Here is a 56,959-nt window from a genome sequence, read left to right as displayed (position 1 = left end):
GCGAGAAGCGCGGCCTGGCCTACAGCACGTTCTCCTTCTCGGGCGCCTACTCGGACGCCGGCTACTTCGGGATGTACGCCGGGTGCCTGCCCGCGCGCACCGACGAGGTCCTGGCGCTCATGGCCGGCGAGCTGGAGACGCTCGCCCGGGACGGCATCGGGGCGGACGAGCTGCGCAAGGTCGTGGGCCAGCTGGGCGGGGGCACCGTGCTCGCCCTCGAGGACACCGGGTCCCGGATGTCCCGGCTGGGCTCCGCGGAGCTGAAGTCCGGGGAGTTCCTCGACATCGACGAGTCCCTGGACCGGGTCCGCTCCGTGACCCCGGAGCAGGTCCGGGAGCTCGCGGGGTGGCTCGCCGAGGGCCCGGTCGTGACCACCATCGTGGCGCCCACCCGCCGCTGACCGCACGCCGCCGCCGGGAGCCGGCGGCGGCGCCGCCCGCCCCGTGACCTAGAGTTGGAGCCATGACCGAGCGCACCGCCCCCGTGACCACCGACGCCCCGCCGTCCGCCCCCGCCGAGCTGCGCGTCGCCGTGCTCGGCGCGCGCGGGCGGATGGGCAGCGAGGCCGTGCAGGCGGTGCGCCGCACCGAGGGCCTCCAGCTCGTCGCCGAGCTCGGCCGGGAGGACTCCCTCCAGGCCCTGGTCGCCGCCGGCGCGGAGGTCGTGGTCGACCTCACGGTCCCCTCCGCCACGGAGGCCAACGTCCGCTTCGCGGTGCAGCACGGCATGCACTGCGTCGTGGGCACCACCGGCTGGGACGCCGAGCGGCTGGACCGGCTCGAGGCGCTGCTGGCCGAGCACCCCGGGGTGGGAGTGCTCGTCGCCCCCAACTTCTCGGTGGGCGCGGTGCTGGCCATGCGCTTCTCCGCGCAGGCCGCCCGGTTCTTCGAGTCCGTCGAGATCGTCGAGCTGCACCACCCGGACAAGGTGGACGCCCCCTCGGGCACCGCAGCCCGCACCGCCGCCCTCGTCGGGCAGGCACGGCGGGCCGCGGGGGTCGCGCCGTCGCCGGACGCCACGGAGCAGGACCCGGGCGGGGCCCGCGGCGCGCTCGTGGAGGACGTCCGGGTGCACTCCGTGCGCCTGCGCGGGCTCGTCGCCCACCAGGAGACGCTGCTGGGCGGCGTCGGCGAGCAGCTCACCATCCGGCACGACTCCTTCGACCGGATCTCCTTCATGACCGGCGTGGTGCTCGGCGTCCGGGAGGTGGGCTCCCACCAGGGGCTCACGCACGGGCTCGAGGGCTACCTCGACCTGGGGCTGTAGCGCCGATGGACTCCATCCGGGCCTGGATCTGGGGCCTGCTCGCGGCGGCCCTGCTGACCCTGTGGCTGCTGCCCGTCCCCGGTGGCTCGAAGCTGTGGATCCTCGCCGTGCTCGTCTTCGCGGGCGTCTTCACGCTCCTGGAGTCCACGAGCAAGGCGAAGCTGCTCGCCGCGGCCATGGTGACGCTGCTCGTCGTCTACCTGGGCCTGAGCCTGCACCGCGCGGTGCTGCTGCTGGGCACGGACGGCTGGATCGCCAAGGCCTTCGGCGTCGCCATGCTGGTGCTCCCGGCCGTGGGCGTGTGGGCGCTCGTGCGCGAGATCCTGTTCGGGGTCCGGACCGAGCAGCTCGGCCGGACGCTGCACGAGGAGGGCGGGCTGCCGCCCGACGACCTCCCGCGCACCCCCGGCGGGCGCATCGTGCGCGAGGCCGCCGACGAGCGCTTCGGGGCCGTCCGGGCGCAGACCGAGGCGGACCCGGGCGACTGGCGCAACTGGTACCGGCTCTCCCTGGCCTACGCGGCCGCCGGGGACCGGACCCGCGCCCGCTCCGCGATGCGCGACGCCGTGGCCCTCTCCCGCGGGCGCACCCCCCGCAACGTGGAGCCCGCCGACCCCCCGGGCGAGGGCCGGGCCTGACCGTGGTGGCGAGCCCCCGCCGCCCGCCCGCCGGTGCCCCCGCCGCGGAGGCGGTAACCTGGCACCCATGACTGCCAACGCCTCGCCCTCCTCCGCCGACCTCCCCGCGACCCGGTCCGAGCCCCTGTTCGGGACGCTGCTCACCGCGATGATCACCGTCTTCGCCGCGGACGGGTCCGTGGACCTGGACGCCACCGCGGCCATGGCCGTCCAGCTCGTCGACGACGGCTGCGACGGCCTCGTGGTGTGCGGCACCACGGGGGAGTACTCCACCATGACCGACGAGGAGAACCTCTCCGTGTTCCGCGCGGTCAAGGAGGCCGTCGGCTCCCGCGTGCCGCTGCTCGCGGGCACCGGCTCCAACGACACCGAGCACTCCCGCTACCTCTCCCGCGCGGCCGAGAAGCTCGGCATGGACGGGCTGCTCATCGTCACCCCGTACTACAACAAGCCCTCCCAGGCCGGTGTCGAGGCCCACTTCCGCAGCCTCGCGGACTCCGTGGACCTGCCGATCATGCTCTACGACATCCCCGGCCGCGCCGGCATCCCGATCGCGACCGAGACCCTCATCTCCCTGGCCGGGCACCCCAACATCGTGGCCGTCAAGGACGCCAAGGCGGACCTGGTCGCCGCGACCCGGGTGCTGGCCGAGACCGACCTGCTCTACTACTCGGGCGACGACGGCCTGACCCTGCCCTGGATGGCCATCGGCGCCGCCGGGCTCATCGGCGTCACCACCCACGTGGCCACCGCCCGGTACCGCGAGCTCGTCGACGCGGTCCGTGCCCAGGACCTCGCCGCGGCCCGGCGGATCAACGCCGAGCTCGAGCCCGTCGTCCGCGCCACGATGACCCGCGCCCCCGGCGCCGTCGCGGCGAAGACGATCCTCATGTGGCAGGGCCGGCTGCCGCACAACACCGTGCGGCTCCCGCACGTCCCGCCCACGGAGGCCGAGGCCGCCCTGATCCGCGCGGACCTGCGGGGCTCGGTCGTCGCCGACACCCTCCTCGAGACCATCGACTGACGAAAGGGGTCCCATGACCCAGTGGCACACCGACCTGGCGGCTCCCCCCGCCCTCGGCAAGGACGTCCTGCGCGTCGTCCCGCTGGGCGGGCTGGGCGAGGTCGGACGGAACATGACGGTGTTCGAGATCAACGGGCAGCTGCTCGTGGTCGACTGCGGCGTGCTCTTCCCCGAGGAGACCCAGCCGGGCGTGGACCTCATCCTCCCGGACCTCAACCACATCGTCGACCGGCTCGACGACGTCGTGGCCGTGGTGCTGACCCACGGCCACGAGGACCACATCGGCGCCGTCCCGTACCTGCTGAAGCGCCGCCCCGACATCCCCGTGATCGGCTCCCGGCTGACGCTCGCGCTCATCGAGGCGAAGCTCCAGGAGCACCGGATCAAGCCCTACACCATGGCGGTGCGGGAGGGGCAGGTCGAGCGGCTCGGCGAGTTCGAGTGCGAGTTCGTGGCCGTCAACCACTCGATCCCGGACGCCCTCGCGGTGTTCCTGCGCACGAAGGCCGGCACCGTCCTGCACACGGGCGACTTCAAGATGGACCAGCTGCCGCTCGACGGCCGGATCACCGACCTGCGCCACTTCGCCCGGCTGGGGGAGGAGGGCGTGGACCTGTTCCTCACCGACTCCACCAACGCCGAGGTCCCCGGGTTCACCCCCACGGAGAAGCACATCGGCCCCGTCCTCGCGGACGTGATCGGGCGCGCCCCGAAGCGCGTGGTCGTGGCGTCCTTCTCGTCGCACGTCCACCGCGTGCAGCAGGTGCTGGACGCCGCCGCCGAGCACGGGCGCAAGGTCGCGTTCATGGGCCGGTCCATGGTGCGCAACATGACCATCGCCGAGAAGCTGGGCTACCTGGAGGTCCCGCCGAACACCCTGATCGACCAGAAGCGGATCGACGAGCACGCGGACTCGGAGCTGGTCATCATGTGCACCGGGTCGCAGGGGGAGCCGATGGCCGCGCTGTCCCGGATGGCCAACGGCGACCACAAGGTCCAGCTCACCGAGGGCGACACCGTGATCCTCGCGTCCTCGCTCATCCCCGGCAACGAGAACTCGGTCTTCCGGATCATCAACGGGCTCATGCGGCTGGGCGCCACCGTGGTCCACAAGGGCACCGCCAGGGTGCACGTCTCCGGGCACGCCGCAGCGGGCGAGCTGCTGTACTGCTACAACATCGTGGAGCCCGGCTACGTCATGCCGGTGCACGGCGAGGTCCGCCACCTCATCGCCAACGGCAAGCTCGCCGAGGAGACCGGCGTGCCCACCGACCACGTGCTCCTGGCCGAGGGCGGCACCGTGGTGGACATGGCCGACGGCGAGGCGCGGATCACCGGCCAGGTCGAGTGCGGCTACGTCTACGTGGACGGCTCCTCCGTGGGCACGATCACCGACGCCGACCTCAAGGACCGGCTCGTGCTGGCCGAGGAGGGCTTCATCTCCGTCATCACCGTGGTGAACCGGGACACCGGCAAGGTCGTCACCGGCCCGGACGTGCACGCCCGCGGCGTGGCCGAGGACGACAGCGTGTTCGACGAGATCAAGCCGAGGATCACCGCCGCGCTCGAGGACGCCATCAACCACTCGGGCAAGAACCACACCACCCAGCAGCTCCAGCAGGTGGTGCGCCGCACCATCGGCTCCTGGGTCAGCCGCCGGCTGCGCCGCAAGCCCATGATCGTCCCGGTCGTCATCGAGGCCTGAGCCCCCGGTCCCTCCCCCCCCGTGCGGCACCGCTGACGGGGGGAGGCCGTGGTCTACCCTGGGAGCATGGCGACTCGTACTTCCCCCGCCCGCAAGGGCGCCTCGACGTCGCGTGGCAAGAACAGCACGTCTTCTGCGCGGTCGTCGGGATCCAGCCGGTCCACCTCCACCCGCCGTCCGTCGACCGCCGGACGGGGCTCCGCGGCGCCCGCCGCGAGCTCCCCGCGGGTGCTGCACGGCACGGGCGCCGCCCTGGCCTGGTGCGCCCGCGCCGTCGGAGGCGTCTGGACGGCCCTCGCCCACGTGGTCGGCGGCGCCGTGCGCCGCATGGGCACCCTGCGCACGGACGTGCCCGCGGAGTCGCTGCGCGACGGCGGCGCCCTCTTCCTGCTGCTGCTGGGCCTGCTCGCCGCGGCCGTCGAGTGGTGGAACCTGCCCGGCGCGTCCGCGCCGTGGCTGGCGGTCCCCGCCGTGGCGGTGCACGAGGTCCTCGCGGGGACCTTCGGCTGGACGGCCCTGGTGCTGCCGCTGCCCCTCGTGGGCTTCGCCCTGCGCCGCTTCCGCCACCCCGAGGACACCTCGGCCAACAACCGCATCGCGATCGGGCTGGGCGCCGCCGTCGTCGCCGGCTCCGGCCTCGCGCACGTGCTCCTGGGGCAGCCGTCCCCGAGCCAGGGCCAGGAGGCGCTCCGGAGCGCCGGCGGCTACGTGGGATTCCTCGCCGCCGACCCGCTGAGCGCCCTCATCACCCCGGTCGGCGCCGGCGCGATCTTCGTCGCGGCCCTGTTCCTGTCCGTGCTCGTGGTCACCGCGACGCCCGTCAACCTCATCCTGCCGCGACTGCGGCAGGGCTACTGGCGGCTCATGGGCCAGGACGGGCCCGTCTCCGCGACCGACGTGTCCGCCGCCCGGCACGACCGCTCCTACCTGGACGAGCACGCCGCGCGCGCCGAGGCGGCCAAGACCCGCCGCGAGAAGCGCCGCGAGCGCAAGGCGGCCGAGGCCGAGCGCCGCGCCCTCGACGGCTACCGCGGGGACGAGGCCTTCGAGCGCGCCGTCGTCGCCGAGGAGGCCGCCGACGGCCAGGCGCCCACCCGCGTCTTCGACGTCGACTCCGCGCGCGCCGCCCGGCAGCGGGCCACCGCGGCGGGAACGGCGGGGGCGGCGGGATCCGCCGAGCCGGCCGCCGCCGCGGAGCAGGGGGGCGACGTCCCCCGGCCGGGGCAGAAGCGGCCCACCCAGGAGCAGCTCGCCGCCCGCCGGCTGCGCCGGGAGCAGGGCCTCGAGCCGGCCGCGGACACCGCCGCGGGCTCCGGCTCCCCTGCGCTGGAGGACGTGGCCGCCGAGCCCACCGGCTCCACGTCCGTCACCGCCCGCACCCACACCCCCGAGTCGCCCATCCCCGCCCGCGCGGAGCAGCTCAAGCTCGAGGGCGACATCGCCTACTCCCTGCCCGCGGCCGGCGCGCTCGTGCAGGGACCGCCGCCCAAGGAGCGCTCCGAGGCCAACGACGCCGTGGTCGCCTCCCTGACGAGCGTGCTGGAGCAGTTCAACGTGGACGCCGTGGTCACCGGCTTCTCCCGCGGGCCCACCGTCACCCGGTACGAGATCGAGCTGGGCTCCGGCACCAAGGTCGAGCGCGTCACGGCGCTGTCCAAGAACATCGCCTACGCCGTGGCCTCCGCGGACGTGCGCATCCTCTCGCCGATCCCCGGCCGGTCCGCGATCGGCATCGAGATCCCGAACACCGACCGCGAGACCGTGTCCCTGGGCGACGTCCTGCGCTCGCACAACGCCCGCAAGACGGAGCACCCCATGGTCATGGGCGTGGGCAAGGACGTCGAGGGCGGCTACGTGGTGGCCAACCTCGCGAAGATGCCGCACCTGCTCGTCGCCGGCGCCACCGGCGCGGGCAAGTCGAGCTTCGTGAACTCGATGATCGTCTCGCTCCTGATGCGCGCCACCCCGGACGAGGTGCGGATGGTCATGGTCGACCCGAAGCGGGTCGAGCTGACCGCCTACGAGGGCGTGCCCCACCTGATCACCCCCATCATCACGAACCCCAAGAAGGCCGCCGAGGCGCTGCAGTGGGTCGTGCGGGAGATGGACGCCCGCTACGACGACCTCTCGCACTACGGGTACAAGCACGTCGACGACTTCAACAAGGCCGTGCGCAACGGCAAGGTCCAGCCCGAGCCCGGCTCGAAGCGCGTGATCCGGCCGTACCCGTACCTGCTCGTGATCGTCGACGAGCTCGCGGACCTGATGATGGTCGCCCCGCGCGACGTCGAGGACGCGATCGTGCGGATCACCCAGCTCGCCCGTGCCGCCGGCATCCACCTGGTGCTCGCCACCCAGCGGCCCTCCGTGGACGTGGTCACCGGTCTGATCAAGGCCAACGTGCCCTCCCGGATGGCGTTCGCGACGTCCTCGGTCACCGACTCCCGCGTGGTCCTGGACCAGCCGGGCGCCGAGAAGCTCATCGGCCAGGGCGACGCCCTGTTCCTGCCCATGGGCGCCTCCAAGCCGATGCGCGTGCAGGGCGCGTGGGTCACCGAGTCGGAGATCCACGAGGTCGTCGACCACGTCAAGGGCCAGATGAAGGCGCACTACCGCCAGGACGTGGTGCAGGAGGCCCCCAAGAAGACCATCGACGAGGACATCGGGGACGACCTCGACGTCCTCCTGCAGGCCACCGAGCTCGTGGTGACCACGCAGTTCGGGTCCACCTCCATGCTCCAGCGCAAGCTGCGCGTCGGCTTCGCCAAGGCCGGCCGGCTCATGGACCTGTTGGAGTCCCGCGGCGTCGTCGGGCCCTCCGAGGGGTCCAAGGCGCGGGACGTGCTCGTCAAGCCCGACGACCTCGCCGCGACCCTCGCCGTGCTCCGGGGCGAGGAGCCGCCCGCGCCGCCGGCCGGCGCCGGCGGGTCGGTCGACTACGGCGAGGACCCGGTCGAGGCCTCGCTGGCCCGGACCGCGACCGACCACGGCGACGGCGCCGAGGACCCCGAGGAGTCCGAGGACGCCTGGCAGCTGACCGGCCGCTGAGCCGACCCCGTCCCACCCACCAGGAAGCGAGCACCAGATGAGCCCCGCGGACCCGGCGTCCAACCTCAACCTGCCGAACGCGCTGACCGCCCTGCGCATCGTGCTGGTGCCCTTCTTCGTGTGGTTCCTGTGGGTGGGAGGCACCCAGGGGGAGGACTCCCTGGGCATGCGGTGGGCCGCCCTGGCGGTCTTCGCGGTCGCCATGTACACGGACAAGCTCGACGGCGACATCGCCCGGGCCCGCGGGCTGATCACCAGCTTCGGCAAGATCGCCGACCCCATCGCCGACAAGCTGCTGACCGGCGCCGCGTTCGTGGTGCTCTCGATGCTCGGCGAGCTGTGGTGGTGGGTGACCGTGGTGATCCTCGTCCGCGAGTGGGGGATCACGCTCCTGCGCTTCGTCGTCATCCGCTACGGCGTCATGGCCGCCTCGAAGGGCGGCAAGCTCAAGACCGTCCTGCAGACCGTGGCGCTCCTGCTCCTGCTGCTCCCGCTGGTGCCCCTGGTGGGCGCGTGGTGGCCGTGGCTGGGCTGGATCGCGATGGGGGCGGCCCTCGTGGTCACGGTCGTGACGGGCGTGGACTACGTGGTCAAGGCGGTCCAGCTGCGCCGCCGGGCGCTGGCCGGGCGGAACGCGGCGTGACGGAGCCGCAGCCGGCCGCCCGGGCGCTCGTCGAGGAGGCCGTCCGCCGGGCGCTGACGGTCGCGACCGCGGAGTCCCTCACCGGGGGAGCGCTGGCCGCCGCCGTCGTCGACGTCCCCGGGGCCTCGGCCTGCTTCGAGGGCGCGGTCGTCTCCTACTCCAACCGGGTCAAGACCGAGGTCCTCGGCGTGCCGGCCCGGCTGCTCGCCGAGCGGGGCTCCGTCGACCCCGAGGTCGCGGTCGCCATGGCGGAGGGCGCCCGCCGCCGCCTCGGCACGGACTGGGCCGTCTCCACCACGGGCGCCGCCGGCCCCGAGCCGCACGACGGCAAGCCGGTGGGCACGGTCTACGTGGGCGTCGCCGGACCGGGCGGGTCCACCGTCCACGAGCTGGCCGCGGCGGGGGGCCGGGCGGAGATCCGGGCGGCCGCCGTGCGCGCCGCCCTCGAGCGGCTCACGGCGGCCCTGGTGCTCCCAGCCAACTCACAGTGAAAAACCGCCTCGTGCGGGGAAGAATGGAACCGTCAGCGGGGTTAGCAATGATCGCAGGCTCGAGTTGAGCCGATCGAAGTCAAGATGTCGACCGGCCGGCGCCGAGGCACCGCCCGCAGCAGGCGGTGAAGCTGCCGCACACACGAGGAGACGAGCGATTCACATGACCAAGCAACCCGTGTCCGTCAATGGCGTCGTCCGTTGGAAGGACGTGGGCCTCGACGAGGACGACAGCACCGAGACGAAGGACATGAAGATGGGTGTACTCCGCCAGGAGATCGGTGAGGTCCTGCGCAGCGTCCGCCAGCGCCAGGGACGCACCCTCCGAGAGGTCTCGCACAGCGCCCGCGTCTCCCTCGGCTACCTCAGCGAGGTGGAGCGCGGACAGAAGGAGGCCTCCTCCGAGCTGCTCGCGTCGATCTGCGCCGCGCTCGACATCCCGATGTCCCAGATGCTGCGCGAGGTCGCGGACCGGCTGGCCTACGCCGAGGGCCTCCTGGTCCCGGACACCGTGCCCAGCGACCTCACCGAGCAGTACTCGCGGGAGTTCGGCCGGGTCAACGGCGGCGAGGCCGCCGCGGCCGGCGCCCGCTGATCCGCCCGGGCGGCCCGCCGCCCGCCCACGACGTCCCGGAGGGCTCGTCGGTCCCAGGACCGCCGGGCCCTCCGGCCTGTGCCGGCCCCGCCGCCCGGATGGCAGGATGGACGGGCACGACCCCCGGCCGGCAGCACGACGAAGGAGGACGCGGATGAGGCTGAGCAGCTTCTGGCAGCTCATGGCCGACGAGTTCGGCGCGGGCTACAGCAGGGTCCTGGCCCGGGACCTGGTGCTCGGGGAGCTCGAGCACCGCACGGCCGCCGAGGCCATCGAGGCCGGCGTCGACCCGCGGACCGTGTGGTTCGCCCTCTGCCGGGCCCAGGACGTCCCCGAGTCCCGCTGGTGGGGCGTGGACCGCCCGCCCCGGGACTGACACCCGCCGGGCTCCCGGCGCGCCCGTGGACCCGCGACCGCTTCGAAGGTATATTCGAAGCAGCGGGTCGCGGACTGCACAGCCCGGTCCGTCCCGGGAGAGTGGTTCCCGCTCCTCCCCAGGCCCCGCGCGAAGCCTTACGGTGTCCGACCACGGCGATACCGTGGAACACGAAAAGACCAGCAGCAACGGTTCCGGCCGCACCGGCGGAACCCCCCGAACACGAGGTGGACCATGGCAGCCAAGGGCAGCAACAAGCAGAGCGCCGACCAGCAGTTCGGCAGCGACCGCGAGAAGGCTCTCGAGACCGTTCTCGCGCAGATCGACAAGAACTACGGCAAGGGCTCGGTCATGCGCCTGGGCGACCGTCCGGCGACCAAGATCGAGACCATCCCCACCGGGTCCATCGCGATGGACGTCGCGCTGGGCATCGGCGGGTTCCCGCGCGGGCGCGTCGTGGAGATCTACGGCCCGGAGTCCTCCGGCAAGACGACCGTGGCCCTGCACGCGGTCGCCAACGTCCAGAAGGCCGGCGGGATCGCCGCCTTCATCGACGCCGAGCACGCCCTCGACCCCTCCTACGCCGAGAAGCTCGGCGTGGACACCGACAGCCTGCTGGTCTCGCAGCCGGACACCGGTGAGCAGGCCCTGGAGATCATGGACATGCTCGTCGGCTCCGGATCCATCGACATCATCGTCATCGACTCGGTGGCGGCCCTGGTGCCCAAGGCCGAGATCGAGGGCGAGATGGGCGACAGCCACGTGGGCCTGCAGGCCCGCCTGATGAGCCAGGCGCTGCGCAAGATCACCGGCCGGCTCTCCCACTCGAACACCACCGCGATCTTCATCAACCAGCTGCGCGAGAAGATCGGGGTGTTCTTCGGCAGCCCCGAGACCACCACCGGTGGCAAGGCGCTGAAGTTCTACGCCTCGGTCCGCGTGGACGTGCGCCGCATCGAGACCCTCAAGGACGGGGCCAACCCGGTGGGCAACCGGACCCGCGCCAAGATCGTCAAGAACAAGATGGCGCCGCCCTTCAAGCAGGCCGAGTTCGACATCCTCTACGGGGAGGGCATCTCCACCGAGGGCGGGCTCATCGACATGGGCGTGGAGCACGGCATCGTCAAGAAGTCCGGGGCGTGGTTCACCTACGAGGGCGACCAGCTGGGGCAGGGCAAGGAGAACTCGCGCCGGTTCCTCAAGGACAACCCGGAGCTGGCCGAGGAGATCGAGCGCCGGATCCTGGTGAAGCTCGGGGTCGTCGAGGAGCCGGAGACCGCCGAGGAGACCGCGGAGGAGCAGCCCGTGACCGGGCTGCCCACCGAGGTCGCCGGCCCGGCCTTCTGAGCGGGTCCGTGACCGAGAGCCCGTACGACCGCCGGCGCCGCCGGTCCTCCGCCCGCCACCGCGGGCCGGAGGGCCCGGCGGCGTCGTCGTCCCCGGCCCAGGACCCCGAGCCGGACGCCCGGGAGGTGGCCCGGGCGATCGTCCTGCGCCAGCTCACCGCCTCGGCGAAGAGCCGCAAGCAGCTCGAGGACAAGCTCGCCGACCGCAACGTCCCCGAGGACGTTGCCCGGGAGGTGCTGGACCGGTTCGAGGAGGTCGACCTCGTCGACGACGCCCAGTTCGCGGAGCTCTACGTCCGCTCCCGGGCCGGCTCCCGCAAGCTCTCCCGGTCCGCGATCCGGCGGGAGCTGGCCACCCGCGGCGTCACGGGGGAGATCGCCGAGTCGGCGCTCGAGCAGCGCACCGACGAGGACGAGCGGGCGGACGCCGCCGAGCTGGTGCGCCGCAAGCTCCCCGCCGGGGCCGAGCTCACCGACCGCGCCGAGCGGGACAAGGCCGTGCGGCGGCTGGTCGGGATGCTCGGGCGCAAGGGCTACCCGCCCGGGCTGGCCTTCGCCGTGGTGAAGGAGGAGCTCGAGGCGCGCTCCGGTGCCGCGGTCCGGGACGACGAGACGGGCGAGGAACACCCGGAGACCCCGTGACCGGGACCGCCCCGTACAATTGTCCGGTGATGTCGACCCCCGCAGCCCTTTCCCCGGACCCGACCGCGTCCTCCGGCGCGCCCGCCCCGCGCTCCTACGAGGTGCGCACGTTCGGGTGCCAGATGAACGTCCACGACTCCGAGCGGATCACGGGCCTGCTCGAGGCCGCCGGCTACGTCCCCGCCGCCGGCGGCGAGCCGGACCTCGTGGTGTTCAACACGTGCGCCGTGCGCGAGAACGCCGACAACAAGCTCTACGGCAACCTCGGCCAGCTCGTGCCCGCCAAGAAGCGCAACAAGGACCTGCAGATCGCCGTCGGCGGCTGCCTCGCGCAGAAGGACCAGGACACCATCCTCGAGCGGGCGCCGTGGGTGGACGTCGTCTTCGGCACCCACAACATCGGCTCCCTGCCCGCCCTGCTGGAGCGCTCGCGGCACAACGCCGAGGCGCAGCTGGAGATCCTCGACGCCCTCGAGGTGTTCCCCTCGACGCTGCCCACCAAGCGGGACAGCGCCTACTCGGGGTGGGTCTCGATCTCCGTGGGCTGCAACAACACCTGCACGTTCTGCATCGTCCCGTCCCTGCGCGGCAAGGAGAAGGACCGGCGGCCCGGGGAGGTCCTCGCCGAGGTGCAGGCCCTCGTGGACGACGGGGCGGTCGAGGTCACGCTCCTGGGGCAGAACGTGAACTCCTACGGCGTGGAGTTCGGGGACCGCGGGGCGTTCGCCAAGCTGCTGCGGGCGTGCGGGCAGATCGAGGGCCTGGAGCGCGTGCGCTTCACCAGCCCGCACCCGGCCGCGTTCACCGACGACGTCATCGACGCCATGGCGGAGACCCCCAACGTCATGCCGCAGCTGCACATGCCCCTGCAGTCCGGCTCCGACCGGATCCTCAAGGAGATGCGCCGCTCCTACCGCTCGAAGCGGTTCCTCGGGATCCTGGACACGGTCCGCGAGCGCATCCCGGAGGCCGCGATCACCACGGACATCATCGTGGGCTTCCCTGGGGAGACCGAGGAGGACTTCCAGGCCACCCTCGACGTCGTGGCGGCCTCCCGCTTCTCCTCTGCGTACACGTTCCAGTACTCCGTCCGGCCCGGCACCCCCGCGGGGGAGATGGCGGACCAGGTGCCGAAGGCCGTAGTGCAGGAGCGCTTCGAGCGGCTCGTGGCGCTGCAGGACCGGATCGCCGCGGAGGAGAACCGGGCGGTGGTCGGCCGGCAGGTCGAGCTGCTCGTCACCGCGGAGGCCGGCAAGAAGTCCGAGCAGACCCACCGGCTCTCGGGCCGCGCGCGGGACCAGCGGCTCGTCCACTTCTCCGTCCCGGAGGGCGCCGAGGTCCCGCGGCCCGGCGACTTCGTGTCGGTCGTCGTCACCGGCGCCGCCGCCTACCACCTCGTCGCCGACCCCCGGTCCCCGCAGGACTACGCGCTGCGGCGCTCGCGGGCCGGGGACGCCTGGGACCGCCGCCAGGCCGAGTCCTGCGGGGTCCCCGCCGCCCCGGGCGCCGCCGGCCCCGGGCCCGTGAGCCTGGGCATGCCGGGCCTCCCCGTCCGGTGACCCGCTCGGAGCTGCCGGTCGTCGCCGTCGTCGGGCCCACGGGCACCGGCAAGACCGCCCTGGGCGTCGAGCTCGCCCTGCGGCTGGGCGGGGAGGTCGTCAACGCCGACTCCATGCAGTTCTACCGCGGGATGGACATCGGCACCGCCAAGGCGACCGCGGAGGAGCGGCGCGGGGTGCCCCACCACCTCCTCGACGTCCTCGACGTCACCGAGGAGGCCTCGGTCGCGGACTTCCAGCGCGCCGCCCGGACCCGATTCGCAGAAATCCGCGTCCGCGGCCGGGTCCCCGTCCTGGTGGGCGGCTCGGGACTCTACGTGCGCGCGGCCCTGGACGTGCTCGAGCTGCCCGGCACCGACCCCGCGGTGCGGGCCCGGATCGAGGACGAGCTCGCGGCGCGGGGCCCCGGCGCCCTGCGGGAGCGGCTGCGCCAGGTGGATCCGGCGTCCGCCGCCCGGCTGCAGGACGAGCGGCGGCTGGTGCGCGCCCTGGAGGTGTGGGAGCTCACCGGCCGCCCGTTCACGTCCTTCATGCCCCGCCGCGAGCACGTGGAGCCCACGGTGCAGATCGGCCTGGACCTCGAGCGTGCCGCGCTGCACGACCGGCTCGCCCGCCGGGTCGGGGCCATGGTCGAGGCCGGCCTGGAGACCGAGGTGCGCGCCCTGGCGGCCCGCGGGCTGCGCGAGGGGCGCACGGCCTCCCGTGCCCTGGGCTACGGCCAGTTCCTGGACGTGGTGGACGGCCGCGCCACCGTGGCGGAGGCGGTCGAGGCCACCGTGGTGGCCACCCGCCGCTTCGCCCGCCGCCAGCGGACCTGGTTCCGTGCGGACCCCCGGGTGCACTGGCTGGACCCGTCCGCGCCCGGCCTCGCGGAGCGCGCCGCGGACGTCGTCGAACGGGTCGCGGCCGGGGGCTGAACCGCGGACCCGGCCGCGGACCGGCGGCCGGGTCCGCGTATCATGGCCGGGTGACTTCCGCCCAGAGCCCCACCGCCCAGCACGAGGACACCCGCCCCGCCCCGGACACCGCCCCCGGCGCCGACGCCGGCCCCTGGGGGGAGCTCCGGGGCCGCGCCTTCGCCAAGGGCCACGGCACGGGCAACGACTTCGTGCTGCTGACCGACCCGCACGCGGAGCTGGCCCTGGACGCCGAGCTGGTGACCCTGGTGTGCGACCGCCACCGCGGCATCGGGGGGGACGGGCTGATCCGCGCCGTGCGCTCCGAGGCGATCCCCGAGGGGCGGGCCGTCCTCGAGGCGGCGCCGGACGCCGAGTGGTTCATGGACTACCGCAACAACGACGGCTCCGTCGCCGAGATGTGCGGCAACGGGGTGCGGGTCTTCGTCCACTACCTGCTCCAGCGGGGTCTCGCCGCGGTCCCCGAGGGGGACGTGCTGCGCATCGGCACCCGCGCCGGGGTGAAGACCGTGGCCCGCACCGACTCCGGCTACGCCGTGGACATGGGGCCGTGGACCTTCCTCGACGGGGACGCGGCCCGGTCCCGCGGCTCGGACGCCGTCGTGACCGCCGAGGGGCTGAAGGTGCCCCGCCCCGCGCTGTCGATCGGCATGGGCAACCCGCACACCGTCGTGGCGCTCGCGGAGGGGGAGAAGCTCGACCAGCTCGGGCTGCACACTGCTCCCGTCGTGCGCCCGGAGCCCGTGGACGGGACCAACGTCGAGTTCGTGGTCCCCGCCGACGGCGACGACGACGGCGTGGGCCGGGTGCGGATGCGCGTGCACGAGCGCGGCGTGGGCGAGACGCAGTCCTGCGGGACGGGCGCGTGCGCCGCGGCGGCCGCGACGCGCTTCTGGGGCGGCGCCACGGCCCCCGACCAGTGGCTCGTGCAGGTGCCCGGCGGCATCGTCTCCGTGACGTTCGTCCCCGCGCCCGACGGCGCCGAGCACGTGGTGCTGGCCGGACCGGCCGTGCTGGTGGCCGACGGCACCTTCGTCTGAGGCCTGAGGCCTGAGGTTTGTGGGGCGGCCCGGTGCCGGTCGCTCAGTCCCGCCGTTCGACGAGCAGGACCCGGAACCCCTTGTCGGTCGTGTGCCGGGAGACCCGGAAGGCGGCGCCCAGCGCGGTGCCGAGCCACTTCTGCAGCGAGTCCGCCCCGAGGTTCTTCTGCACCACCAGCCACGCCGTGCCGCCCTCGGCCAGCCGCGGCAGCCACTGGAGGAGCAGCTCGTGCAGCTGCTGCTTGCCGATCCGGATGGGCGGATTGGACCAGATGGTGTCGAAGCGCCGCTCCGCGGGCACCTGCTCCGGCAGCAGCGCCTCCACGCCGGTCAGGCCCAGGGCCGCCGCGTTGTCCCGGGTGAGCCCGAGCGAGCGCTCGTTGACGTCCACGGCCGTGACCCGGGCCCCCGGGGCGGCCCCGGCCAGGCTCAGCGCGATCGGGCCCCACCCGCAACCGATGTCCAGGAGCTCCGCCCCGGCGGGGTCGGGAACATTTTCCAGCAGCACGGACGTTCCCTTGTCGAGACCCCGCGGACTGAACACCCCGTTGGAGGTCTGCAGCGAGACCTCCCGCCCCCGCAGCCGCACGGCCACGGACCGCCGCACCTCGGGGACCGAGGGGTCCTCGGAGAAGTAGTGCTCGGTCCCCGGGTTGGGGGTCGCCGGGCCGGCCACGGGATCGGGGGAGTCGGGAGGCGGTGCCATAGCGCCCCATGCTACCGACAGCGCCCGCCCCGCACGCACCGGGAACCGGCGCGGACCCCGCCGGGACGCCCGGCTCCGACGCCGGGATGTCCGGCTCCGCCACTAGAATGTACTGATCAGCATCCCGTCCGAAAGGAACCATGACCCACCCCCGTGAAACCCCTGCCGAGCCCCGCGACGCCGCGGAGCCCGAGAACGGCCTGAGCCGGCAGGACCTGGAGGACGTCGTCGAGCGCGTGCTGTCCCGGGCCCGTGCCCGGGAGCAGGCCGCCGGGCAGGACACCGCCCCCGAGGACGACTCCACCGCGCCGGGCCGGTTCTCCGGCCGGGCCCGGGAGCTGGCCGACGCCGAGGACGGGCACACCGTCCACGACGGCGACCAGCAGGACCTCGAGGAGCGCCGCGCGCTGCGCCGCGTCGCGGGCCTGTCCACCGAGCTCGAGGACGTCACCGAGCTCGAGTACCGCCAGCTGCGCCTGGAGCGCGTGGTGCTGGCCGGGCTGTGGACGGAGGGCACGCTCGCGGAGGCCGAGAACTCCCTGCGCGAACTGGCCGCGCTCGCCGAGACCGCGGGCTCCGAGGTGCTGGACGGCATCGTCCAGCGCCGGCTCAAGCCGGACCCGGCCACGTACCTGGGCTCGGGCAAGGCCAAGGAGCTGCGGGACATCGTCGCCGCGACCGGCGCGGACACCGTCGTCGTCGACTCCGAGCTCGCCCCCTCCCAGCGGCGCGGGCTGGAGGACGTCGTGAAGGTCAAGGTCATCGACCGCACGGGTCTGATCCTCGACATCTTCGCCCAGCACGCCAAGTCCAAGGAGGGCAAGGCCCAGGTCGAGCTCGCCCAGCTCGAGTACCTGCTCCCGCGCCTGCGCGGCTGGGGCGAGTCCCTGTCCCGCCAGGCCGGCGGTCGCGCCGCCGCCGGTGAGGGCATCGGCTCCCGCGGCCCCGGTGAGACCAAGATCGAGCTGGACCGCCGGCGCATCCGCACCCGCATGGCCAAGCTGCGGCGTGAGATCGCCGCGATGAAGCCGGCGCGCGAGACCAAGCGGCTCAACCGCCGCCGCCACTCCGTGCCCTCGGTGGCGATCGCCGGCTACACCAACGCGGGCAAGTCCTCGCTGCTGAACCGGCTCACGGACGCGGGCGTGCTCGTGGAGAACGCCCTGTTCGCCACCCTGGACCCCACGGTCCGCCGCGCGCAGACACCGGACGGCATCGGCTACACGCTCTCGGACACGGTCGGCTTCGTCCGGTCGCTGCCCACGCAGCTCGTCGAGGCGTTCCGCTCCACCCTGGAGGAGGTCGCCGACTCCGACCTCATCCTGCACGTGGTGGACGCCTCCCACCCGGACCCGGAGGGCCAGATCCGCGCGGTGCGCCAGGTCTTCACGGACATCGACGCGCAGAACATCCCCGAGATCATCGCCCTGAACAAGGTGGACGCCGCCGACCCGTTCGTGGTCGAGCGGATCAAGCAGCGCGAGCGCAACGTGGTGGTGGTCTCGGCCCGCACCGGGGAGGGCATCGAGGAGCTGCGGCAGCGGATCAGCGAGTCCATCCCGCGGCCCGAGACGGTGCTGGACCTGCTCGTCCCCTACCAGCGCGGGGACGTGGTCAGCCGGCTGCACGACTGGGACGCGGAGATCCTGCGCACCGAGCACCTGCCCGAGGGCACCCACCTGCTCGTGAAGGTCCGCGAGGACCTCGCGGCCGAGCTCGCGGAGTTCGCCCCCGAGCGCGCTCCCGGCTTCGGCGCCGAGAGCGCCTGAGCGCGTGGCCGCCGCATTCGTGGACGAGTCCGGGCACGACGTCTCGGGCGTGCGCCCGGAGACCCTGCCCGGGGCCAAGGACTCCCTGGCCCTGCTGGACACCGCCGTGACCGCGATGGGCGGGCAGGTCCGGGACGGGCAGCGGCTGATGACCGCCAAGGTGGCCGAGGCCCTGGACCGGGGCCGGCACCTGCTGGTCCAGGCGGGGACCGGCACCGGCAAGTCCCTCGCGTACCTGGCCCCGCTCGTGGAGCACGCCCAGCGCGCGGACAAGCCGGTGGTCGTGGCCACCGCGACGCTCGCGCTGCAGTCGCAGATCGTCGGCCGGGACGTGCCGCGCCTGCTGGCCGCCCTCGAGGGCGAGCTCGAGCGGGACGTGGACGTGGCCCTGCTCAAGGGCCGCAGCAACTACGCGTGCCTGCACAAGATCGAGGGCGGCTACCCGTCCGACGACGAGCCCGGCGCGCTCTTCGCGCTGCCCGACGCCGCCCCGCACCCCGGCCCGCCGCAGCCCGAGGCCGCCGAGAACCCCGGGCGGCTGGGGCAGGAGGTCCAGCGCCTGCGCGAGTGGGCCCGCGAGACCGGGACCGGCGACCGGGACGAGGTGCTCCCCGGGGTCAGCGACCGCGCCTGGCGCCAGGTGTCGGTCACGGCGAAGGAGTGCCTGGGCCGCAGCTGTCCCCTGGTCGAGGACTGCTTCGCGGAGCTCGCCAAGCAGCGGGCCGGTGAGGCCGACATCGTCATCACCAACCACGCCCTGCTCGCGATCAACGCGTTCGAGGGCATCACGGTGCTGCCCGAGCACGACGTCGTGGTCATCGACGAGGCCCACGAGCTCCAGGACCGGGTGACGGGCGCCGTCACCGGACAGCTCTCCGCGGCGATGGTCCGCTCGGCCGCCGCGTCCGCGCGCAAGCACACCTCCGCGAGCCCCGACTCGCTCACCGCCGGGGCCGCCAACCTCGAGGCCGCCCTGATGGGCGCTCCCGCCGAGCTGCTGCACCGCGGCCTCGGGGACGCCCAGGCGGCGGCCGTGGCCCAGATCCGGGACGCCGCCCGCACCGTGATGACCGAGTCCAAGGCCGGTCCCGGGGAGAAGGACGGGGACGCCGGCCGGCAGATGGCCCGCTCCCGGGTGAGCGACGTCCTCGACCTGGCCGAGCGGATCCTCGCCGCCGAGGAGCACCGCGAGGTGCTGTGGATCTCGCGCCAGGGCGGCTGGGAGCCGGGCCGCGGCTACGTGCCCGCGGAGGACACCGACCCGGCGACCCTGCACGTGGCCCCGCTCAGCGTGGCCGGCACCCTGCGGGAGGGGCTCTTCGACGGGCGCACCGTGGTCCTCACCTCCGCCACCCTGTCCGTCGGCTCGTCCTTCGACTCCGCCGCCGGCGCCCTCGGCCTGCGGGGCGAGGGCGCCCCGCGCTGGGAGGGCGTGGACGTCGGCAGCCCGTTCGACTACCCGAAGCAGGGCATCCTCTACCTCGCCAAGCACCTGGAGAAGCCCGGCCGCCGGCTCACGGAGGCCCAGCTGGACGAGATGCTGGCCCTGCTGGAGGCCTCCAGGGGCGGGGCCCTCGGGCTCTTCTCCTCCCGCCGGGCGGCGGAGGAGGCGGCCGAGGCGCTGCGCGGGCGCACCGACCTGCCGATCCTGTGCCAGGGGGAGTCCTCGCTCGCGGGACTCGTCCAGGAGTTCACCGACGACCCGGCCACGAGCCTGTTCGGCACGATGAGCCTGTGGCAGGGCGTCGACGTCCCGGGGGCCTCGTGCCGGCTCGTGATGATCGACCGGATCCCCTTCCCGCGCCCGGACGACCCGCTGGCGAGCGCCCGCAGCCGCGCCGCGGAACGGGCCGGCGGCAACGGGTTCATGTCCGTGTCCGCGACGCACGCGGCCGTGCGGCTCGCCCAGGGGGCCGGGCGGCTCATCCGCGCGGGCGGGGACCGGGGCGTCGTGGCGATCCTGGACTCCCGGATCGCGACCGCCCGCTACGGCGGCTTCCTCCGCGGGTCCCTGCCGCCGCTGTGGACCACCACGGACCGCCAGGTGGTGCTCGGCGCCCTGCAGCGGCTCTCCGTGGGCTGAGCACGTCCCGCTGCCGCCCGGGGGGTCTGCCCGGACCGCGCCGGGCCCGCACGGGGTCCGGACAGCAGGGTGTCCGAACAACAGGGTGTCCGGACGGCGGCCGGCCCGGACGGCAACGGGCCCCCCACCGGCGGCGGAGGGCCCGGGTGCCGGGGCGTGCGGCGGCTCAGAGGCTGCGCAGCACCGAGACGACCTTGCCCATCACGGTGGCGTGGTCGCCGAGGATCGGCTCGTAGCGCGTGTTCTGCGGCAGCAGCCAGGTGTGGCCGTCCCGCTGGCGGAAGGTCTTGACCGTGGCCTCGTCGTCGAGCAGGGCGGCCACGATGTCCCCGTTGTCGGCGGCGCTCTGCCGGCGCACCACCACCCAGTCGCCGTCGCAGATCGCGGCGTCGATCATCGAGTCGCCCTTGACGCGCAGCATGAACAGCTCGCCGTGCCCGACCAGCTGGCGGGGCAGCGCGAGGACGTCCTCCACGGACTGCTCGGCCGTGATCGGCCCGCCGGCGGCGATGTGGCCCACCAGGGGGACCATCGTCACGTCCGCCGAGGTGGACAGCTCGGCCACGGCGTTCTGGGCGGCGGGACGAGCGGTCCGGCCCGCCGGTGCCGCCGGGGCCTCCTCCGACGGCTCGGCGGACTCCGCCCCGGCGGTCCCGCGCAGCTGCAGGGGAGTGAGCACCTCCATGGCCCGCGGGCGCTTGGGGTCGCGGCGCAGATAGCCCAGCTTCTCGAGCTGGGCGAGCTGGTGGGTGACGCTGGAGAGCGAGGCCAGGCCCACGAGGTCCCCGATCTCCCGCATGGACGGCGGATAGCCGTGCTCGGCGATGGAGCGCTGGATGGCCTCGAGGATGGTGCGCTGGCGCACGGTGAGCCCGCGGCTGCGCGAGCGTGCCCCGGGGCGGGCGCCCCGGGCGCGGGGCTCCTCGGGGGTGGGGGGCTGGGCCATGGGAGCGTCGTCCTTTCCCGTCCGGCTGCAGGTGCCGCAGCCGGTCTGCGCGGTCCCGGTTCCGATGTCGGACCCGGGTGGTTCGATGGGTCCCGGTCGGCAGGCGCAGAGGGTCCGCAGCGCGCGCCGGCCGGGGGCCCGGACCTGTCCTCAGCCTAGGCGACACGCCGTGTGTGTTCAAACATATGTACGACCCGCTGTCGACAGCATTCGCAGACACGTGCTAGACATGGGTCATCGGTATTCGAAAGTATGTTCGATCGAATGGAGGCCCGCGAGGGTCGTCGACCGGACCGGTGTTCGAGATCGCCCGCTCCGTGCGGGAACGTCAAGGAGTTCATGTCATGAGTGCCAGTGCCACCCTCACCCCCGTCGTCGCCCGCCGCCGCGAGTCCGCAGGATCCGCCCGGGGGCTCGGCCGTGCGCTCCGGCGGGCCCGTCCCGCCCGCTCCGCGTCCCGCACCCCGCTGACCCTGACCCGCCGCGGCCGCCTGGTGTTCCTGGGGCTGCCCGTCCTGGCCGGCTCCGCCGCCCTGGTGGTGCTCGCCGTGATCTTCCTCGTCCCCTCGACGGCCACGGCCACGAGCGCACCCGTCCCGGGCTCCGGGACCGAGCAGACCACCGTGTTCCCCGGGCAGAGCCTGTGGGAGCTCGCCGTGGTGGCCGACCCGGACCGGGACCCGCGGGAGGTCATGGACGAGATCGTGGAGCTCAACGACCTGGACAGCTCCGTGCTCGTGGCCGGCCAGCTCCTCGAGGTCCCGGCCGCCTGAGCCGCCCGCCCGATCAGCACGCCCCGCTCTGTGCACCCCGATCTGTACGCCCCGATCTGTACGCCCCGGGCGGAGCACTAAACTGTCCGGGTGACGCAGAACCTGGACCGACTCAACGCCCTCCCGCTCCGCGACGACCTGCGCGGCAAGACGCCGTACGGCGCCCCGCAGCTCGACGTCGCCGTGGCGCTCAACACCAACGAGAACACCCATCCGGTCCCGGCGGACGTGCACGCGGCGATCGTCCGGGAGGTCACCGAGGCGGCCTGGACCCTCAACCGGTACCCGGACCGCGAGTTCACCGCCCTGCGCGAGGAGCTCGCCGCGTACCTCGGCCACGGGCTCGGGCCCGGGAACCTGTGGGCGGCCAACGGGTCCAACGAGATCCTGCAGCAGATCCTGCAGGCCTTCGGCGGCCCGGGCCGCACCCTGCTCAGCTTCGTCCCCACCTACTCGATGTACCCGCTGCTGGCCTCCGGCACGCACACCGGCTTCGTCGCCGGGGAGCGGGCGGCGGACTTCGGCCTGTCCGCGGAGTCCGCGGCCGAGCAGGTGCGCCGGCACCGCCCCGACGTGGTCTTCCTCTGCTCGCCCAACAACCCGACCGGCACCGCGCTGGGCTCGGACGTGGTCACCGCCGTGTACGAGGCGGGGGAGGAGTTCCGCACCGTCGTGGTGGTCGACGAGGCGTACGCGGAGTTCTCCCACGGCGGCACCCCCACCGCGCTCACGCTGCTCGAGGGCCGGCCCCGGCTGATCGTCTCCCGCACCATGAGCAAGGCGTTCGCGCTCGCCGGCGCCCGCCTCGGCTACTTCGCGGCGGCGCCGGAGGTCGCCGACGCCGTGCGCCTGGTCCGGCTGCCGTACCACCTCTCCGCCGTCACCCAGGCCACGGCCCTGGCGGCCCTGCGCCACTCGGAGTCGCTGCTGGCCAACGTGGAGGACATCAAGGTCCAGCGCGACCGGATCGTCGACGAGCTCAAGCGGATCGGGCTGGAGCCGGCCGAGTCGGACTCCAACTTCGTGTTCTTCGGCGGCATGGAGGACTCCCGGGCCGTGTGGGGGGAGCTGCTCGAGGACGGGGTGCTCGTGCGGGACGTCGGGATCCCCGGCCACCTGCGCGTCACCGCCGGCACCGAGGAGGAGACCACCGCGTTCCTGACCAGCATGGAGCGGATCGTCTCCGCCGGCTGAGGGGCCCCGGGGCCGGGTCCTCCCGACCCGGATAGCATGGAGGCAGACCACCACCACCGGGCCCGGGGCGCCGCCGTGCGTCCCGGCCCGGACCATCCGCGGCCCACCGACGGCCGTGCCGCGCCCGCGAGGAGTTCCCACCGAATGAGCGACCAGACCACCACCGGCACCCGTGCGCCCCGCCGCGCCGCCCTGGAGCGGCGCACGAGCGAGTCCACGGTGTCCGTCGAGATCGACCTCGACGGCACCGGCGAGAACGACATCGACACCTCGGTGCCCTTCTACGACCACATGCTCACCGCGCTGTCGAAGCACTCCCTGATCGACATGCGGATCCGGGCGACCGGGGACACCCACATCGACGTCCACCACACCGTCGAGGACACCGCGATCGTCCTCGGGGACGCCCTGCGCCAGGCGCTGGGCGAGAAGGCCGGGATCCGCCGGTTCGGCGAGGCCACCGTCCCGCTGGACGAGGCCCTGGCCAACGCCGTGGTCGACATCTCCGGCCGGCCCTACGCGGTGCACACCGGCGAGCCGGAGGGCCAGCAGTACCACCTCATCGGCGGGCACTTCACCGGCTCCATGGTCCAGCACGTCTTCGAGTCCCTGGCCCACCACGCCGGGATCTGCCTGCACGTCACGCTGCTGGCCGGCCGGGACCCGCACCACATCGCCGAGGCCCAGTTCAAGGCCCTGGCCCGCGCGCTGCGCCAGGCCGTGGAGCCCGATCCCCGGGTCCGCGGCATCCCGTCCACGAAGGGGGCCCTGTGAGCGCCGACGGCACCGCCGCGACCGACGGCGCCGCCCGGCCCACCGTCACGGTCCTCGACTACGGCGCCGGCAACGTGCGCTCGGCCGTGCGCGCCCTCGAGGCCGCCGGCGCGGACGTGGTGCTCAGCGCCGACCCCGAGGCGGTGCTCGACGCCGACGGCCTCGTGGTCCCCGGCGTCGGCGCGTTCGCCGCCGTCATGGACGGCCTGCGCTCCGTGGACGCGCTGCGCCTGATCGGCCGCCGCCTCGCCGGCGGACGGCCCGTGCTGGGCATCTGCGTGGGCCTGCAGGTCCTCTTCGACTCCGGGGTGGAGCACGGCCAGGAGACCGAGGGCATGGGCGAGTGGCCCGGCGTCGTCGAACGGCTGAAGGCCGACGTCGTCCCGCACATGGGCTGGAACACGGTCGACCCGCCCGAGGGCAGCGTCCTGTTCCGGGGCATCGAGGACCAGCGCTTCTACTTCGTGCACTCCTACGGGGTGCAGGAGTGGGACTTCCCGCAGAGCATCCAGAAGATGCGGCCGCCGCAGGTCACCTGGTCCGACCACGGCGGGCGCTTCATCGCCGCTGTGGAGAACGGGGCCCTGTGCGCCACGCAGTTCCACCCCGAGAAGTCCTCCGAGGCGGGCATCCAGCTGCTGCGCAACTGGCTCGGCACCCTGCCTCGCACGGGACGCCTCGACCACCTCAAGGCCGGCGACCCCCTCGGCGGGGACACCCTGGCCGGCCGGCCGACCCTGGAGAGCCAGGACGGCGCCGCGTGAGCGCGGCCGTCGTCGTCATGGTGCTCGGGGCGTTCGTCGCCGGCGGCGCCATCTCGTTCCACCAGCAGCGCAAGCCGCTGTGGACGGTCGTCCTCCTGGCCGCCGTCGCGGCGGCCCTCGTCGGCTACGGCTGGTACGCCTGGTTCCAGGGCCGCTGAGCCCCGGGCCCACCCCGAACGCCCGCACACCCGCACCCGAGCACCGAGAGAAGAGAACCCATGTCCCTGAGCGAGACCCCCCGCCTCCAGCTGCTGCCCGCCGTCGACGTCGCGGACGGCCAGGCCGTGCGCCTGGTCCAGGGCGAGGCCGGCTCCGAGACCGGCTACGGCGACCCGCTCGAGGCCGCCCTCGCGTGGCAGGAGGCCGGCGCCGAGTGGATCCATCTCGTGGACCTCGACGCCGCCTTCGGCCGCGGCGACAACATCGACGTCCTCCGCCGCGTGGCCGCCGAGCTGGAGCTGAAGGTCGAGATGTCCGGCGGCATCCGCGACGACGCCTCGCTGGAGCGGGCGCTGTCCCTGGACCCCGCGCGGATCAACCTGGGCACCGCGGCCCTCGAGAACCCCGAGTGGACGCAGAAGGTCATCGCCGAGCACGGCGACGTCATCGCGGTGGGCCTCGACGTGCGGGGCACCGTGCTCGCCGCCCGCGGCTGGACCGAGGAGGGCGGGGACCTCTGGGAGGTCCTGGACCGCCTCGAGGAGCACGGCTGCGCCCGCTACGTGGTCACCGACGTCACCAAGGACGGCACCCTCAAGGGCCCCAACCTGGAGCTGCTGCAGGAGGTCGCGACCCGCACCGACAAGCCCGTGGTCGCCTCCGGGGGGATCTCCTCCCTCGAGGACCTCGCCGCCCTGCGCACCCTGGTGCCCTCCGGCGTCGAGGGCGCGATCGTGGGCAAGGCCCTCTACGCGGGCCGCTTCACCCTCGAGGAGGCCCTCGACGTGGCGGGCCGGCCGGGAGCGCGGTGACCGAGCGGCCCCTGCCGGCGCACATCGCCGCCCAGCTCGCGGGCGCGGGCGGCACGGAGGACACCGGCGGCCAGGCCTGGGCCGGGCGCGACCTGGGGGAGGGCACCAGCCACACCCACCGCTTCCCCGACGACGACGGCGCCGCCGCCCCGGCCGTGCTGCAGGCCCTCGAGGACCTGCGCGCGGGGAGGGGGGACGAGTCCGCGGTGGTCGCCGCGCTGGCCGGGACCCGGGTGTTCGTGCCCGTCGTGGCCGAGGTCTCGGCCTCGACCGTGACCGAGGCCGGTCTGGTGGCCGACAAGGAGGCCGACATGGCCCTCGTGTCCCTGCGGGCGGCGGACGGCCGGCAGGTGCTGCCGGTCTTCACGTCCACCGCGGCGCTCGCGCACTGGCACGACCGGGCGCGGCCGGTGGCCACGGACGTCCGCCGGGCGGCCGTGGCCGCGGTCAAGGACGGCACCCAGCTGCTCGTGCTCGACCCGGGCACGGAGCTCCCGTTCGTCGTGCGCCGCCCGGCCCTCTGGGCGCTGGCCCAGGGCAGGACCTGGACGCCCTCCTACCGCAGCCCGGCGGTCGGGGCGGCCGTGCGGCGCTGCGCCGAGGACCTGCCCGGGGTGCTCGGCGTGGGGACGGCCCCCGGCGACGGGGTGGCCGTGCGCGCCGCGGACGGGGTGGTCGTCCGGGGCGGCGGGGCGGGCCCCGAGCTGGCCGTGGTGCTGTCCCTGCGCGCCGGGCTCGACCGGGCGCAGCTGGACGACGTCGTCGCCCGCTTCCAGGCCCGGCTGAGCGTCGAGCCGGCCCTCGCGGAGGACGTGGACTCGATGCAGCTGCGTCTCACGACGGCGGGCTGACCCGGGGAACCCGGATCAGCCCGCGGCACGCGGGGTGACGGTCCTCAGGTGACGGGACCCGTGAACCGCTCGCCGGGTCCCTGGCCGGGGGCGTCCGGGTAGCGCGAGGCCTCCCGGAACGCGAGCTGCAGGGTGCGCAGGCCGTCGCGCAGCGGAGCGGCGTGCTGCGAGCCGATCTCCGGGGCCGCGGCGGTGACGAAGCCGGCCAGCGCGGTGATGAGCTTGCGCGCCTCGTCGAGGTCCTTGAGCTCCTCCGCGTCCTCGCCGGCGGCGAGACCGCACTTCACGGCGGCGGCGCTCATGAGGTGCACGGCCGCGGTCGTGATGACCTCGATGGCGGGGACCTCCGCGATGTCGCGCATCTGCTCGTCGACGGCGCTGACCGTCTCCTGCGGGATCTCCTGGCCGGACCGTGCGGCGTCGTCGTCGAAGCGGAAGGTGTTCTCGGAAGTCATGTCCCAACTCTGCCACACCGCTGTCCGCCGCCCGGACCGTCCCGGCCCCGCCGGCACTATCCTGCTGGGGAGGCCGGGGGACGGCAGGGAGGAGGCGGGGACGCCGTGTGGATCGGGTGGATCGAGTTCGACGTGCTCCTGGGGGACGTGCACTCCCTCAAGGGCAAGCGCTCCGTGGTGCGGCCCCTCGTCGCGGAGCTGCGCCGCAGGTTCCCCGTGACCGCGGCCGAGGTCGGCCACCTGGAGCTCCACCGCCGGGCCCTGGTGGGCACCGCCGTGGTCGCGGCCGACGCCGCCCGCCTCGTCGAGGTCCTCGACGACGTCGAGCGCTTCGTCGCCGCCCGCCCGGAGACGGAGCTGCTCTCGGCCCGCCGGGCCCTGCACAGCACCGAGGACGAGTGACAGCGCGCACGCCCGCCGTTTCCCGAACCGGCGGCCCATGGGCTAGACTGGTCGGCAGTGTGCAAGTGGAGGAGACTCCCACCCGCGCCGGCCACGGTCCCCGATCCGCTCGGACGACCTGATCACGGCCGCCGGGTCCGCGACGACATCGTCCGCACGACGGCACGGCCGGGAGTTCCCGCGTCCGCTCCGTCACGCAGCGCGCCACCCCCGGGTGGCGCACCGATGAGCCTCCGCTTGCCGACCGCAGCGGGGGCTTTTTGTCGTTGCGGACCGGACCGAACCATGAGGTCCCCGGAAACCTCCGGGCGACCACGCAGAACATCAGGAGCACGGCATTAGCGATCCACGTATCAATGACAGAATCCGAGTCCCCGAAGTCCGTCTCGTCGGACCCGCAGGCGAGCAGGTCGGCATCGTCCGCGTCGAGGACGCACTGAGGCTGGCCCGCGAATCGGATCTCGATCTGGTCGAGGTGGCGCCCAACGCCAAGCCGCCGGTGGCCAAGCTCATGGACTTCGGCAAGTACAAGTACGAGGCCGCGGTCAAGGCCCGGGAGTCGCGCAAGAACCAGACGAACACGGTCCTCAAGGAGGTCCGGTTCCGGCTCAAGATCGACACCCACGACTACGAGACCAAGGTCGGCCACGCCAAGCGGTTCCTCGGGGCCGGCGACAAGGTCAAGGCCATGATCCAGTTCCGCGGCCGCGAGCAGCAGCGCCCCGAGATGGGCGTCCGCCTGCTCGAGCGCTTCGCGAACGACGTCGCGGAGGTCGGCGCGGTCGAGTCGAGCCCCCGGGTCGACGGCCGCAACATGGTGATGGTCGTGGGCCCGCTGAAGAACAAGGCCGAGGCCAAGGCCGAGGCGCGCCGCCAGAAGCAGCGCGACGAGGCGAAGGCCGAGAACGAGCGCAAGGCGAAGGACAAGATCGACACGTCCTCCGCGGCGCCCGTGACCCAGTCGATCGGGGACGCGTTCCCGGCCGAGCTGCGCGAACGGGCCGGGCAGGCCGAGGAACCGGTGCAGCAGCCGGCCCCGGAGCCCGAGGTCCCGGAGACGGCGCAGGCCGCCGCCCCCGAGCCCGAGGTCGCCGAGCCGGAGGCGCCCGAGGCCGTCGAGGCCCCGGAGCCCGAGGTCGCGGAGGCGCCCGAGGTCGTCGAGGCCCCGGCGCCGAAGGCCGCCCCGAAGCCGCCGGCCCCGAAGGCCCCGGCGCCCACGGCCCCGGCCGCGGCGCCGAAGGCTCCCCGGCCCGGTCCCAAGCCGGGCGCCAAGCCCGGGCCCCAGGCCTGAGCGGCGCACGACCTTCCGCGCGAGCGGAGCAGAACTGACAGCGCCCCGCGGCGCGCAGCCGGTCCCGGTTGCGCCCAGGGGCACCGTGGAGGTGCGGCGGACGTCGCCGTGCCCTCCGGTGGCCACCACCGGAAGAAACGCAAGGAGAGCGGCCACATGCCGAAGATGAAGACCCACAGCGGGGCGAAGAAGCGCTTCAAGCTCACCGGTACCGGCAAGGTGAAGCGCCAGCAGGCCAACCGCCGCCACTACCTGGAGCACAAGTCCTCGCGGCTGACCCGCCGCCTGGCCTCCGACCAGATCGTGGCCCCCGGCGACGCCAAGGTCATCAAGAAGATGCTGGGCAAGTAGTCCCCACCGCATCCCCCGGGGAGTCCGACTCCCCGCCCCGCACAGATTTGACCTCCCGGCCGCGCGGCCGGGACCGAAGTGAAGGAGTACACACGTGGCACGTGTGAAGCGGGCGGTCAACGCCCACAAGAAGCGCCGGGAAATCCTCGAGCAGGCCTCCGGCTACCGCGGCCAGCGCTCGCGCCTGTACCGCAAGGCGAAGGAGCAGGTCACCCACTCGTTCGTCTACAGCTACAACGACCGCCGGAAGCGCAAGGGCGACTTCCGCCGGCTGTGGATCCAGCGCATCAACGCCGCGGCCCGCGCCAACGGCCTGACCTACAACCGCTTCATCCAGGGCCTCAAGGCCGCCGAGGTGGAGGTCGACCGCCGGATGCTCGCCGAGCTGGCCGTGAACGACCAGCAGGCGTTCGCCGGTCTGGTCGAGATCGCGAAGAACGCCCTGCCGGAGGACACCTCCGCGCCGCGCGAAGCCGCCGCCTGAGCACAGTCGGAGCAGTGAACCTCACGGAGCGCCTGGCCGCCCAGCCGATGTCCAACCCCCGAGCCGATCGGGTCAGGGACGTCGCGGGACTGGCCGGGCGCTCCGCGCGTTCCAAGCGCGGGCTGTTCCTCGCCGAGGGCCCGCAGAACGCCCGCGAGGCCCTCGCCCGGCATCCGGAGTCCCCGTGCGTGGACGCCGTCTACGTCACCGAGGACGCCCTGGGCCGCCACCCGGACATCGCCGCGCTCCTCGAGCGCGTGGCCGAGGACCGCTCCGTGTTCGTGCGCCTCGTGACGCGGGAGGTCCTCGCCGCGATGAGCGACGCGGTGACCCCGCAGGGCGTCGTCGTCGTGTGCCGCCCCCTCGACGCGGACCTCGGGGCCGTGCTCGCCGCCCGGCCGCGGCTCGTGGCCGTGCTGGCCCGGGTCCAGGACCCCGGCAACGCCGGCACCGTGCTGCGCGCGGCGGACGCCGCCGGCGCGGACGCGGTGGTGCTCACCGCCGGCAGCGTGGACGTCTACAACCCCAAGACCGTGCGCTCGACCGCCGGCTCCCTCTTCCACCTGCCCGTCGTCGTGGGCGCCGACCTGCCCGCGCTGCTCGGGGCCGCCCGCGCCGCCGGGTGCGGCGTGCTGGCCGCCGACGGCCACGGGGACGTCGACCTCGACCGCCTCCAGGACGCCTCCGCCGCCCGGGCCGCCGGCGCGGACGGGGTCGACACCCCCTACGACCTGGCGCGCCCCACCGTGTGGCTCTTCGGCAACGAGGCCCGGGGACTGTCGGAGGAGGAGAAGGCGCTGGCCGACCACCGCGTCGCCGTGCCGGTGCACGGCCGGGCGGAGTCCCTCAACGTCGGCACCGCCGCCACCGTGTGCCTCTACGCCTCGGCCCGGGCCCAGCGGCGCCCCGGCGCCGGGGACGGGCACTGAGCCCGTGACCGCTCCGTTGCCCGCCGCGTACCGCACCCAGGTGGTCGGCGCCGCCCTCCTCGACGACGCCCGCCGCCCCACGGCCTTCCTCGCCGCGCAGCGGGCCTACCCCGAGGCCCTGCGGGGCCTGTGGGAGTTCCCCGGCGGCAAACAGGAGCCGGACGAGAGCTGCGAGCAGGCCCTGGTGCGGGAGTGCGCCGAGGAGCTCGGCGTGGACGTCCGGCTGCTCGCGGAGGTGCGCGGACCGCACGCCCAGGGCTGGCCGCTCAAGGACACCGCGGCGATGCGGGTCTGGACGGCCGTGGCCGCCGGCGGCGACCCCCGGCCCGTGCTGGGGGAGGACCACCTGGCCGTGCGGTGGCTCCCGCTCGCCGACCCCGCCGCCGCGCTCGAGCTCCCCTGGATCCCGGCCGACCTGCCGATCGTGCACGCCCTGCTGGACCACCTGCGGGGCTGACCCGGTCCGTGCCGGCCGGAGCGGGTCAGGTGGCGGCGCGCCGGTCAGCCGTGGTGGCGGGGGGCGGGGGCGTAGCCGCCGTCGGCGAGACCGGCCCCGATCTCGAAGGGGTTGCGGTGCGCCGGGTGCCCGCAGCGCAGCACCGACCACCCCGCGGCCAGGAGGTAGGCCGGCAGGAAGGGCAGGCCCAGCCACTGCGCCCACTGGGTCGCGTGGCGGGACTCGTGGGCCACGAGCCGGGGGCGGGCCGCGACGTCGTCGATCCCGGCGCGGAACAGGACCACGTTGCCCACGGTGAACGCCCCGGCCCGGGGCAGCCGGGGCCGGTAGCCGAAGCCCAGGATCAGCCCCTCCGGGCCGCGGACCAGCTTCGTCCGGGAGGCCGCGGCGACCAGCAGCCCCAGCGGGGTGGACAGGTTCGCCATGTTCCACACCTGCCGCAGGCGCGCCGCCCGGCTCGGTTCGGGTGTCATGGCACCAGCCTAGATCCGCTCGGCGCACCCCGTCCGGGCCGACGATCGCCACGCCTGCGATCACCCGGGCACGGAAGCAGCGGGGCAGCGCCGGCACTCCTCCGCGCCGGACCGCGCCGCGCTCCGGTACCACCGGGTCGTCGACGTGCCGGAGAAGCGGTGGGCGGACCCTGCGGCCCGTGCCATAGACTGGAACACGCCCGCGATCCGTGCCGATCCGGGCTTTCCCGTGCTCCATGTCCCACGGACCGTGGGACGGCGTGCGCGGACGACCCCGTCCCCGAGCCGAAGAAGTCGCCAGCTGATGTCTGAACTGCCACCCGAGACCGCCCCGAGCGGCGCGGTCGACCCGACCGACGAGGCCGCGGTCGCCGCGGCCGTGGAGGCGGCCCTGGCCGCCGTCGGAAACGCCCAGGACCTCGACGAGCTCAAGGAGGTCCGGCTCGCCCACGCGGGGGACCGCTCCCCGCTGGCGCTGGCCAACCGGCAGATCGGTTCCCTGGACAAGTCGCAGAAGTCCGCGGCCGGCAAGCTGGTCGGCCAGGCCCGCGGCCGCGTCAACCAGGCGGTCGCCGCCCGCACCACGGTGCTGGAGGAGGAGCGGGACGCCCGGATCCTCGTCGAGGAGGCCGTGGACGTCACCGCCGCCGGCCGGCGCCGGCGCCTGGGCGGGCGGCACCCGCTGACCCACCTCATGGAGCGCGTCGGCGAGACGTTCGTGGCCATGGGCTGGGAGGTCGCCGACGGCCCCGAGGTCGAGTCCGAGTGGTACAACTTCGACTCCCTCAACTTCAAGCCCGACCACCCCGCCCGGGAGCTGCAGGACACCTTCTTCGTGGACCCGCCCGAGGCGCACCTCGTGCTGCGCACGCACACCTCGCCGGTGCAGATGCGCACGCTGCTCAGCCGCGAGCTGCCGGTCTACGTCGTCGTCCCGGGGCGCACCTACCGCACCGACGAGCTCGACGCCACGCACACCCCGGTCTTCCACCAGGTCGAGGGTCTGGCCGTGGACAAGGGGCTGTCGATGGCCGACCTCAAGGGCACGCTCGAGCACTTCGCCCGGCAGATGTTCGGCCCGGAGGCGAAGATCCGGCTGCGGCCCAACTACTTCCCCTTCACCGAGCCGTCCGCCGAGCTGGACGTGTGGCACCCGAACGCCAAGGGCGGGCCGCAGTGGATCGAGTGGGGCGGCTGCGGCATGGTCCACCCGAACGTGCTGCGCGCGGCCGGCATCGACCCCGAGGTGTACTCGGGCTTCGCGTTCGGCATGGGCATCGAGCGGACCCTGATGTTCCGCAACAACGTCCCCGACATGCGCGACATGGTCGAGGGCGACGTCCGCTTCAGCGAGCACTTCGGGATGGAGATCTAAGACATGCGAGTTCCTTTGTCATGGCTGCGCGAGCATGCCCCCGTCCCGGCGGACGCGACCGCCGAGGACGTCCTGGCCGCCCTGGTGACGGTGGGCCTCGAGGAGGAGGACGTGCACCGTCCCGCGGACCACCTGAAGGGCCCGGTCGTGGTCGGCCAGGTGCTGTCCAAGGAGCCGGAGACCCACTCCAACGGCAAGACCGTCAACTGGTGCACCGTCCGCGTGGTCCCCGAGGGCCAGGAGCAGACCCTGACCGGCGAGGGCATCGACCCCTCCGGCGTGCAGGGCGTGATCTGCGGGGCCCACAACTTCGAGGTCGGGGACAAGGTCGTCGTGACCCTGCCCGGCGCCGTCCTGCCCGGGGACTTCAGGATCTCGGCGCGCAGGACCTACGGCCACACCTCCGCCGGGATGATCGCCTCCGTCCGGGAGCTCGGCATCGGCGAGGACCACGACGGCATCCTGGTGCTCTCGACCCTCGGCCTGGACCCGGAGCTCGGCACGGACGCCCTCGAGCTGCTCGGCCTCCACGACGAGGCCGCCGAGATCAACGTGACCCCGGACCGCGGCTACGCGTTCTCGATCCGCGGCGTGGCCCGCGAGTACTGCCACGCCGTGCACGAGCCCTTCACCGACCCGACCGGGACCGTGGCGCCCCGGGTGCCCGCCCCCACCGCGGACGGCTTCCCCGTGGCCGTCGAGGACGACGCCCCGATCCACGGCAACCCCGGGTGCACCCGCTTCGTCGCCCGCACGGTGACCGGCATCGACGCGAGCGCCCCCACACCCCCGTGGATGTCGGCGCGGCTGCGCCTGGCGGGGATCCGCTCGATCTCCCTGCCGGTGGACGTCTCCAACTACGTGATGCTCGAGCTCGGCCAGCCGCTGCACTTCTACGACCTCGGGACGCTGACCGGCGGCATCGGGGTCCGCCGGGCGGCGCCGGGCGAGACCCTGACCACCCTGGACGGCAAGCGGCGCACCCTGGACCCCGAGGACCTGCTCATCACCGACGGGTCCGGGCCCATCGGCCTGGCCGGGGTCATGGGCGGGGCGGCCACCGAGGTCTCGGACGCCACCGTCGACGTCCTCGTGGAGGCGGCCCGCTTCGACGAGGTCTCGATCGCCCGCACCACCCGCCGGCACCGGCTGCCCTCCGAGGCGTCCAAGCGCTTCGAGCGCGGCGTGGACCCGCAGATCGCCCCGGTGGCCGCCCAGCGCGCCGTGGAGCTGCTCGTGGAGCTGGCCGGCGGCACGGCCGGGCCCGGGGTCACCGACGTGGACGCCACCACCGCCCCCGCGCCCATCGAGCTGCCCTGGGACCACCCGAGCCGCCGCACGGGCGTGGAGTACACGGCGGAGCAGGTCGTCGCGACCCTCACCGAGCTCGGCGCGCAGGTCGAGGCCACCGACGACGGATGGCGCGTCGTGCCCCCGTCGTGGCGGCCCGACCTGGTCGAGAAGGAGGACCTGGTCGAGGAGATCGCCCGCCTCGTGGGCTACGACGCGATCCCCTCGCGGCTGCCCGTGGCGCCCCCCGGGCGCGGCCTGACCGCTGAGCAACAGGCCCGCAAGCGGGTGGCCGACGCGCTCGCGGCCGCCGGGCTGACCGAGGTGCTCGCCTACCCGTTCGTCGCGCAGGCGGACAACGAGCTGTGGGGTGCCCCCGAGCCCGGGGTGCCCGTGCCGTCGGTGAAGCTGGCCAACCCGATCAGCGAGGCCCAGGGGATGCTGCGCGTGTCCCTGCTCCCGGGCCTGCTCGAGGTGCTGCGGCGCAACACCTCCCGCGGCTTCCGCGACCTGGCGCTCTACGAGGTCGGGCGTGTCTTCCGCCCCGGTGAGCAGCTCGGCAGCGCGAGCATCCCGCCGCTGGGGGCGCGCCCGGACCCGGCGGTGCTCGAGGAGCTCGAGGCCGGCCTGCCCGCCCAGCCGCGCCACCTCGCCGCGGTCCTCGCCGGCAAGGACGCGGCCGAGGGGCCGTGGACCGCGCCGCGCGCGTTCGACTGGCAGGACGCCCTCGACGCCGCCCGGCTGGCCGCCGAGGTGCTGGGGGTCGAGCTGACCGTCCGCCAGGGCACCCACCAGGCGTTCCACCCGGGCCGCACCGCGGTGCTCGCCACCGCCGACGGCACCCCGCTGGGCTACGCGGGCGAGCTGCACCCGCAGCTCGTCGCCGCGCAGGACCTCCCCGAGCGGACCGTGGCGATGGAGCTGAACCTCAGCTCGCTCACCGCGGCCGAGTCCGGGGTCGTCCAGGCGCGCCCGATCTCCGGCTACCCGGCCGCCACGCAGGACGTCGCGCTCGTGGTGGACGCTTCCGTGCCGGCCGCCGAGCTGCGGGCCGCGCTCGAGGAGGGCGCCGGGGAGCTGCTTGAGGACGTCCGCGTCTTCGACGTCTACCAGGGACCCGGCATCGAGGAGGGCCGGAAGTCGGTCGCCTTCGCGCTGCGCTTCCGGGCCCCGGACCGCACGCTGACCGCGGACGAGGCCTCCGCCGCCCGCGAGGCGGCCGTCGCCGTCGCCGCCGAGCGCCACGGCGCCGTGCTCCGCGGCTGAGCGGTCCCGCCCGGACGGCCCGCCCCCTCCGGGGAGCGGGCCGTCCGTCGTCCCCGCCCCGCCCGGGCGGTAACACTCGCGAACGCCAGGGAGTGCGCCGTCGACTTCGGTACTGTGGCACCGGGTCCCCGGCCGCGACCCCGGCGTTCGCGACCGACCCCCCCTTCCCCGACCCCGTTCCAGGAGCGCAGCATGACCGAGGAGACCACCGACCGCCAGGAGCCGTTCTTCGCCTTCGACGACGAGCAGGACGTGCAGGACGGGCGCGCCCGCCGGTCGATCGCCTGGAAGCCGACGGCCGTGGGCCTGCTGGGGCTGCTCCTGGGCCTGGTCCTCGCGGTGAGCGCGGCCCTCGCCTGGGACGACTCCCGCAGGCTGGCCGGCTACGCGGACCGGTCGTGGGTGATCTCCGGGCAGTACCAGGACCTCACCAACGATCTGCAGACCAAGACCTGGAACCCCATCTACCGCGGGGTGCTGCCCGCGGACGAGGCGGTCACCGAGCAGCCCTTCGACTCGGGCCTCGCCGACCCGCGCGTCCCGGAGGCGGGGGAGGAGATCGTCTTCCGCGGCACGCAGACGGGCTCCGGCGAGGACGACTTCCACCAGGAGGCCGACGCGCTGCTCGCCGTCGAGGACGGCACCCTCCAGGTGGTCGAGACCGCCGAGGCGGGCGAGTTCGGGGACGGCGTCACCGCGGGCACCATCGCGTGGCAGCGCGTCCAGGCGGCCCTGCTGCTGCTCGCCGGTCTCGCCGCGGCCGGGGGCGGGGTCTTTTTCGAAGCCATTTTCGCGAGCCCCACCTCGTGCGCCTCGATCTCCGCGGCGCCCAGCGCCCGGATCGTCTCCTCGACCTCCTGGGCGAGCATCGCGAGGTCGNGCGGGGGCCCGTTCCCGTCGGTGCCGGGGGGCCGGCGCGGGTCAGGGCAGGGCGGGCAGCTCCCGGCGGAGCAGCCACGTGTCGAGCAGGCCGTCGACCTCCGCCCACCGGTCCCGGGGCACGAAGCCCCGCAGGTGCTCCCGGAAGCCCGCCGTGCTCACCCACCCGTCCCGGTTGGCGGTGGCCCAGCCGCGCAGCAGCGTGCGGAAGGCGTCCTCGCCCACGGTCTCCCGGATCGCGTGGACGGTGAGGGCGCCCCGGACGTACACCACGTCGTCGAAGAGCCGCACCTGCCCGGGGTCCCCGATGACGAGGTCCTGGCGCATCTTGGACAGGGTCCGGTGGGCCTTCTCCGCGTGCCAGCGGGCCGGCCGGTCGCCGGAGGCCTCGGACCAGATCCACTCCGCGTAGGACGCGAACCCCTCGTTGAGCCAGATGTCCTGCCACGCGGAGAGGACCAGGCTGTTGCCGAACCACTGGTGGGCCAGCTCGTGCGCCACGAGCCGCTGCTCCTCCCAGTCCGTGCCCAGCTGGTTCTTGCCGAACACGGAGCACGCGTAGCACTCGAACGGGTCCTCCAGCGACTCGTCGACGACCACCACGGTGTAGCTCGGGAAGGGGTAGGGGCCGAACCAGTCGTTGAACACCTCGATCATCCGGCCCTGCTCCGCGAAGGTCTTCTCCGCCTTCTTGCGCCGCTTCCTGGAGCACACCAGGTACTGGGGGACGCGCGAGCCCGAGAGCTCGTGCCGCTCGTACGGGCCGATCTGCACGGTGGCCAGGTAGGGCGGCAGCGGCACCCGGGACGTGTACACCCAGTGGCGCTCGCCGTCGCGCTCCACCACGGACTCCAGCTCGCCGTGGACCACCACCTCGTAGTCGGCGTCCGCGTGCACGGCGACCCGGTAGGTGGCCTTGTGGGAGGGGTGGTCCACGCACGGGAACCAGGTGGACGAACCGGTGGGCTGCCCGGCGACGAGCACGCCGTCGTCGAGCTCGGCCCAGCCGATCTCGCCCCAGGGCCCGTCCAGGGACTCGGGGTACCCCTCGTAGGCCACGGTGAGCGTGAACGCCTCCCCGGCGGCGACGACGCGCGGCAGGGTCAGCACGAGGCGGCTCCCGCGGTGGTCGGCGCGGACGCGGCGGCCGCCGAGCAGACCGCCGAGTCCGCCGGTGCCGAACCTGACGTCGGTCACGGCGAGCTCGGTGAGGTCCAGCTCGATCCGGTCCGTGTCGTGCAGCGCGCGGCAGGACAGGATGGCGCGCGCCTCGAGGCCGTTGTCCTCGACGTCGTAGTCGAGGTCCAGGTCGTAGTGCTCCACGGTGGCCGCGCAGCACCCCACGAACGGCGTGTAGGGGTCCCGTGCGCCGTCGGCGCCGAGGAAGCGGTGCATCGGTGCGGCGCTCACGGGACCAGCAGCAGCTTGCCCTGGGCGGCGCGGGACTGGAGCAGCTCGTGGGCCTGCCGTGCCCGGTCGAGCGGGAACGTCTCGGCGACGCGGAGGGTCAGCGACCCGTCGAGCACCGCGTCGAACAGCTCGCCCGCGCGCCAGTTGCGCTCCTTCTCGTCGAGCAGGTAGTCGTTGAGGGTGGGGCGGGTGAGGAACAGGGAGCCGTGCTGGGCGAGCCGCTGCGGGTCGAGCGGGGGCACCTGGCCGGAGGAGCCGCCGAAGAGCACCAGCATCCCGCGCCGGCGCAGCGCCCGGAGCGACTCGTCGAAGGTGTCCTTGCCCACCGAGTCGTAGACGACGTCGGCGCCGCGGCCGCCGGTGACCTCCCGGACGTGCTCGGCGAAGCCCTCGTAGCCCACCAGGGCGAAGTCGGCCCCCAGGGAGCGCGCGGTCTCCGCCTTGGCCTGCGTGCCCACCAGGGCGACCACCGTGGCCCCGAGCGACTTCAGCAGCTGCACGGCGAGACCTCCGACCCCGCCCGCGCCCGCGGTGACGACGGCGACGTCGCCCTCCTGGACCGGGTACGTCGAGCGGACCAGGTAGTGCGCGGTGAGACCCTGCAGCGGGACGGCCGCGGCGACCTCGTCGGACACGCCGGAGGGCACGCGCAGGGCCTTGTCGGCGTCCACGAGGAAGGCGTCGGCGTAGGTCCGGGACGCCTGCGAGGTGGTGATCCGGTCGCCCAGGGCGAAGTGGCGCACCTCGGAGCCCACGCCCGTCACCACGCCCATGCCCTCGGAGCCCGGGGTGAAGGGGTGCTCCACGGGATAGACGCCCTCGCGCTGGTACACCTCGATGAAGTTCACCCCCGCCGCGCGGGTCTCGACGAGCAGCTGATGCGGGCCGGGTTCGAGGTCCGGACGCTCGCCGAGGGTCAGGACCTCGGGGCCTCCGGCTCGCTCGACCATGACGCAACGGACCATGACGGGTACCTCCTGGAGATCGCGGACGGGAACCCTGCCATGGTAGGCACGGAGTCCCGCCGCGCCCTCCCCGCAGGGGTCGCCCAGGGGTAGCGTGTGCACAAGAGGGGGCACGGGAAAGCCTCCGTAATCATCGAGATTTGCAGACGGGAAGCGTAGATTCGGGGGCAGAGCCGTTCCCGGGGGGAGCGCGAGAGCGGCCGTGGTCGATCCGAGTGGGGGGATCCTGACGTGCTCCGACGAGGCGCACCCGCGCCCCGCTCCGCCGGTCCTCCCCCCGTAGCGTGCATAAATATTGAAGGCCATGCATAACTTTGAGCTAGAGTGGGTTCTATGACGTTCAGCGCAGCAGTGTCGGGGGCATCCGGCTACGCCGGTGGCGAGGTCCTGAGGATCCTCGCCGGTCACCCGCAGATCGAGATCGGGGCCGTGGGGGCCCATTCCAACGCGGGCCAGCGGCTGGGGGAGCTGCAGCCGCACCTGCACTCCCTCGCCGACCGGGTGCTCGTCGACACCACGGTGGAGAACCTCGCCGGCCACGACGTCGTCTTCCTCGCCCTGCCGCACGGCGCCTCGGCCGCGATCGCCGCGCAGCTGCCGGCGGAGACCGTGGTGATCGACGCCGGCGCCGACCACCGGCTCGACTCCGCCGAGGAGTGGGACCAGTTCTACGGGTCCCCGCACGCCGGGACCTGGCCGTACGGGCTGCCGGAGCTCGTCGTGGACGCCGAGGGCACCCGCCAGCGCGAGCAGCTCCGCGGCGCCACCCGCATCGCGGTGCCGGGGTGCTACCCGACCAGTGCCCTGCTCGCCCTGGGCCCCGGCTTCGCGGCCGGTCTCCTGGAGCCGGAGGACGTCGTGATCGTCGCGGCCTCGGGCACCTCCGGCGCCGGCAAGGCCGTCAAGGCGCACCTGCTGGGCTCGGAGGTCATGGGCTCGATGAGCCCGTACGGGGTGGGCGGCGCCCACCGGCACACCCCCGAGATCGAGCAGGGCCTCTCGAAGGCCGCCGGGCGCCGCGTGCGGATCTCCTTCACCCCGACGCTCGCCCCCATGCCGCGGGGCATCCTCACCACCGCCACCGCGCGGGTCCCCGAGGGCGTGACCGCCGCGCAGCTGCGGGAGGCCTGGGAGACCGCCTACGCGGCCGAGCCGTTCGTCACCGTCCTGCCCGAGGGGCGGTGGCCCTCGACGAAGTCGGTGGCCGGCTCCAACCACGCCCAGCTCCAGCTCGCCCACGACGCCCGGGCGGGGCGGGTCATCGTCACGTGCGTGATCGACAACCTCGTCAAGGGCACCGCCGGCGGTGCCGTCCAGTCCATGAACCTCGCCCTCGGCCTGCCGGAGGACACCGGCCTGACACTCCAAGGAGTCGCACCGTGAGAACGTACCCCTCCCAGCAGCCCGCCGGCACCCTGCAGGTCGACACCGCCCGCGGCGTGGCCGCCGCCCAGGGCTTCCGCGCCGCCGGCACCGAGGCCGGCTTCAAGGACTCCGGCGGACCGGACCTCGCCCTCGTCGTCAACGACGGGCCCCAGCACCACGTGGGGGCCGTGTACACGACCAACCGGATCACCGCCGCGCCCGTCCAGTGGTCCAAGGCCGCGACCGCGGACGGCCGGGCCGCCGCCGTGGTCCTCAACTCCGGCGGCGCCAACGCCTGCACCGGACCGCAGGGCTTCCAGGCCTCCCACCGGACCGCCGAGCTCGTCGGCGAGGCGCTCGGGGTCGGGGCCGGGGACGTGGTGGTGTGCTCCACCGGGCTGATCGGCATCCAGCTGCCCATGGACGTCATGGAGCGCGGCCTCCCCGGGGTCGTCGAGGCCCTCGGGGACGACGACGCCGCCGGGGCCGCCGCGGCCCGGGCCATCATGACCACCGACTCCGTCTCCAAGCAGGCCGCCTACGTCCGCGACGGGTGGACGGTCGGCGGCATGGCCAAGGGCGCGGGCATGCTCGCCCCGGGGCTGGCCACGATGCTCGTGGTGCTCACGACCGACGCGGAGCTCTCCTCCGACGCCCTGCAGTGGGCGCTCGAGGACGCGGTGAAGGTCACGTTCAACCGCACCGACTCCGACGGCTGCATGTCCACCAACGACACCGTGGTGCTGCTCGGCTCGGGCGCCTCCGGGATCACGCCGGACGAGTTCGAGTTCAGCCAGGCCGTGACCGCGGTGTGCCACTCGCTGGCCCAGCAGCTCATCACGGACGCCGAGGGCGCGTCCCACGACATCGAGATCACCACCGTCAACGCCGCGACCGAGCGGCAGGCGGAGGACGTGAGCCGCTCCGTGGCCCGCTCCAACCTCTTCAAGGCCGCGATCTACGGCAACGACCCCAACTGGGGCCGCGTCCTGTCCGCGGTCGGCACCACCGACGCCGCGTTCGACCCCGACCGGCTCGACGTCGCCATCAACGGTGTCGTGGTCTGCCGCAACGGCATGATCGGGGACCCGCGCGAGGGCGTGGACCTGGCCGCCGACCGCAGGGTCACCGTCCTGGTCGACCTCAAGGCCGGGGACGCCGACGCCACCGTCTGGACCAACGACCTGACCCACGACTACGTCGAGGAGAACAGCGCCTACTCCAGCTGACCAGCCCGCCCACCAGCACAGCACCGACCCACGGCGCAGGAGAACCATGACCGACCCGAGTGACCCGACCCGCTACGAGACCGCCCAGCTGAAGGCGGGCACCCTGATGGAGGCCCTGCCCTGGATCCAGCGCTACTCCGGGTCCGTGATGGTCTTCAAGTACGGCGGCAACGCCATGGTGTCCGAGCCGCTGCGGCAGGCCTTCGCGGAGGACATGGTGTTCCTGCGCCACGTCGGGATCAAGCCGGTCGTGGTGCACGGCGGAGGGCCCCAGATCAACCGCATGCTGGAGCGGCTGGGCATCGAGTCCGAGTTCCGCGGCGGGCTGCGCGTCACCTCCAAGGAGGCCGTGGACGCCATACGCATGGTGCTGACCGGGCAGGTCCAGCGGGAGCTCGTCTCCCTGCTCAACGCCACCGGCCCGTACGCCGTCGGGCTCTCGGGGGAGGACGCCGAGCTGTTCCGCGCGGTCCGCCGGGGCACCGTGGTGGACGGCGAGGAGGTGGACCTCGGCCACGTGGGCGAGGTCGTCGGCGTCAACCCCGAGCCCGTCACCCAGCTCCTCGAGGCCGGGCGGATCCCCGTCATCTCCTCCGTGGCGCCGGAGGTCGACGCGCACGGCCGCCCCACGGGGGAGATCCTCAACGTCAACGCGGACACCGCCGCCGCCGCCGTGGCGGTGGCCCTGCGCGCCGAGAAGTTCGTGGCCCTCACCGACGTCGAGGGGCTCTACGCGAACTGGCCCGACAAGGGCTCCCTGATCGCGTCCCTCTCCGCCTCGGAGCTGCGCGCGATGCTCCCGAGCCTGCAGGCCGGGATGATCCCCAAGATGGAGGCGGCCCTGCGGGCCGTGGAGGGCGGGGCGCGCCGGGCGTCCATCGTCGACGGGCGCAGCCCGCACACGTGCCTGCTCGAGATCTTCACCGACACCGGCATCGGTACCCAGCTCGTCCCCGACCACGGAGCATCGTCATGACCGCCCAGCACACCGCCTCCCGCTACTCGGCCCAGACCGCCCTGCTCGGCGAGTACGCCGACTCGCTGCTCGGCGTCTTCGGCAGCCCGTCCCTCGTGCTCACCCACGGCAAGGGCGCCGTGGTCACCGACGCCGACGGCCGGGACTACCTCGACCTGCTCGCGGGCATCGCCGTCAACGCCCTCGGCCACGCCCACCCGCGCTGGGTGGAGATCGTCTCCCGCCAGCTCGCCACCCTCGGGCACGTCTCCAACTTCTTCACCTCCCCCCAGCAGATCGCCCTCGCCGGGAAGCTGCTGTCCCTGGCCGGCGCGCCCGCGGGCTCCCACGTCTTCTTCGCGAACTCCGGCACCGAGGCCAACGAGGCCGCGTTCAAGCTCGCCCGCCGCCACGGCCACGAGCACCCCGGCCCGGACGGCCGGCCCCGCGGCACCGTCCTCGCCCTCGAGTCCGCCTTCCACGGCCGCACCATGGGCGCCCTCGCCCTGACCGCCAAGGAGGCCTACCGGGCGCCCTTCGAGCCCCTCCCGGGCGGGGTCCGGCACATCCCGGCGACCGTCGAGGCCCTCGAGGAGCACCTCGACGGGACGGTCGCGGCGCTGATCGTGGAACCCGTGCAGGGCGAGGCCGGCGTGCGCGAGCTGCCCGAGGGCTACCTCCGGGCCGCCCGGGAACTGACCCGCCGGCACGGTGCGCTGCTGGTCGTGGACGAGGTGCAGACCGGGATGGGCCGCACCGGCCGCTGGTTCGCCTCCTCCGCCGAGCTCACCGGCGACGACCTGCCGGACGCGATCACCCTGGCCAAGGGCCTCGGCGGCGGCTTCCCGATCGGCGCGATGCTGACCGTCGGCCCGGAGGTCTCCGCGCTGCTCGGGGCCGGCCAGCACGGCACCACGTTCGGCGGCAACCCGCCGGCCACCGCCGCGGGCCTCGCCACCGTCACCGTCATCGAGGAGGACGGCCTGCTGGAGCACGCGCGCACCGTGGGCGCCGTGCTCGGCGAGGGGCTGCGCGCGGTCCCCGGGATCGGCGACGTGCGCCAGCACGGACTGCTGATCGGCGCCGACCTCGAGGTCCCCGAGGGGGCCACCGCCCCGTTCGGCCCCGCCGTGGTCGAGGCCGCCCGGGACGCCGGATTCATCGTCAACGCGACCGGCCCCGGGACCCTGCGCCTGGCCCCGCCCCTGATCCTGACCCCCGAGCAGGCGCGCACCTTCCTCGAGGCGCTCCCCGAGATCCTGCGCACCGCCGCCGCCGCGGTCACGGCCCCCGCCGCGACCTCGCCCGACTCCCCGCCGAAAGAAGCATGAACCCGTCCATGACCCCCCGCCACTTCCTCGTCGACACCGACCTCTCCCAGCAGGAGCAGACCGAGGTGCTCGAGCTCGCCGCCCGCCTCAAGGCCGACCGCTGGGCCCACCGGCCCTACGCGGGGCCCCAGACCGTGGCCGTGATCTTCGACAAGACGTCGACCCGCACCCGGGTCTCCTTCTCCGCCGGGATCGCCGATCTCGGCGGCAACCCGCTGATGATCAACCCGGGCGAGTCGCAGCTGGGCAAGGAGAGCGTGGCCGACACCGCGCGCGTCTTCTCCCGCATGGCCTCGACCATCGTGTGGCGCACCTACGCCCAGTCCGGGCTGGAGGAGATGGCCGCGGCCGCCACCGTGCCCGTCGTCAACGGGCTCTCCGACGACTACCACCCCTGCCAGATCCTCGCGGACCTGCTCACCGTCCGGGAGCACCGGGGCGGTCTCGCCGGGCTCACCTTCGCCTACCTCGGGGACGCCGCCAACAACATGGCCCACTCCTACCTGCTGGGCGGGGCCACCGCCGGCATGCACGTGCGCGTGGCCGGCCCGGCGAGCCACCTCCCGGACCCGGCGGTGGTGCGGGCCGCCGAGGAGCGCGCGGAGCAGACGGGAGGGTCCGTGCGCGTGACCACCGACCCGGCCGAGGCGCTCGCCGGGGCGGACGTGGTCTGCACCGACACCTGGGTGTCCATGGGCCAGGAGGCGGAGACCGAGGCGCGGGCGGAGGTCTTCCGGGCGTACTCCGTGGACGCCGCGGCGATGGCCCAGGCCGCGCCCGGGGCGCTGTTCCTGCACTGCCTGCCCGCCTTCCGCGGCTCCGAGGTCGCGGCCGAGGTCATCGACGGCCCGCAGTCCGTGGTGTGGGACGAGGCGGAGAACCGCCTGCACGCCCAGAAGGCCCTGCTCGTCTGGCTCATGGCGCGCTCCGGGCGCTACGACCTGGGTGCCGCCGACGCCTCCGCCGTCCCCGCATGAGCATCCCCGCCACCAAGACCGCCCGGCAGGCCCGGATCGTGGCCCTCGTGACCGGAGGGGCGATCCACTCGCAGGCCGAGCTGGCCGCCCGGCTGGCCGAGGACGGCGTGCAGGTCACCCAGGCCACGCTCTCCCGCGACCTCGTGGAGCTCGGGGCCGTCCGGGTGCGCGAGGGCTCCGGCGCCCTCGTCTACGCCGTCCCGCAGGCCGGGGCCGACCGCTCGCCCGCCTCCGGGATCACCCAGGAGGTGCTCGACGCGCGCCTGGCCAGCCTGTGCCGCGAGCTGCTGGTCACCGCCGAGGCGAGCGCGAACCTCGTGGTCCTGCGGACCCCGCCGGGGGCCGCCCAGTACTTCGCCTCCGCCATCGACACGTCCGTGCTCCCCGCCGTCCTCGGCACCATCGCCGGCGACGACACCATCATGGTGGTGTGCCGGGCGGCGGACGGCGGCCACGCCGTGGCCCGCCGCTTCCTGGAGCTCGCCGAGTAGAGGTCCCGGCGCCGCCCCGTGCCGGCCGTGCGCCGCGCGCTCAGCGGGCCGCGTACTCCTCCAGGACGGGGACGAGCTCCGTGCGCTCGAAGACCCGGGCGAAGTCCAGGGCGGAGTGGGCGCCGGCCGTCTGCGAGGCCCCGGCCGCGAGCAGCGTCCGCACGATCGTCTCGTTGCCCCGGAAGACCGCGCTCATCAGCGCCGTCTGACCGTTGTCGTTGACCCGGTCCGGGTCCGCCCCGGCCTCGAGCAGCGCCGCGACGGTCTCCTCGCGCTGGTGGTAGGCCGCGAGGACCAGCAGGGTGTCGCCCTTGCCGTTGGTGAGGTTCACCGGGACGCCGGCGCGCACGGCCGGCAGGAGGTTCTCCGTGTCCCCCGTCCGGGCCATCTCGAACAGGGAGAGCACGTACGCCATCTCCTCCTCGGTCAGCTGGGGGGCCGCCGGGTCCTGCGGCTGGTCGGTCGGCTGGGGGTTCTCGGTCACGGGTGGTCCTTCGAGGTCGGTCGGATGCAGCTCCTGCCGGCCAGTTTATCGGGGGTGGGGACCGCGACACGCGCCACCCCCAAGTACCCGGGTCTTGACGTTGCAGTAACCGACTGGCACGCTCGTGTGACACAGCTCACCTCGTGCCCGTTCCTCGCGCCGGTGCCCGTGCACCGGGGATCCGGAGTTCCCCCATGACGAATCTCGCCACCCTGCTCACCGACACGGCCGCGGCCTCCCCGGAGTCCCGGGCGGTGGTCCTCGACGACAAGGTCCTGACCTACGGGGCCCTCGACGACCTGTCCGCGCGGGTCGCGTCGGTGCTCGCCGCGGCCGGCGTCGGACAGGGCGACCGGGTGGCCCTGATCCTGCCCAACGTCCCCCACATGCCGATCGCCTACTACGGGATCCTGCGCGCGGGCGGGGTGGTCGTGCCCCTCAACCCCCTCCTCAGCCCCCGGGAGCTGGCGTACCACTTCGACAACGCCGAGGTGTCCCTGGTGCTCGTCTGGGAGGCGATGGCCGAGGCGACCCGCGCCGCGGTCGCGGACCTGGACCGGGACGTCCGGGTGGTCGAGGTCTCGGCCGCCGGCACGCTGCAGGCGCTCGCGGACGTCCCGCCGCGGCCCGGGGTCGCCGAGCGCGACGACGACGAGCCCGCCGTCCTGCTCTACACCTCCGGGACCACGGGCCGGCCCAAGGGCGCCGTCCTGACGCACCACAACCTCCGGGCCAACGCGGCGCTGTCCGCGGGCCTCTTCGACCTGGCGCCCGGGGACGTCATGTTCGGGGCCCTGCCGTTCTTCCACGTCTTCGGCCAGACCGTGGCGCTCAACGGCGTCGTCCACGCGGGGGCGACCGTCACGCTGCTGCCGCGCTTCGACCCGGCCAAGGCGCTGGAGATCCTGGCCCGGGACGAGGTCACGGTCTTCGCCGGGGTGCCGAGCATGTACGTGGCGCTGCTCGCCGCCGCGGACGGCGGGACGGTCGAGCTGCCGCACCTGCGGGCCGGGGTCTCGGGCGGGTCCCCGCTGCCGGTCGAGGTCCTGGAGCGCTTCGAGGAGGTCTTCGGCGCCCCCATCTACGAGGGCTACGGCCTGTCCGAGACCTCCCCGGTGGTGTGCTTCAACCAGAAGGACCGGGGACGCCGCCCGGGCTCGATCGGCACGGTGGTGCGGGGCGCGCAGCTGAAGGTCGTGGACGACCTCGGCGCGGAGGTCCCCGTCGGGGAGATCGGCGAGCTCGTGGTGGCCGGGGAGTACGTGATGGCCGGCTACTGGCGCAACCCCGAGGCCACCGAGGCCGCGATCCGTGACGGCTGGTTCGCCACGGGGGACCTCGCCCGGGTGGACGAGGACGGCTTCTACTACATCGTGGACCGCAAGAAGGACATGGTCCTGCGCGGCGGCTACAACGTCTACCCCCGCGAGGTCGAGGAAGTGATCTACCAGTTCCCCGGCATCGCCGAGGCCGCGGTGGTCGGGGTGCCGGACGAGGCGATGGGCGAGGAGGTCGCCGCCGTCGTCGCCTTCCGCGACGTGCCCGAGGCGGAGCGGGACGCGAAGGTCGACGAGCTGGACGCCTTCGTCCGCGAGCGCGTGGCCAAGTACAAGCACCCGCGCTACTACAAGGTGGTCGACGAGCTGCCGAAGGGCCCGACCGGCAAGATCCTCAAGCGCTCCCTCGACCTCGCGGGCGCCGGGCACCGCGGCTGAGCCCGCACACGGAAGGGGCCGGCCGCTGGACGCGGCCGGCCCCTCCTGCTCGATGGGTCCGCACGGACACCGGGGGAGGCGCCCCGGACGGGGCGCCTCCCGGATGGGTCAGCTGGACATCATCGCGGGGCTCGCCTGCTGGGGCTCGCGCTCCACGGCCACGTGCTCGTTGGGCACGCAGTGGGTCATGGTGAGACCCGCCACGCTGCGCGGGCCGTTGTTGCCGAGGTTGGCCACGCGCTGCAGCTCCTCCTCGGAGAGACGCTGGGTGGCCAGGGGGCCCAGGTCCTTGACGTCCTCGAGGGAGACGCCGATGCCGTCGCCCACGCGGCGGCCCATCTCGTCCTCGACCATGTAGAAGTGCCAGACCATGCGCTCCTGGATCGGGCGGTCGCACTGGGAGAGCGCGCCGACCAGGTTGTCGATGAGCTCCTCCTTCTCCCACTCCTCCTGGAGCTGGAAGCGCTCGCCGGCCTGCTTGTAGTCGTTGGTCCGCTCGATCCGGGCGCGGGTCAGGCGCGCGCTGATCTCCGGGCCGACCTCGGGCTGGTACCCCTCGGGCTTCGGAGTCTCCTGCACGCCTCCGATGATGGACGGCTCGTAGTTCACGTGCGGGTTCTGGCCCGGGGCGTGGTCCACGGCGTAGGCCATCTGGCCGTCGCGCTGGTTGGTGGCCACCGGCGCCTTCGGCGCGTTGACCGGCAGCTGCAGGTAGTTCGGGCCCACGCGGTAGCGCTGGGTGTCCGAGTAGGAGAAGGTGCGGCCCACGAGCATCTTGTCGTCGGAGAACTCCAGGCCGTCCACCAGCACGCCGGTGCCGAAGGCGATCTGCTCGTTCTCCGCGAAGAAGTTCTGCGGGTTGCGGTTCAGCACCATGCGCCCGACCGGCTTCGGCGGGAACAGCTCCTCCGGCCACACCTTGGTGTCGTCCAGCGGGTCGAAGTCCAGCTCGGGGTGGTCGTGGTCCTCCATGACCTGGACCTGCAGCTCCCACTCGGGGTAGTCGCCGGCCTCGATCGCGTCGTAGAGGTCCTTGGTGTGCGAGCCGAGGGTCTGGGCCTGGATGTTCGCGGCGTCGGCCGAGGTGAGGGACTTCACGCCCTGCTTCGGGATCCAGTGGTACTTCACCAGGAGGGACTCGCCGGCGGCGTTGACCCACTTGTAGGTGTTCACGCCGAAGCCCTGCTGGTGGCGGTAGTCCGCCGGGATCCCGCGCGGGGAGAACAGGATCGTGATCATGTGCATCGCCTCGGGCGACTGGCTGAAGAAGTCGAAGGCGCGGTTGGCCACGCCGGCCTCGAAGTTCACGGGGTCCGGCTTCTGGGAGTGGATGAAGTCGGGGAACTTGATGGCGTCCCGGATGAAGAACACGCCCAGGTTGTTGCCGACGAGGTCCCAGTTGCCCTCCTCCGTGTACATCTTCACGGCGAAGCCGCGCGGGTCGCGGGCCACCTCGGAGGAGTCCCGGCCGCCGGCCACGGTGGAGAACCGCACGGCCACGTCGGTGCGCTTGCCGGCCTCGGCGAAGACCTTGGCGCGGGTGAACTTCGCGATGGGCTCGTCGCCGTAGGCGCCGTAGGCCTCGAAGTAGCCGAAGGCGGTGGTGCCGCGGGCGTGCACCACGCGCTCGGGGATGCGCTCGCGGTCGAAGTGGCTCATCTTCTCGAGGAACGCGTAGTTCTCGAGGGTCGCGGGCCCGCGCGAGCCGATGGTGCGGGTGTTCTGGTTGTCGTGGACCGGGTGGCCCTGACGCGTGGTGAGGGTCTGCTCGGGAACGTTCGTCATGGGGTTCCTCTCGGGGTAGGGACCGGGTGTGCAGGACGGCCGGGGCGCGTGGCCCCCGCCGTGGTGGGGTGCGGTCGGTCGGTCTGGATCACACCCGGTCCCCAGTATGTCGGAAGGGCCGGGCTATTGCTAGCTATTCATAATTGCGGAGTGGCGCACGGCACCTCCGCAGGTCGGAGGGCGGGCGCGGCCCGGCGGGGGAGTGCGCGGGACGGTCCGCAGAGTATGCATAAATACAAGTCGACGTGTATAGTCATGCACAGAAGGCGGGGCCACGCCGTGGCGCCCGAACCACCGACGAAGGAGAACACCGTGACCGAGCGTGTTGTGCTGGCCTACTCCGGGGGTCTCGACACCTCCGTGGCCATCGGCTGGATCGGCGAGGCGACGGGGGCCGAGGTCATCGCCGTCGCCGTCGACGTGGGGCAGGGCGGCGAGGACCTCGAGACCATCCGCCGGCGCGCCCTCGACTGCGGGGCCGTCGAGGCCTACGTGGCCGACGCCCGCGACGAGTTCGCCGCGGAGTACTGCATGCCGGCGCTGCAGGCGAACGCCCTCTACATGGACGCCTACCCCGTGGTCTCCGCGCTGTCCCGCCCGGTCATCGTCAAGCACCTCGTGGCCGCCGCCAAGCGCTTCGGCGCCTCCACCGTGGCCCACGGCTGCACGGGCAAGGGCAACGACCAGGTCCGCTTCGAGGTGGGCATCCAGACGCTGGGCCCCGAGCTCAAGTGCATCGCCCCGGTCCGCGACCTCGCCCTCACCCGCGACAAGGCCATCAACTACGCCGAGAAGCACCACCTGCCGATCGCCACGACCAAGAAGAACCCCTTCTCGATCGACCAGAACGTCTGGGGCCGCGCCGTGGAGACCGGGTTCCTCGAGGACATCTGGAACGCCCCCACCAAGGACGTCTACGACTACACGGACGACCCCACGTTCCCGCCGCCGGCCGACGAGGTCGTGATCAGCTTCAAGGGCGGCATCCCCGTGGCCCTCGACGGCCAGCCCGTCAGCCCGCTGCAGGCAATCCAGGAGATGAACCGCCGCGCCGGCGCCCAGGGCGTGGGCCGGATCGACATCGTCGAGGACCGGCTCGTGGGCATCAAGTCCCGCGAGGTCTACGAGGCCCCCGGCGCCATGGCCCTGATCGCCGCGCACCGTGAGCTGGAGAACGTGACGGTCGAGCGCGAGCAGGCCCGCTTCAAGCGGATGGCCACCCAGCGCTGGACCGAGCTCGTCTACGACGGCCAGTGGTTCTCCCCGCTCAAGCAGTCCCTCGACGCGTTCATCCAGGACACCCAGAAGTACGTGGACGGCGACATCCGGATGACCCTGCACGCCGGCCAGGCCACGGTCACCGGCCGCCGCTCGAACACCTCCCTGTACGACTTCAACCTCGCCACCTACGACGAGGGCGACGCGTTCGACCAGTCCCAGGCCCGCGGGTTCATCGAGCTGTTCGGCATGTCCTCGAAGGTCGCGGCGTCCCGCGAGCAGCGGATCGCGGCCGAGGGCAAGTAGCCCCCGAGCACGTAGGCTCGTCCCCAGCAGGAACGGGCACGACGACGGAGGGCCCCATCCCGGCGGTGGGGCCCTCCGCCCACGCCCGGCCGACCCGACCCCCGGCGGCCCCGGCCCCGGCGGAACCCACGAGGAGAGACATGGCGCAGCAGGACAAGCACGGCACCAACGAGGGCGCGCTCTGGGGCGGGCGCTTCGCCGGGGGACCGGCCGACGCCCTCGCGGCGCTGAGCCGGTCGACGCACTTCGACTGGCGCCTGGCCCCCTACGACATCGCGGGCTCCCGGGCCCACGCCCGGGTCCTGCGCACCGCGGGGCTGCTGACCGACGACGAGCTCGGGGGCATGCTCGACGCCCTCGACCGGCTCGAGGCCGACGTCCGCTCCGGGGCCTACGCGCCCGCCCCCTCCGACGAGGACGTCCACGGCTCCCTCGAGAAGGGCCTCATCGAGCGGGCCGGGCCCGAGCTCGGCGGCAAGCTGCGCGCCGGCCGGTCCCGCAACGACCAGATCGCCACCCTCGGGCGGATGTACCTGCGCGACCACGCCGCGATCATCGCCCGCAACGTGCTCGACGTCGTGCAGGCCCTCCTGGACCAGGCGAAGGCCCACCCGGAGGCCCCGATGCCCGGGCGCACCCACCTCCAGCACGCCCAGCCGGTGCTCCTGTCCCACCACCTGCTCGCCCACGCGTGGGCGATGCTGCGGGACGTGCAGCGCCTCGTGGACTGGGACGCCCGCGCCGCGGTCTCCCCGTACGGCTCGGGGGCGCTCGCCGGGTCCTCGCTCGGACTGGACCCGGGGGCCGTCGCCGCCGAGCTGGGCTTCGACTCCGCCGTGCACAACTCCATCGACGGCACCGCGGCCCGGGACGTCTACGCCGAGTTCTCCTGGGTCACCGCGATGATCGCCGTGGACATGTCCCGGATCTCCGAGGAGATCACCACATGGGCCACCAAGGAGTTCTCCTTCGTCACCCTCGACGACGCCTTCTCCACCGGGTCCTCGATCATGCCGCAGAAGAAGAACCCGGACATCGCGGAGCTCGCCCGCGGCAAGGCCGGCCGGCTCATCGGCGACCTCACAGGGCTGCTGGCCACGCTCAAGGGCCTGCCGCTGGCCTACAACCGGGACCTCCAGGAGGACAAGGAGCCCGTCTTCGACGCGATCGACCAGCTCGAGGTGCTGCTGCCCGCGGTCGCGGGGATGATCGCCACCCTCGACTTCAACACCGGGCGGATGGCCGAGCTCGCCCCGCAGGGCTTCGCCCTCGCCACGGACGTGGCCGAGTGGCTCGTGCGCCAGGGCGTGCCCTTCCGGGACGCGCACGAGGTCGCCGGGGACGCGGTGCGCGTCTGCGAGCAGCGCGGGATCGAGCTGTGGGACCTCTCCGACGAGGACTTCGCCGCCATCTCAGACCGGCTCACCCCCGGCGTGCGCGAGGTGCTCACCGTGGCGGGTTCGCTGGCCTCGCGCAGCGCCCAGGGCGGCACGGCGCCGTCGGCCGTGGCCGCGCAGATCGGCGAGCTCGAGCGCCAGGTGGCCGAGGCCGCGGAGTTCTCGCGGCGGGCGCCGATCGTCGCAGGATGAGCGTGAACGGGCCCGTCACCGGGCCGGCGCTGCTCGAGCTGCTGTCCCGGCCGGCTCCCGAGGTGGCCCCCCGGCTGCTCGGGAGCCTGTTCGGCCACCGGACCGCCGAGGGCTCCGTGGTCCTGCGGATCACGGAGGTCGAGGCCTACGGCGGGCCGGACGGCTCCGACCTGCCGGACCCGGGGGCGCACACGTGGCGCGGGCGGACGGCGCGCAACGCCTCGATGTTCGGTCCGCCGGGCCACGTCTACGTGTACTTCACCTACGGCATGCACCACGCCGTGAACCTGGTCTGCCGCCCCGAGGGCACCGCCGGCGGGTGCCTGCTCCGCGCGGGCGAGGTCGTCGAGGGCGTGCCGCTGGCCCGCGCCCGCCGGGCCGCCGGACGCTCCGGCCCGGTGCCCGACGCCGCGCTGGCACGTGGCCCCGGCAACCTCGCCAAGGCCCTGGGCATCGACCTGACCCACGACGGCGCACCGCTCACCGCGGGGGACGCCGCGGCGCCGGGCTTCTTCCTGCGGCTGCCCGGCCCCGGGGACGCCCCCGCCGCCGGCCGCGGGCCCCGCACGGGGGTGTCCGGACCCGGCGGGACCCCCGAGTTCCCCTGGCGCTGGTGGCTGCCCGGCGAGGCCTCCGTGTCCCCGTACCGCGCCGCGGTCCCGCGCCGGCGCCGCTGAGTCCGCGGGACCCGGACGGATAGCATGAGCGGTGTGACTGAATCCGTTGAGCAGATGATCGAGCGCCTGTGCGTGAAGATCCCCGACTACCCGGAGCCGGGGGTCCTCTTCCGCGACCTGACACCCCTGTTCGCGGACGGTCCCGGCTTCCGGCGGACCGTCGACGCCCTGGCCGACGCCTTCCGCGGCCAGTTCGACCACGTGGCCGGCGTCGAGGCCCGGGGCTTCCTCATGGCGGGGGCCGTGGCCTACGCGACGGGCGTGGGCCTCATCCCGGTGCGCAAGGCCGGGAAGCTCCCCCGGGAGACCTTCCGCGAGGAGTACGTCCTGGAGTACGGCTCGGCGGTGCTGGAGATCCACACCGACGACGTCCCGCGCGGGGCCCGCGTGCTCGTGCTCGACGACATCCTCGCGACCGGCGGCACCCTCGGGGCCACGGCGCAGCTGCTGCACCGGGCCGGGCTGCACGTCGCCGGGTTCGGGCTGATCATGGAGCTCACCGACCTGCGGGGCCGCAGCCAGCTCGGCGGCCACCGGGTGCGGGCACTGTACCGGGTCTGACCAGGGGCGAAGCACCCCGGCGAAGCACTGTGACGCACCGCGCCGCCGGATCGCCGTCGGAACGCCCGCGGACCGGTAGAATCGATGGTCTGTTCGATCCGGAACGAGGTGTCCACCCATGGCAGAGACCGTCGCCACGATGGCGGCCGAGCAACTTGCTGTCGAACGCGCGTACGTCGCGATGCTCTACGACCGGCTCGACGAGCTGCGGGCCGAGAAGACCGCCGAGCTCGCGGCCGTGCGCCGCAGCGAGTCCTTCGGCAACCACCAGAACCGCGCTGAGCGTGACGCGTTCGCCTCCCACTACGAGGACCGGCTCGCCCAGCTCGAGGCCGTGGACCACCGGCTCGTCTTCGGCCGCCTGGACGGCCAGGACGGCGACCGCCGCTACGTCGGGCGCATCGGCCTGGCCACCGCGGACCACCAGCGGCTCATGGTGGACTGGCGCGCCCGCGAGGCCGCGGCCTTCTACCAGGCCACCGCGCAGAACCCCATGGGCATCCGGCGCCGCCGCCACCTCATCCTGGAGGGCCGCGACGTCGCCGCCCTCGAGGACGACGTCCTCGACCCGGACATGCTCGAGGACGAGGGCGTGCTCCACGGCGAGGGCGCTCTGCTCGCGGCGCTGAACCAGAAGCGCACCGGACGGATGTCGGACATCGTCGCGACCATCCAGGCCGAGCAGGACAAGATCATCCGCGCCCCGCTGCCCGGCGTCCGCGTGGTGCAGGGCGGGCCCGGCACCGGCAAGACCGCCGTGGCGCTGCACCGGGCGGCGTACCTGCTCTACGAGCACCGGGAGCGGCTGCGCAAGGCGGGAGTGCTGATCGTCGGCCCGTCGTCGTCGTTCATGTGGTACATCGAACGGGTGCTGCCGGCGCTCGGGGAGACCGGCGTCGTGATGTCCTCCCTCTCCGAGCTGTTCCCCGGCGTGGCGGCCGTCCCCGAGCGCGACCCCCGGACCGCCCGGCTCAAGTCCGGCCTCGACATGGCCGAGGTCGTGGCCCGCGCCGTGCGGGACCGGCAGAAGGTCCCGGCGGCGGACCAGGTCCTGTGCGTCGACTCCCACCGCGTGACGCTGACCCCGCGCACCGTCAAGCGTGCCAGGGACAAGGCCCGTGCCACGGGGAAGCCGCACAACGAGGCGCGCAACACGTTCGTGAAGATCGCCCTGCGCGAGCTCACCGAGCAGCTCGGCGAGCACCTCAACACCACCAGCGGCAACGTCATGGACCGCTCCTACCTCGCGGAGGACATCCGGCAGTCCCGGGACGTGCGGATCGCGCTCAACCTCGCGTGGATGCCGCTGTCGCCCCAGACCCTCGTCGCGCAGCTGTTCAGCAAGCGGCACTACCTCGAGTCCGCAGCCCCGCACCTGAGCGCCGCCCAGGTCGAGGCCCTGCTGCGCCCGGCCGACGCCCCCTTCACCGTGGCCGACGTGCCGCTGCTGGACGAGGCCGCCGAGCTGCTGGGCGACCTCGACGAGGCCGGGGTGCGCCGGCGGGCCGAGGCGGACCGGGAGCACCGCAAGGCCACGGACAACGCCGAGCACGCGCTGGCGAACATGCACCAGAGCCTCGAGGACGTCGGCGCGGACGGCATCGTGACCGCGGCCCAGCTCACGGACTTCAACGCGGTCACCCAGCACCGGATGACCGCCGCCGAGGCCGCGACCGCGGACCGCACGTGGGCCTACGGGCACGTCGTGGTCGACGAGGCACAGGAGCTCTCGCCGATGCAGTGGCGCGTGCTCATGCGCCGGTGCCCCATGAAGTCGTTCACCGTGGTCGGCGACATCGCCCAGGCCGGCTCGGCCACCGCCGCCCGCAGCTGGCAGGACGCCCTCGAGCCCTTCGTGGGGGAGCGGTTCGTCCTCGACGAGCTCACGGTCAACTACCGCACCCCCGCCGAGATCGCCGAGGCCGCGGTCGACGTCGCCCGGGCCGCCGGCCTGGACATCTCCGCCCCGCGGGCCGTCCGCGAGGGCGAGCCGCCGATCGTGCAGCGGGTCGGCGCCGCGGACGTGGTCGAGGGCGTCCTCGAGCAGGTGCGCACCGAGCTCGACCTGGTCAGCGGCGGGCTCGTGGCCGTGGTCGTGCCCGAGGACCGCGTGCAGGAGATCGGCACGGCCCTCGCCGGGGCCCTGCCCGGGCTCGTGGGTGCCGGGGTCCGCCGGCTGGACCGGCAGGTCGTGGTCCTCTCCGCGTGGGACGCCAAGGGACTGGAGTTCGACTCGGTGGTGGTCGTCGAGCCGCAGGCGCTCGTCGAGGAGGTCGGCGGCGGGGTCGGCAACCTGTACGTGGCCATGACCCGGCCCACCCAGCGGCTGCGCGTCGTCGCCGCCCGGCCGCTGCCGGCCGGCCTCGACCGGTTCTGACCCCGGGCCGCAGGGGACACCAGGACGCGGAGGGGAACCCCCTCCGCGTCCTGGTACCTTGGAAGCCGTGTCGAACGCAATAGACCTGGACCTCCAGCACAACGATCCGTCCTTCGCCAACGTGTGGCAGGAGCTGCAGTGGCGCGGCCTCGTGCACGTGTCGACCGACGAGGCGGCCCTCGAGCGGTCGCTCGCCGAGGAGAAGGTCACCTATTACTGCGGCTTCGACCCCACCGCGGCGTCCCTGCACCTCGGGCACCTGGTGCAGCTGCTGCTGATGCGCCGGCTCCAGCTCGCCGGTCACCACCCGATCGGGCTCGTGGGCGGGTCCACCGGTCTGATCGGGGACCCGCGGCAGAGCTCCGAGCGGGTCCTGAACTCCCGGGAGACCGTCGCGCAGTGGGTGGACCTGCTGCGCGCCCAGGTCGAGCGCTTCCTCTCCTTCGAGGGCGAGAACCGGGCCGTCATGGTCAACAACCTGGACTGGACCTCCCAGCTCTCCGCCATCGACTTCCTCCGCGACATCGGCAAGCACTTCCGGGTCGGCACGATGATCAAGAAGGACATCGTGGCCAAGCGGCTCAACTCGGAGGAGGGCATCTCCTACACCGAGTTCAGCTACCAGATCCTGCAGGGACTGGACTACCTGAACCTCTACCGCGACCACGGGTGCACCCTGCAGACCGGGGGCTCCGACCAGTGGGGGAACCTAACCTCCGGGACCGACCTGATCCGCAAGGTCGAGGGCGTGTCCGTGCACGCCGTCGGCACCCCGCTGATCACCAACTCGGACGGCACGAAGTTCGGCAAGTCCGAGGGCAACGCGGTGTGGCTGGACCCGGAGCTCACCTCGCCCTACGCCTTCTACCAGTTCTGGCTCAACACGGCCGACGCGGACGTGGTCGACCGGCTCAAGGTCTTCACCTTCAAGACCCGGGCCGAGATCGAGGAGCTGGCGCGCTCCGTCGAGGAGGAGCCCTACAAGAGGCAGGCCCAGAAGGTCCTCGCCTGGGAGGTCAACTCGCTGGTGCACGGGGAGGCGGCGACCGAGAAGGCGATCGCGGCCTCGGCCGCCGTCTTCGGACGCGGCGAGCTCACGGAGCTCGACGCCGAGACCCTGGACTCGGTCGCCCGGGAGCTGCCCGGCGCGAGCGTGTCCGCCGGAGCGCTGCAGGTCGCCGACCTCCTCGTGGCCACCGGGCTGTCCGAGTCGAAGTCCGCCGCGCGCCGAACCCTCAAGGAGGGCGGGGCGTACGTCAACAACGAGAAGGTCGTCGGTGAGGACGCCGAGCTCGGGCCCGACCAGCTCCTGCACGGCCGATGGGCGCTGCTGCGCCGCGGCAAGAAGCACCTCGCCGCCGTCACCGTGGAGGCCTGATCCGGGCCCGATCCGCCCACCACCCCCGTCCGGGAGCCGAGCTTGCAGGCCCCTGGGCGGGGGTGTAGTGTTCATCGAGTCGTCAGGCAGGGCCGAGAGGCCGGCGGGCGACGACACCGCAAAGAGCAGCAGGACCGAGAGGTGCTGCCTAGTTCATGCGGGAGCGACCGTTCAGGTCGGTCCGAACCCGGAACAACGCAAGTTGACACGCCGAGAACGGACTGCGTAGGATGGTCGAGCTGCCTGAGGCGGGGAACGAAGTTCCAACGCGGAGGGCACCGAAAATTCCAACACGGTTTCCGGGTGTGGTGCCTGGTTGCTGGTCTGTTGTTTGAGAACTCAATAGTGTGCCATGTTTGTTGATACCGGATG

At 73.6% G+C, this 56,959-nt stretch carries 53 protein-coding genes and 1 pseudogene (1 of these 54 cut by a window edge); 45 read left to right on the top strand and 9 right to left on the bottom strand.

What is annotated here, in order from left to right; genetic code table 11:
• The 15 genes from H488_RS25210 to dapF all read left to right on the top strand — a co-directional run.
• On the top strand, positions 1-401 hold the final stretch of the coding sequence (locus tag H488_RS25210) for a M16 family metallopeptidase (RefSeq protein ID WP_017832921.1). Its footprint begins 1,024 nt before the window's first position; only the last 401 of its 1,425 coding nucleotides appear in the window; its start codon lies off the left edge, out of view; its stop codon occupies positions 399-401.
• Between the two features lie 62 nt (positions 402-463).
• Positions 464-1,267 carry a 4-hydroxy-tetrahydrodipicolinate reductase gene (gene dapB, locus H488_RS25205; RefSeq protein ID WP_017832920.1) on the top strand — a complete coding sequence of 268 codons (804 nt, stop codon included), beginning with the start codon at positions 464-466 and terminating at the stop codon, positions 1,265-1,267.
• 5 nt (positions 1,268-1,272) lie between these two features.
• Entirely contained in the window at positions 1,273-1,905 is a 633-nt protein-coding gene (locus H488_RS25200; RefSeq protein ID WP_017832919.1) for a hypothetical protein, read from the top strand.
• A 67-nt stretch (positions 1,906-1,972) separates the two neighbouring features.
• Positions 1,973-2,929, top strand: a complete 957-nt coding sequence (gene dapA / locus H488_RS25195; protein ID WP_017832918.1) for a 4-hydroxy-tetrahydrodipicolinate synthase — start codon at positions 1,973-1,975, stop codon at positions 2,927-2,929.
• Positions 2,930-2,942: 13 nt separating this feature from the next.
• Positions 2,943-4,634 (top strand): ribonuclease J, encoded by a 1,692-nt coding sequence (locus tag H488_RS25190; RefSeq protein ID WP_017832917.1) that lies wholly within the window; start codon positions 2,943-2,945, stop codon positions 4,632-4,634.
• A 66-nt stretch (positions 4,635-4,700) separates the two neighbouring features.
• Positions 4,701-7,682, top strand: a complete 2,982-nt coding sequence (locus H488_RS25185; protein WP_031282714.1) for an FtsK/SpoIIIE family DNA translocase — start codon at positions 4,701-4,703, stop codon at positions 7,680-7,682.
• A 37-nt stretch (positions 7,683-7,719) separates the two neighbouring features.
• Positions 7,720-8,325 (top strand): CDP-diacylglycerol--glycerol-3-phosphate 3-phosphatidyltransferase, encoded by a 606-nt coding sequence (gene pgsA, locus H488_RS25180; protein WP_017832914.1) that lies wholly within the window; start codon positions 7,720-7,722, stop codon positions 8,323-8,325.
• Positions 8,322-8,816, top strand: coding sequence for a CinA family protein (locus H488_RS25175; RefSeq protein ID WP_017832913.1), 495 nt, complete (start codon positions 8,322-8,324; stop codon positions 8,814-8,816). The genes pgsA and H488_RS25175 overlap by 4 nt, the downstream gene beginning before the upstream one ends.
• Positions 8,817-8,979: 163 nt before the next feature.
• Positions 8,980-9,411 (top strand): helix-turn-helix domain-containing protein, encoded by a 432-nt coding sequence (locus H488_RS25170; RefSeq protein WP_017832912.1) that lies wholly within the window; start codon positions 8,980-8,982, stop codon positions 9,409-9,411.
• 154 nt (positions 9,412-9,565) lie between these two features.
• On the top strand, positions 9,566-9,787 hold the full coding sequence (locus H488_RS25165; RefSeq protein ID WP_017832911.1) for a DUF3046 domain-containing protein: 222 nt from the start codon (positions 9,566-9,568) through the stop codon (positions 9,785-9,787).
• Between the two features lie 234 nt (positions 9,788-10,021).
• The gene (gene recA, locus H488_RS25160) at positions 10,022-11,134 is read left to right on the top strand and encodes a recombinase RecA (RefSeq protein ID WP_017832910.1); all 1,113 of its coding nucleotides are present in this window, start codon (positions 10,022-10,024) and stop codon (positions 11,132-11,134) included.
• Between the two features lie 8 nt (positions 11,135-11,142).
• Entirely contained in the window at positions 11,143-11,775 is a 633-nt protein-coding gene (locus H488_RS25155; RefSeq protein ID WP_017832909.1) for a regulatory protein RecX, read from the top strand.
• Between the two features lie 29 nt (positions 11,776-11,804).
• Positions 11,805-13,334: a tRNA (N6-isopentenyl adenosine(37)-C2)-methylthiotransferase MiaB gene (miaB, locus tag H488_RS25150; RefSeq protein WP_017832908.1), complete on the top strand. Its 1,530-nt coding sequence runs from the start codon at positions 11,805-11,807 to the stop codon at positions 13,332-13,334.
• Positions 13,331-14,251, top strand: coding sequence for a tRNA (adenosine(37)-N6)-dimethylallyltransferase MiaA (gene miaA, locus H488_RS25145; protein WP_017832907.1), 921 nt, complete (start codon positions 13,331-13,333; stop codon positions 14,249-14,251). Before miaB ends, miaA begins: the two co-directional genes overlap by 4 nt.
• 50 nt (positions 14,252-14,301) lie before the next feature.
• Positions 14,302-15,291, top strand: coding sequence for a diaminopimelate epimerase (gene dapF / locus H488_RS25140; protein ID WP_017832906.1), 990 nt, complete (start codon positions 14,302-14,304; stop codon positions 15,289-15,291).
• Between the two features lie 43 nt (positions 15,292-15,334).
• On the opposite strand, the gene H488_RS25135 is transcribed toward dapF, so the two are convergent.
• Complete coding sequence (locus H488_RS25135) at positions 15,335-15,997, bottom strand: class I SAM-dependent methyltransferase (protein ID WP_017832905.1); 663 nt, start codon at positions 15,995-15,997, stop codon at positions 15,335-15,337.
• Between the two features lie 140 nt (positions 15,998-16,137).
• On the opposite strand from H488_RS25135, the gene hflX reads away from it, so the two are divergent.
• Both hflX and H488_RS25125 read left to right on the top strand, forming a co-directional pair.
• Positions 16,138-17,766, top strand: a complete 1,629-nt coding sequence (hflX, locus tag H488_RS25130; RefSeq protein ID WP_017832904.1) for a GTPase HflX — start codon at positions 16,138-16,140, stop codon at positions 17,764-17,766.
• A 4-nt stretch (positions 17,767-17,770) separates the two neighbouring features.
• Positions 17,771-19,849, top strand: a complete 2,079-nt coding sequence (locus H488_RS25125) for an ATP-dependent DNA helicase (protein WP_017832903.1) — start codon at positions 17,771-17,773, stop codon at positions 19,847-19,849.
• Positions 19,850-20,015: 166 nt separating this feature from the next.
• On the opposite strand, the gene lexA is transcribed toward H488_RS25125, so the two are convergent.
• Positions 20,016-20,795, bottom strand: coding sequence for a transcriptional repressor LexA (gene lexA / locus H488_RS25120; RefSeq protein WP_017832902.1), 780 nt, complete (start codon positions 20,793-20,795; stop codon positions 20,016-20,018).
• Positions 20,796-21,139: 344 nt separating this feature from the next.
• On the opposite strand from lexA, the gene H488_RS25115 reads away from it, so the two are divergent.
• The 7 genes from H488_RS25115 to H488_RS25090 all read left to right on the top strand — a co-directional run bounded on the left by H488_RS25115 (position 21,140) and on the right by H488_RS25090 (position 26,122).
• Positions 21,140-21,568 (top strand): hypothetical protein, encoded by a 429-nt coding sequence (locus tag H488_RS25115; protein WP_017832901.1) that lies wholly within the window; start codon positions 21,140-21,142, stop codon positions 21,566-21,568.
• A 90-nt stretch (positions 21,569-21,658) separates the two neighbouring features.
• A complete protein-coding gene (locus H488_RS25110; protein ID WP_017832900.1) occupies positions 21,659-22,762 on the top strand; it encodes a histidinol-phosphate transaminase in 1,104 nt (367 codons plus the stop codon).
• 144 nt (positions 22,763-22,906) lie between these two features.
• On the top strand, positions 22,907-23,536 hold the full coding sequence (gene hisB / locus H488_RS25105) for an imidazoleglycerol-phosphate dehydratase HisB (RefSeq protein ID WP_017832899.1): 630 nt from the start codon (positions 22,907-22,909) through the stop codon (positions 23,534-23,536).
• The gene (gene hisH / locus H488_RS25100) at positions 23,533-24,300 is read left to right on the top strand and encodes an imidazole glycerol phosphate synthase subunit HisH (protein ID WP_017832898.1); all 768 of its coding nucleotides are present in this window, start codon (positions 23,533-23,535) and stop codon (positions 24,298-24,300) included. The genes hisB and hisH overlap by 4 nt, the downstream gene beginning before the upstream one ends.
• Entirely contained in the window at positions 24,297-24,458 is a 162-nt protein-coding gene (locus H488_RS37405; RefSeq protein WP_017832897.1) for a hypothetical protein, read from the top strand. The genes hisH and H488_RS37405 overlap by 4 nt, the downstream gene beginning before the upstream one ends.
• A 60-nt stretch (positions 24,459-24,518) precedes the next feature.
• Positions 24,519-25,271: a bifunctional 1-(5-phosphoribosyl)-5-((5-phosphoribosylamino)methylideneamino)imidazole-4-carboxamide isomerase/phosphoribosylanthranilate isomerase PriA gene (gene priA, locus H488_RS25095; protein WP_017832896.1), complete on the top strand. Its 753-nt coding sequence runs from the start codon at positions 24,519-24,521 to the stop codon at positions 25,269-25,271.
• Positions 25,268-26,122 (top strand): SseB family protein, encoded by an 855-nt coding sequence (locus H488_RS25090; RefSeq protein ID WP_017832895.1) that lies wholly within the window; start codon positions 25,268-25,270, stop codon positions 26,120-26,122. Before priA ends, H488_RS25090 begins: the two co-directional genes overlap by 4 nt.
• Positions 26,123-26,166: 44 nt before the next feature.
• Here the strand turns inward: H488_RS25090 and H488_RS25085 are convergent, their stop codons facing one another.
• Positions 26,167-26,577, bottom strand: a complete 411-nt coding sequence (locus tag H488_RS25085) for a DUF1844 domain-containing protein (RefSeq protein ID WP_017832894.1) — start codon at positions 26,575-26,577, stop codon at positions 26,167-26,169.
• A 105-nt stretch (positions 26,578-26,682) separates the two neighbouring features.
• On the opposite strand from H488_RS25085, the gene H488_RS25080 reads away from it, so the two are divergent.
• The 6 genes from H488_RS25080 to H488_RS25055 all read left to right on the top strand — a co-directional run bounded on the left by H488_RS25080 (position 26,683) and on the right by H488_RS25055 (position 30,491).
• Positions 26,683-26,979, top strand: a complete 297-nt coding sequence (locus tag H488_RS25080; RefSeq protein WP_017832893.1) for a DUF503 domain-containing protein — start codon at positions 26,683-26,685, stop codon at positions 26,977-26,979.
• A gap of 337 nt (positions 26,980-27,316) precedes the next feature.
• Complete coding sequence (gene infC / locus H488_RS25075) at positions 27,317-28,270, top strand: translation initiation factor IF-3 (RefSeq protein ID WP_051063737.1); 954 nt, start codon at positions 27,317-27,319, stop codon at positions 28,268-28,270.
• A gap of 156 nt (positions 28,271-28,426) precedes the next feature.
• The gene (gene rpmI, locus H488_RS25070; RefSeq protein WP_017832891.1) at positions 28,427-28,621 is read left to right on the top strand and encodes a 50S ribosomal protein L35; all 195 of its coding nucleotides are present in this window, start codon (positions 28,427-28,429) and stop codon (positions 28,619-28,621) included.
• Positions 28,622-28,715: 94 nt separating this feature from the next.
• Positions 28,716-29,105, top strand: a complete 390-nt coding sequence (gene rplT / locus H488_RS25065) for a 50S ribosomal protein L20 (RefSeq protein ID WP_031282709.1) — start codon at positions 28,716-28,718, stop codon at positions 29,103-29,105.
• Positions 29,106-29,119: 14 nt separating this feature from the next.
• Positions 29,120-30,034: a TrmH family RNA methyltransferase gene (locus H488_RS25060; RefSeq protein WP_017832889.1), complete on the top strand. Its 915-nt coding sequence runs from the start codon at positions 29,120-29,122 to the stop codon at positions 30,032-30,034.
• Positions 30,035-30,038: 4 nt separating this feature from the next.
• The gene (locus H488_RS25055; protein ID WP_237740428.1) at positions 30,039-30,491 is read left to right on the top strand and encodes a (deoxy)nucleoside triphosphate pyrophosphohydrolase; all 453 of its coding nucleotides are present in this window, start codon (positions 30,039-30,041) and stop codon (positions 30,489-30,491) included.
• 44 nt (positions 30,492-30,535) lie between these two features.
• Here H488_RS25055 and H488_RS25050 read toward each other — a convergent pair whose 3' ends face one another.
• Positions 30,536-30,964: a DUF4157 domain-containing protein gene (locus H488_RS25050; RefSeq protein ID WP_031282707.1), complete on the bottom strand. Its 429-nt coding sequence runs from the start codon at positions 30,962-30,964 to the stop codon at positions 30,536-30,538.
• A gap of 304 nt (positions 30,965-31,268) precedes the next feature.
• Between H488_RS25050 and pheS the strand changes: the two genes are divergently transcribed.
• Together pheS and pheT are read left to right on the top strand one after the other, a co-directional pair.
• Complete coding sequence (gene pheS, locus H488_RS25045) at positions 31,269-32,339, top strand: phenylalanine--tRNA ligase subunit alpha (protein ID WP_017832886.1); 1,071 nt, start codon at positions 31,269-31,271, stop codon at positions 32,337-32,339.
• A 3-nt stretch (positions 32,340-32,342) separates the two neighbouring features.
• Positions 32,343-34,895 carry a phenylalanine--tRNA ligase subunit beta gene (gene pheT, locus H488_RS25040; RefSeq protein WP_031282706.1) on the top strand — a complete coding sequence of 851 codons (2,553 nt, stop codon included), beginning with the start codon at positions 32,343-32,345 and terminating at the stop codon, positions 34,893-34,895.
• Positions 34,896-35,686: 791 nt separating this feature from the next.
• Here pheT and H488_RS36520 read toward each other — a convergent pair.
• From H488_RS36520 to H488_RS25025, 3 genes and pseudogenes are all read right to left on the bottom strand, one after another.
• Positions 35,687-35,773, bottom strand: a pseudogene (locus H488_RS36520) (transcriptional regulator NrdR); the annotation flags it as partial.
• Positions 35,774-35,816: 43 nt separating this feature from the next.
• Positions 35,817-37,184: a M1 family metallopeptidase gene (locus H488_RS25030; RefSeq protein ID WP_126346404.1), complete on the bottom strand. Its 1,368-nt coding sequence runs from the start codon at positions 37,182-37,184 to the stop codon at positions 35,817-35,819.
• Positions 37,181-38,149, bottom strand: coding sequence for a quinone oxidoreductase family protein (locus tag H488_RS25025; protein ID WP_031282703.1), 969 nt, complete (start codon positions 38,147-38,149; stop codon positions 37,181-37,183). The genes H488_RS25030 and H488_RS25025 overlap by 4 nt, the downstream gene beginning before the upstream one ends.
• Before the next feature lie 333 nt (positions 38,150-38,482).
• On the opposite strand from H488_RS25025, the gene argC reads away from it, so the two are divergent.
• The 6 genes from argC to H488_RS24995 are packed head-to-tail and all read left to right on the top strand — an operon-like array spanning position 38,483 to position 44,497.
• The gene (gene argC / locus H488_RS25020) at positions 38,483-39,532 is read left to right on the top strand and encodes an N-acetyl-gamma-glutamyl-phosphate reductase (RefSeq protein ID WP_031282701.1); all 1,050 of its coding nucleotides are present in this window, start codon (positions 38,483-38,485) and stop codon (positions 39,530-39,532) included.
• Positions 39,529-40,743, top strand: a complete 1,215-nt coding sequence (gene argJ, locus H488_RS25015) for a bifunctional glutamate N-acetyltransferase/amino-acid acetyltransferase ArgJ (protein WP_017832880.1) — start codon at positions 39,529-39,531, stop codon at positions 40,741-40,743. The genes argC and argJ overlap by 4 nt, the downstream gene beginning before the upstream one ends.
• Positions 40,744-40,789: 46 nt before the next feature.
• Positions 40,790-41,719, top strand: a complete 930-nt coding sequence (argB, locus tag H488_RS25010; protein ID WP_017832879.1) for an acetylglutamate kinase — start codon at positions 40,790-40,792, stop codon at positions 41,717-41,719.
• Positions 41,716-43,029: an acetylornithine transaminase gene (locus tag H488_RS25005; RefSeq protein WP_017832878.1), complete on the top strand. Its 1,314-nt coding sequence runs from the start codon at positions 41,716-41,718 to the stop codon at positions 43,027-43,029. Before argB ends, H488_RS25005 begins: the two co-directional genes overlap by 4 nt.
• An 8-nt stretch (positions 43,030-43,037) precedes the next feature.
• Entirely contained in the window at positions 43,038-44,006 is a 969-nt protein-coding gene (gene argF, locus H488_RS25000) for an ornithine carbamoyltransferase (RefSeq protein ID WP_017832877.1), read from the top strand.
• Complete coding sequence (locus H488_RS24995) at positions 44,003-44,497, top strand: arginine repressor (RefSeq protein WP_017832876.1); 495 nt, start codon at positions 44,003-44,005, stop codon at positions 44,495-44,497. Before argF ends, H488_RS24995 begins: the two co-directional genes overlap by 4 nt.
• A gap of 40 nt (positions 44,498-44,537) precedes the next feature.
• Here H488_RS24995 and H488_RS24990 read toward each other — a convergent pair whose 3' ends face one another.
• Complete coding sequence (locus tag H488_RS24990; protein ID WP_017832875.1) at positions 44,538-44,981, bottom strand: ankyrin repeat domain-containing protein; 444 nt, start codon at positions 44,979-44,981, stop codon at positions 44,538-44,540.
• Positions 44,982-45,175: 194 nt separating this feature from the next.
• Here H488_RS24990 and H488_RS24985 point away from each other — a divergent pair, with 194 nt between their 5' ends.
• Positions 45,176-46,696: a long-chain-fatty-acid--CoA ligase gene (locus H488_RS24985; protein WP_017832874.1), complete on the top strand. Its 1,521-nt coding sequence runs from the start codon at positions 45,176-45,178 to the stop codon at positions 46,694-46,696.
• A 108-nt stretch (positions 46,697-46,804) separates the two neighbouring features.
• Here the strand turns inward: H488_RS24985 and H488_RS24980 are convergent, their stop codons facing one another.
• Positions 46,805-48,481 carry a catalase gene (locus H488_RS24980; protein ID WP_017832873.1) on the bottom strand — a complete coding sequence of 559 codons (1,677 nt, stop codon included), beginning with the start codon at positions 48,479-48,481 and terminating at the stop codon, positions 46,805-46,807.
• Positions 48,482-48,793: 312 nt separating this feature from the next.
• On the opposite strand from H488_RS24980, the gene H488_RS24975 reads away from it, so the two are divergent.
• The 6 genes from H488_RS24975 to tyrS all read left to right on the top strand — a co-directional run bounded on the left by H488_RS24975 (position 48,794) and on the right by tyrS (position 56,587).
• Complete coding sequence (locus tag H488_RS24975; protein ID WP_031282696.1) at positions 48,794-50,005, top strand: argininosuccinate synthase; 1,212 nt, start codon at positions 48,794-48,796, stop codon at positions 50,003-50,005.
• A gap of 140 nt (positions 50,006-50,145) precedes the next feature.
• Complete coding sequence (gene argH / locus H488_RS24970) at positions 50,146-51,594, top strand: argininosuccinate lyase (RefSeq protein ID WP_017832871.1); 1,449 nt, start codon at positions 50,146-50,148, stop codon at positions 51,592-51,594.
• The gene (locus H488_RS24965) at positions 51,591-52,271 is read left to right on the top strand and encodes a DNA-3-methyladenine glycosylase (protein ID WP_031282695.1); all 681 of its coding nucleotides are present in this window, start codon (positions 51,591-51,593) and stop codon (positions 52,269-52,271) included. The genes argH and H488_RS24965 overlap by 4 nt, the downstream gene beginning before the upstream one ends.
• Positions 52,272-52,325: 54 nt before the next feature.
• Complete coding sequence (locus H488_RS24960) at positions 52,326-52,832, top strand: adenine phosphoribosyltransferase (protein WP_017832869.1); 507 nt, start codon at positions 52,326-52,328, stop codon at positions 52,830-52,832.
• Positions 52,833-52,950: 118 nt separating this feature from the next.
• The gene (locus H488_RS24955) at positions 52,951-55,209 is read left to right on the top strand and encodes a HelD family protein (RefSeq protein WP_017832868.1); all 2,259 of its coding nucleotides are present in this window, start codon (positions 52,951-52,953) and stop codon (positions 55,207-55,209) included.
• A gap of 67 nt (positions 55,210-55,276) precedes the next feature.
• A complete protein-coding gene (tyrS, locus tag H488_RS24950; protein ID WP_017832867.1) occupies positions 55,277-56,587 on the top strand; it encodes a tyrosine--tRNA ligase in 1,311 nt (436 codons plus the stop codon).
• The last annotated feature ends 372 nt before the right edge of the window (positions 56,588-56,959 follow it).

It is taken from the genome of Kocuria sp. UCD-OTCP (assembly GCF_000349605.1).
GTDB lineage: Bacteria > Actinomycetota > Actinomycetes > Actinomycetales > Micrococcaceae > Kocuria > Kocuria rosea.
The sequence above is the reverse complement of the archived record's forward strand: the minus strand, read 5'-3'. Positions and strand labels throughout refer to the sequence as shown.

What these genes read in the sequence shown, in the direction of transcription:
- H488_RS25165 (WP_017832911.1), top strand. Translation starts at nt 9,566, where the DNA reads ATGAGGCTGAGCAGCTTCTGGCAGCTCATGGCCGACGAGTTCGGCGCG.
- recA (WP_017832910.1), top strand. Translation starts at nt 10,022, where the DNA reads ATGGCAGCCAAGGGCAGCAACAAGCAGAGCGCCGACCAGCAGTTCGGC.
- H488_RS25135 (WP_017832905.1), bottom strand. Translation starts at nt 15,997, where the DNA reads ATGGCACCGCCTCCCGACTCCCCCGATCCCGTGGCCGGCCCGGCGACC.
- H488_RS24960 (WP_017832869.1), top strand. Translation starts at nt 52,326, where the DNA reads ATGATCGAGCGCCTGTGCGTGAAGATCCCCGACTACCCGGAGCCGGGG.
- H488_RS24955 (WP_017832868.1), top strand. Translation starts at nt 52,951, where the DNA reads ATGGCAGAGACCGTCGCCACGATGGCGGCCGAGCAACTTGCTGTCGAA.
- H488_RS24995 (WP_017832876.1), top strand. Translation starts at nt 44,003, where the DNA reads ATGAGCATCCCCGCCACCAAGACCGCCCGGCAGGCCCGGATCGTGGCC.
- pheT (WP_031282706.1), top strand. Translation starts at nt 32,343, where the DNA reads ATGCGAGTTCCTTTGTCATGGCTGCGCGAGCATGCCCCCGTCCCGGCG.
- argF (WP_017832877.1), top strand. Translation starts at nt 43,038, where the DNA reads ATGACCCCCCGCCACTTCCTCGTCGACACCGACCTCTCCCAGCAGGAG.
- H488_RS25200 (WP_017832919.1), top strand. Translation starts at nt 1,273, where the DNA reads ATGGACTCCATCCGGGCCTGGATCTGGGGCCTGCTCGCGGCGGCCCTG.
- dapA (WP_017832918.1), top strand. Translation starts at nt 1,973, where the DNA reads ATGACTGCCAACGCCTCGCCCTCCTCCGCCGACCTCCCCGCGACCCGG.
- H488_RS25050 (WP_031282707.1), bottom strand. Translation starts at nt 30,964, where the DNA reads ATGACACCCGAACCGAGCCGGGCGGCGCGCCTGCGGCAGGTGTGGAAC.
- H488_RS25025 (WP_031282703.1), bottom strand. Translation starts at nt 38,149, where the DNA reads ATGGTCCGTTGCGTCATGGTCGAGCGAGCCGGAGGCCCCGAGGTCCTG.
- argB (WP_017832879.1), top strand. Translation starts at nt 40,790, where the DNA reads ATGACCGACCCGAGTGACCCGACCCGCTACGAGACCGCCCAGCTGAAG.
- H488_RS25115 (WP_017832901.1), top strand. Translation starts at nt 21,140, where the DNA reads ATGAGTGCCAGTGCCACCCTCACCCCCGTCGTCGCCCGCCGCCGCGAG.
- miaB (WP_017832908.1), top strand. Translation starts at nt 11,805, where the DNA reads ATGTCGACCCCCGCAGCCCTTTCCCCGGACCCGACCGCGTCCTCCGGC.
- lexA (WP_017832902.1), bottom strand. Translation starts at nt 20,795, where the DNA reads ATGGCCCAGCCCCCCACCCCCGAGGAGCCCCGCGCCCGGGGCGCCCGC.
- H488_RS25185 (WP_031282714.1), top strand. Translation starts at nt 4,701, where the DNA reads ATGGCGACTCGTACTTCCCCCGCCCGCAAGGGCGCCTCGACGTCGCGT.
- argC (WP_031282701.1), top strand. Translation starts at nt 38,483, where the DNA reads ATGACGTTCAGCGCAGCAGTGTCGGGGGCATCCGGCTACGCCGGTGGC.
- pheS (WP_017832886.1), top strand. Translation starts at nt 31,269, where the DNA reads ATGTCTGAACTGCCACCCGAGACCGCCCCGAGCGGCGCGGTCGACCCG.
- priA (WP_017832896.1), top strand. Translation starts at nt 24,519, where the DNA reads ATGTCCCTGAGCGAGACCCCCCGCCTCCAGCTGCTGCCCGCCGTCGAC.
- pgsA (WP_017832914.1), top strand. Translation starts at nt 7,720, where the DNA reads ATGAGCCCCGCGGACCCGGCGTCCAACCTCAACCTGCCGAACGCGCTG.
- H488_RS25005 (WP_017832878.1), top strand. Translation starts at nt 41,716, where the DNA reads ATGACCGCCCAGCACACCGCCTCCCGCTACTCGGCCCAGACCGCCCTG.
- dapB (WP_017832920.1), top strand. Translation starts at nt 464, where the DNA reads ATGACCGAGCGCACCGCCCCCGTGACCACCGACGCCCCGCCGTCCGCC.
- H488_RS24985 (WP_017832874.1), top strand. Translation starts at nt 45,176, where the DNA reads ATGACGAATCTCGCCACCCTGCTCACCGACACGGCCGCGGCCTCCCCG.
- H488_RS24980 (WP_017832873.1), bottom strand. Translation starts at nt 48,481, where the DNA reads ATGACGAACGTTCCCGAGCAGACCCTCACCACGCGTCAGGGCCACCCG.
- rpmI (WP_017832891.1), top strand. Translation starts at nt 28,427, where the DNA reads ATGCCGAAGATGAAGACCCACAGCGGGGCGAAGAAGCGCTTCAAGCTC.
- H488_RS25190 (WP_017832917.1), top strand. Translation starts at nt 2,943, where the DNA reads ATGACCCAGTGGCACACCGACCTGGCGGCTCCCCCCGCCCTCGGCAAG.
- hisB (WP_017832899.1), top strand. Translation starts at nt 22,907, where the DNA reads ATGAGCGACCAGACCACCACCGGCACCCGTGCGCCCCGCCGCGCCGCC.
- H488_RS25170 (WP_017832912.1), top strand. Translation starts at nt 8,980, where the DNA reads ATGACCAAGCAACCCGTGTCCGTCAATGGCGTCGTCCGTTGGAAGGAC.
- hflX (WP_017832904.1), top strand. Translation starts at nt 16,138, where the DNA reads ATGACCCACCCCCGTGAAACCCCTGCCGAGCCCCGCGACGCCGCGGAG.
- argH (WP_017832871.1), top strand. Translation starts at nt 50,146, where the DNA reads ATGGCGCAGCAGGACAAGCACGGCACCAACGAGGGCGCGCTCTGGGGC.
- H488_RS25085 (WP_017832894.1), bottom strand. Translation starts at nt 26,577, where the DNA reads ATGACTTCCGAGAACACCTTCCGCTTCGACGACGACGCCGCACGGTCC.
- H488_RS24965 (WP_031282695.1), top strand. Translation starts at nt 51,591, where the DNA reads ATGAGCGTGAACGGGCCCGTCACCGGGCCGGCGCTGCTCGAGCTGCTG.